This is a genomic window from Citrobacter sp. Igbk 16 (assembly GCF_028069755.1).
Taxonomy (GTDB): Bacteria; Pseudomonadota; Gammaproteobacteria; order Enterobacterales; family Enterobacteriaceae; genus Citrobacter.
This window is the reverse complement of sequence record NZ_JANEWJ010000014.1, coordinates 57,215-114,885: the sequence shown is the minus strand read 5'-3', so window position 1 is coordinate 114,885 and position 57,671 is coordinate 57,215. Positions and strand designations below refer to the sequence as shown.

The window sequence follows — 57,671 nt, the reverse complement described above, 5'->3', positions numbered from 1 at the left end:
GGTAACCCCACAGGCATGGTGCGATTCTGGTAACGTTGATGCAGACAGTAAACCGTCAACACCAGCGAAATAATCGGGAATACAGAGAATGGCACAATGGAGCTAAACAGCGCCGCGAATGTGCCATTGATCGATAAGCCAGCAACCAGCGCCAGCAGCAGCGTACCTTTATCTTGACCTGACTGTTTCATTGCTCGTCCTTCTCGTTACTCGGAGTGGTGCGTCATCTTCTCTTGTTCACGGCGGTACCAGTAAAATGCGCCTTTGGCGATCATGCGCAGTTGCAATACCAGCCGCTCTTCCAGCTGCCGACGCTGTTCAGCGCCAACATCCAGTGCTTCTGCCCCGGCACTGAACACAATCGTTACCATGGCTTCGGCTTGCGCTTCAGTAAACGCGCGAGGCATATGGTTTTCGAGTTCAAGATAGTCCGCAAGTTCCGCAATGAAGTGCTGAATTTCACGCGCAACCGCTGCACGAAACGCTGCGGAGGTGCCCGAACGCTCGCGCAATAATAAACGGAAGGCGTTGGGATTGTTGCCGATGAACTCCATAAATGTTGAGACCGAGGTACGGATCACACTACCGCCTTTGGCGATACGCTGACGAGCCTGACGCATCAACTGGCGCAGCATCAGACCGCTCTCATCCACCATCGTCAGGCCGAGCTCATCCACATCGCGGAAATGGCGATAAAACGAGGTTGGCGCAATGCCCGCTTCACGAGCAACTTCTCGTAAACTTAGGCTGGCAAAACTACGCTCAGCGCTGAGTTGACTAAATGCGGCTTCTACCAGCGAACGCCGGGTTTTCTCTTTTTGTTGCGCTCTAACGCCCATCACGATGTCTGAATCCTTCCACATACCTTGCTGGCACTATACCAGAGATTAGGCGGTTGGCATGGCTTTGTGAATGATTGTTTACGCGCAGTTTGTGCTTCGACTTCGCAAAAAAGCACAACGATAATTGGGTTATCCCAACAACGATGTTACTATTCTGTTGCTTTTATGTATAAGAACAGGTAAGCCTGACCATGTCACATTCCTACGATTACGATGCAATAGTAATAGGTTCCGGTCCCGGCGGCGAAGGCGCTGCGATGGGTCTGGTTAAGCAAGGAGCGCGCGTCGCGGTTATTGAGCGCTATCATAACGTCGGCGGAGGCTGTACCCATTGGGGCACCATCCCGTCGAAAGCGCTCCGCCACGCAGTCAGCCGTATTATCGAATTCAATCAGAACCCACTTTACAGCGACCATTCCCGACTCCTTCGTTCTTCTTTCGCCGATATTCTCAACCATGCTGATAACGTAATTAATCAGCAAACGCGTATGCGGCAAGGTTTTTACGAGCGCAACCACTGTGAAATTCTGCAGGGAAATGCCCGTTTCGTCGACGAACATACCCTTGCTCTGGAATGTCACGACGGTACAGTGGAAACACTCACCGCAGATAAGTTTGTTATTGCCTGCGGCTCACGCCCTTATCACCCAACTGACGTCGATTTTTCGCACCCACGCGTTTACGACAGCGATTCTATCCTCAGCCTGCATCACGAACCTCGCCATGTTCTGATTTATGGCGCAGGTGTGATTGGCTGCGAATATGCGTCTATCTTCCGAGGAATGGACGTAAAAGTTGATTTAATCAACACCCGCGATCGTCTGCTGGCATTCCTCGATCAAGAGATGTCCGATTCACTCTCATACCACTTCTGGAACAGCGGCGTGGTCATTCGCCACAACGAAGAGTATGAGCGGATTGAAGGCTGTGATGACGGCGTCATCATGCACCTGAAATCCGGTAAAAAGCTGAAAGCAGACTGTCTGCTGTACGCCAATGGTCGTACCGGTAATACCGATTCGCTGGCACTCGAAAATATTGGCCTGAAAACGGACAGTCGCGGGCAGCTAAAAGTAAATAGCATGTATCAGACCGCACTGCCGCATGTGTATGCCGTTGGCGATGTGATCGGCTATCCGAGTCTGGCATCGGCGGCCTACGATCAGGGACGTATCGCCGCTCAGGCACTGGTCAAAGGCGAAGCCACCGCACATCTGATCGAAGATATTCCCACCGGGATTTATACCATCCCTGAAATCAGCTCCGTCGGTAAAACCGAACAGCAGCTAACGGCAATGAAAGTCCCATACGAAGTCGGTCGCGCCCAGTTTAAGCATCTGGCACGAGCGCAAATCGTCGGAATGAGTGTCGGAACGCTGAAAATTTTGTTCCATCGCGAGACCAAAGAGATTTTGGGGATCCATTGCTTTGGGGAACGCGCAGCCGAAATTATTCATATCGGTCAGGCGATCATGGAGCAAAAAGGTGGTGGTAACACCATCGAGTACTTCGTTAACACCACCTTTAACTACCCAACCATGGCAGAAGCCTATCGGGTAGCCGCGCTAAACGGCTTAAACCGCCTGTTTTAACGCTTTGTCGAAATGGCCATCCATTGCCCCACGGATGGCCTCTGCCAGCTGTTCATAACGGCTGCGTAACGGCGATCCCGGACGATAGACGAGACCAATAGTACGGCGCGGTTCCGGCTTAATGCACGGCAGATAGACCACACCATCACGCTTACGCTCTGGCGGAACGGCCAGTGCAGGCAGCAAAGTAATGCCACTCCCTGCCGCAACCATATTGCGCAGCGTTTCCAGACTGGTTGCCCGGAAATGGGTGTCTTCATCGGCACCTGCTTCAAAGCAGAAGCCCATCGCCTGATCGCGCAGACAGTGCCCGTCTTCCAGCATTAACAGTTTTTCACCTGCCAAATCTGACATCGGCACACAGTCGCGGTTTGCCCATGGGTGATCTTCATAGATCGCCAGCATCATAGGCTCATCAAACAGTGGCACTTCAATGAACGCCTCACTTTCCTTGACCAACGCCAGGATCACGCAGTCGAGCTTACCGCTATCCAGTTGCGCCAGCAGTTGATGCGTCTGCGCTTCATGCAGATACATTTCCAGTTTCGGGAAGGTCTGGTGCAACATAGGGATAATATGCGGCAACAGGTATGGCCCCACCGTTGGGATCAAACCAATGTGCAGCGGGCCAGACATTGTCTCGCCTTGTTGGCTTGCCATTTCCTTGAGCACTTTGACCTCGCGCAGCACGGTACGCGCCTGATCCACCAGCAGTAAACCTGCCTGAGTGAACAGCACTTTACGACTCGTACGCTCCAGCAGCATAACGCCAAGCTCATCTTCCAGTTTGCGGATTTGCCCGCTAAGCGTTGGCTGGCTGACGTGGCAGGAATCCGCCGCTCGCCGGAAGTGACGATGCTCGGCTAGCGCCACCAGGTATTCAAGATCACGAATATTCATTATTCATCCTCCATCGCCACGATAGTTCATGGCGATAGGTAGCATAGCAACGAACGATTATCCCTATCAAGCTTTCTGTTTAATAATGCACCACAGAAACGGAACGGTACCCTTTAACCCTTGAAGCACCTGTCCGTTCTCATACTCGAAATAACTAAAGCCAACGTGAACTTTTGCGGACCTCTGGTCCGCATTTTTTTTGCATAAAAAAGCCCGGCTTAATGCCAGGCTCTGATAACTTTTTACCTGATGGCGCTACGCTTATCAGGCAGAACGACGCACAGTGCCGGATGGCGGCTTCGCCTTATCCGGCCTACAGACGTGCCTTCGCATAGTCGATTGCCTGCGCAACCTGCTGCGGTGATACGCCACCTTTCGCCGCACGTTTGTCCAGACAGGATTGCAGGGAAAGTATCGGATAGACATCATCGCCAATGACGCTGCTGAACTTTTGCAAGTCGGCCAGCGACAATGCTTCCAGCGGTTTACCCTGACGAATCGCCTCAACCACCGTCTCACCTACGATATGGTGTGCTTCGCGGAACGGAACACCTTTGGCAACCAGATAATCCGCCAATTCAGTGGCGTTGGCATAACCCTGCTGCGCCGCTTCCTGACAACGAGGACGTTTCACCTGAATGCCGTCCAGCACCAGTGCGGCCATGTGTAAACAGTCCAGCCAGGTATCGAGTGCATCGAACAGGCCTTCTTTGTCTTCCTGCATATCTTTGTTATACGCCAGCGGCAGACCTTTCAGTGTCATCATCATACCGGTCAGCGCACCTTGTACACGGCCACATTTGCCACGGATCAGCTCTAATGCATCCGGGTTTTTCTTCTGTGGCATCAGGGATGAACCTGAGGTCACACGATCGGATAACTCCACAAAGCCTGCTTCGCCAGTGTTAAAGAAAATCAGATCTTCAGCAAAGCGCGACAGATGCACCATGCCGATAGAGGCATCAGAGAGCAACTCCAGGACATGGTCACGATCGGAAACGCTGTCCAGGCTGTTGCGGGTTGCCGAGGCAAAGCCCAACCAGCCAGCCAGCTGCTCGCGATCGATTTCGTAGGCAGTACCCGCCAGTGCGCCACAGCCTAACGGGCTAACGTCCAGACGCTTAAGCGCATCCTGCAGACGGCTCTCATCACGCGCCAGCATTTCGACATAAGCCAGACACCAGTGCGCAAACGTCACCGGCTGTGCACGCTGCAAGTGCGTGTAACCCGGCATAACCGCGTCCTGATTATTTTGCGCGGTGTCGACTAACGCGCTTTGCAACTGACGATTCGCAGACAACAGTTCCATGACCGTGTCTTTGCACCACAGTTTAAGGTCAGTTGCGACCTGGTCATTACGGCTACGCCCGGTGTGCAGTTTTTTACCTAACTGCCCGACTTTATCAATCAGCTTGCCTTCCACCCAGCTGTGAATATCTTCCGCATCACTTTGCAGGATCTGCTGCGGGTCCAGGCGTACCTCTTCCAGCAGATTATTCAGCGCGTCTTCCAGCTGTAGTTGTTCATCTGCAGTCAGTACGCCGACGGTTACCAGCGCTTTGGACCAGGCCACAGAGCCGACAATATCCTGCTCTGCCAGGCGGTAGTCGAAACGCAACGAGTCGTTGAACTGTTTGAACCGCTGATCTGCTGCCTGTGTAAAACGCCCACCCCAAAGTGCCATAACGAATTTCCTTAATATGATATTTTTGCCCGATGGCGCTGCGCTTACCGGGCCTACAAAACCCATGTCGGCCGGATAAGGCGAAGCCGCCATCCGGCACATTAATAGTTAAGCCAGAATACGCGTACCAATCGGCGTGCCGTTAAACAGCGCCGGGAGTTGCTCAGCATGACGCCAGGAAGCGATATCTACCGGGCGGCCCAGCGTACGCGCAGCATCCAGCGCCGCATTGACCTTCACGATCATGCCATCGGTAATAATGCCCTGCTCAATCAACTGTTCCGCTTTCGTCGCGGTCATTTCGGCAATACGCTGGCCTTTACCATCCAGAATACCGCTCACATCGGAGAGCAGGATCAGATCAGCCCCCAGCGTTGCCGCCAGCGCCGTCGCCGCCTGATCGGCATTGACATTCATCAACAGCCCATCCTCAGTAACGCCAATGGAACTCACTACCGGCAGAAAGCCCCCTTCCAGCAGCGTGTTAATCAGCTTAGGCGAACCCGGCTGCGCCAGTCCAACGTGACCTAACTCTTTATCGAGTGGCGTCACTTTTACACTGTCGCCATCGCCAAGATACAGACCCACAGAGGCAATTTGGTGTTTTTTCGCCCAGGCCAGTAAGGTTTTATTCGCGGTCCCCGCCAGCGCCCCGGTGATGATGTCGATTTGATCGGCTGGCGTAACACGCAGGCCATTTTTCTTTTTCACCGGCAGATTAAGTTGTTTCATCAGCTCGTCGACGACACAGCCACCACCGTGCACAATGACCAGCGGACGCTGATGCGACTCGCGATAATTTACCAGCGCGGTAAACAGACGCTCCAGCGCCTCTTCGCTATCCAGTAACACGCCGCCCAGCTTGATAATTAATGGATTCATCATTGCACCCTTAAATAAGAGACTGCGTCTCAGCAAAGCCGAAACGGATATTTGCGCACTGCATGGCCTGTGCCGCCGCGCCCTTCAATAAGTTATCTTCAGTCGCTACCACAATCAGATGTTCGCCCTGCACAGCAAATCCGATATCACAGAACGGTAAGCCAACCACATTTTTCAGTGCCGGAACGCCTTTTTCATACAGGCGCACCAACGGTTTATCGCTGTATGCCTGTTGCAGCGTCTGCGCGACCTGAGTCTGAGTGACACCCGCATTCAGACGGCAGGTAATAGTTTCCAGGATCCCACGCGGGAAATTACCCAGATGTGGAGTGAAGATCACCTCCGTACCCAGGTGAGTAGCGATTTCCGGCTGATGGCGATGAGTAAACACGCCATACGGTTGCAGGCTCACTTCACAAAAGCTGTTCGAAATAGCGGCCTTACGGCCCGCACCGCTCACCCCACTGGTGGCGTTAATCACCGGCCACTGAGTAAGGTCCAGTAGCCCGGCATCAATAAGTGGTTTCAGCGACAATTGTGCCGCCGTTGGGTAACAACCCGGAACAGCAATCAAATTCGCGTCTTTCAGTCTGTCTACGCTCCACTCAGCCAGACCGTATACCGCCTGTTCCAGCAGTTCAGGATGCTGATGGGTAAAGCCATAGTATTTCTCATAGAATGCACCGTCGTTTACGCGAAACGCACCCGAGAGGTCAAACACCACACAACCGGCACGCAGAAACTGCGGAGCCAGATCATGACTGACCTCATGAGCCGTCGCGAGGAACACAACGTCCACCCCTGCGCTAAACTCGCTGATATCGGACATTGGCTGTAACGGCAAATCGACAATGCCTTTTAGCTGCGGATGTAAATCGGAGATTAATTTTCCTGCATCATTGCTTTGCGCTGAGACGGTCAAAGCGGTTATGGTCATATCAGGATGGCGATTTACATAGGTCACAAGCTCTGCGCCAGCGTAGCCACTCGCGCCCACAATCAGCGTATTCAACATCGGAGCTGTTCACCTTCTTAGATTCGGTTGCCAGGTATAAGCCTTTATCACCTCACCTTACACTTGGTGGGTTTTATTACGCTCAATGTTATTGTATTTTTATTCATAAATACTGCATGAATATTGATACTATCATGACCCGAGGTGTGTCAACAATGAAAAACAATTTACCGCCATTTATCGAGATTTACCGCGCTCTGATTGCCACACCGTCGATTAGCGCAACCGAAGAAGCGCTCGATCAAAGCAATGCAGGTTTAATCACTCTGCTGGCGGACTGGTTCAAAGATTTAGGTTTCAATGTTGAGGTTCAGCCTGTTCCTGGTACGCGCAATAAATTCAACATGCTGGCGAGTGTCGGGCACGGTGCCGGCGGTCTGTTGTTGGCAGGCCATACCGATACCGTACCTTTTGACGATGGGCGTTGGACGCGCGATCCCTTCACCCTCACCGAGCACGACAATAAGCTCTACGGTCTGGGCACCGCGGATATGAAAGGCTTTTTCGCCTTTATTCTCGATGCACTGCGCGGTGTGGATGTCACGAAACTGAAAAAGCCGCTCTACATTCTGGCCACCGCTGATGAAGAGACCAGCATGGCCGGCGCTCGTTACTTTTCTGAAACGACTTCGCTCCGCCCGGACTGCGCAATCATTGGTGAACCGACATCTCTGCAGCCCGTTCGCGCGCACAAAGGCCATATCTCTAACGCCATTCGAATTTTGGGTCAGTCGGGTCACTCAAGCGATCCGGCACGCGGCGTGAATGCGATTGAACTGATGCATGATGCTATCGGCCATATCATGAAGCTGCGCGATGGCCTGAAAGAACGCTATCACCATGACGCTTTTACCGTGCCGTACCCCACGTTAAATCTGGGCCATATTCATGGCGGCGATGCAGCTAACCGTATCTGCGCCTGCTGCGAACTGCATATGGATATTCGTCCACTACCCGGTATGACGCTTAACGATCTGAATGGGCTACTTAACGATGCGCTGGCCCCGGTCAGTGAGCGTTGGCCGGGTCGCCTGACGGTATCGGAATTGCATCCGCCCATTCCTGGCTATGAGTGTCCGCCGGACCATCAACTGGTCGAGGTGGTTGAGAAACTGCTGGGCGCACAGACTGAAGTGGTGAACTACTGCACCGAAGCGCCATTTATCCAGACGCTGTGTCCGACGCTGGTATTGGGTCCCGGTTCTATTAATCAGGCACATCAGCCGGATGAATATCTGGAAACACGCTTTATTAAGCCAACCCGCGAATTAATCACCCAGGTTGTGCACCATTTCTGCTGGCACTAATGAAACTTGCCCGGTGGCGCTACGCTTACCGGGCCTACCCCGTCTTGTTAGCCGGATAAGCGCAGCGCCATCCGGCATCTCTATGTCACATGTTCATAAGCTTTTCTTATTTGGCACGATGTGAATTAACTTTAATAAATTGCCGCGATTTATTGGTTTGCTGAAGCGATTTCGCAGCAATTGACGTCACGAGTTTTACGTGGCTTTATAAAAGACGGCGAAAAAATTAAGTCCGAGAGATTTCGAGCGCAGCCAACAACGCTGTGGCGCGAAGGATACAGGACACATAAATTAAAGATGGGGTGTCTGGGTTAATATGAACGAACAATATTCCGCGTTGCGTAGTAATGTCAGTATGCTCGGCAAAGTGCTGGGAGAGACCATCAAGGATGCGCTGGGAGAGAACATTCTTGATCGCGTAGAAACAATCCGTAAGCTGTCCAAATCATCTCGCGCTGGCAATGAAGTTAATCGCCAGGAACTGCTCACCACACTGCAAAATCTGTCTAACGACGAGCTGCTGCCCGTTGCCCGCGCATTTAGCCAGTTCCTGAATCTGGCCAATACCGCCGAGCAGTACCACAGTATTTCGCCAAAAGGCGAAGCTGCCAGCAACCCGGAAGTGATTGCTCGTACTTTGCGTAAACTGAAAGACCAGCCCAACCTCGATGAAGCCACCATCAAGAACGCCGTGGAATCGCTGTCTCTGGAGCTGGTACTGACCGCACACCCAACCGAAATCACCCGCCGCACCTTGATTCATAAAATGGGTGAAGTAAACGCATGCCTCAAACAGCTTGATAACAAAGATATCGTTGATTACGAACGCAATCAGCTGATGCGTCGTCTGCGCCAGTTGATTGCTCAGTCCTGGCATACGGATGAAATCCGTAAGCTACGACCAAGCCCGGTTGATGAAGCCAAATGGGGCTTCGCAGTGGTTGAAAACAGCCTGTGGGAAGGCGTACCCAACTACCTGCGCGAGCTAAATGAACAGTTGGAAGAACATCTGGGTTATAAGCTACCTGTTGATTTTGTTCCAGTACGTTTTACCTCCTGGATGGGCGGCGACCGTGATGGTAACCCGAATGTCACCGCAGATATCACCCGCCATGTGCTGCTGCTTAGCCGCTGGAAAGCCACTGATCTGTTCCTGAAGGACATCCAGTTCCTGATTTCCGAGCTGTCGATGGTGGAAGCCACGCCGGAACTGATGGCGCTGGTCGGGGAAGAAGGTGCAGCAGAACCTTACCGCTATCTGATGAAAATGCTGCGTTCGCGTCTGATGGCAACTCAGGCCTGGCTGGAAGCGCGTCTGAAAGGCGAAAAACTGCCAAAACCTGCTGGCCTGCTAACCCAAAACGAACAGCTTTGGGAGCCGCTGTACGCGTGTTACCAGTCTCTGCAGGCCTGTGGTATGGGTATCATCGCCAATGGTGAGTTGCTCGACACCCTTAGGCGCGTGAAATGTTTCGGCGTACCGCTGGTACGCATTGATATTCGTCAGGAAAGCACTCGTCATACCGAGGCTCTGGGTGAATTGACCCGGTATCTGGGCATTGGTGACTACGAAAACTGGTCAGAAGCGGATAAACAAGCCTTCTTGATCCGTGAACTGAACTCCAAGCGCCCGCTTCTGCCACGTAATTGGGAACCCAGCAACGATACCCGTGAAGTGCTCGATACCTGCCGGGTGATTGCCGAAGCGCCTTATGGCTCCATTGCTGCCTATGTAATCTCAATGGCGAAAACACCGTCTGACGTACTGGCCGTGCATTTGCTGCTGAAGGAAGCCGGCATTGGTTTTGCTATGCCGGTCGCACCGCTGTTTGAGACGCTGGACGACCTGAACAACGCCGATGATGTTATGAGCCAGCTACTGAATATCGACTGGTATCGTGGCTTTATTCAGGGCAAACAGATGGTCATGATTGGCTATTCTGACTCTGCAAAAGACGCCGGCGTGATGGCCGCTTCCTGGGCACAATATCAGGCACAGGACGCGCTGATCAAAACCTGCGAAAAAGCCGGTATTGAACTGACGCTGTTCCACGGTCGCGGCGGCTCTATTGGTCGCGGCGGCGCGCCTGCCCATGCGGCACTGCTCTCTCAACCACCAGGTAGCCTTAAAGGCGGCCTGCGCGTGACGGAACAAGGCGAGATGATCCGCTTCAAATACGGCCTGCCGGAAGTCACCATCAGTAGCCTGTCGCTGTACACTGCCGCGATTCTGGAAGCTAACCTGTTACCGCCGCCGGAACCAAAAGATGGCTGGCGTCATATCATGGATGAGCTTTCAGATATCTCCTGCGATCTCTATCGCGGGTATGTTCGTGAAAACAAAGACTTTGTACCTTACTTCCGTTCCGCAACACCAGAGCAGGAACTGGGCAAGTTACCGCTCGGCTCACGTCCGGCAAAACGTCGCCCGACCGGTGGCGTAGAGTCTCTGCGTGCTATTCCGTGGATCTTCGCCTGGACGCAGAACCGCCTGATGCTTCCGGCCTGGCTGGGTGCGGGTACAGCACTGCAAAAAGTGGTTGAAGACGGTAAGCAAAGCGAGCTTGAAGCAATGTGCCGTGACTGGCCATTCTTCTCCACGCGTCTTGGCATGCTGGAGATGGTGTTCTCAAAAGCTGACCTGTGGCTGGCGGAGTACTACGATCAGCGCCTGGTCAAAAAAGAGCTTTGGCCATTGGGTGAAGAACTGCGTCAGCGTCTGGAAGCCGATATCAATGTGGTGTTGGCAATTGCCAATGACTCGCATTTGATGGCCGATCTACCGTGGATTGCCGAGTCTATTCAGTTAAGGAATATTTATACTGATCCACTGAACGTCTTACAGGCCGAATTATTATATCGTTCGCGCCTGGCAGAAGAGCAAGGTCATGCACCAGACCCACGCGTCGAACAGGCGCTAATGGTGACTATTGCTGGCGTTGCTGCCGGTATGCGTAACACCGGCTAATTTTTATGCCTGTCACCCTCGTGCTATTGCGCGAGGGTGATATAAAATACTGCTGTCATAACCACCTCATTTTTAATATATTCCTGTCTGCATTTTATACATCCAATGGATATTTGTTAGCAGAACGCGATTTTCGACTCGCATTGCTTCAGATCCTCTTAAGGTTTAGCCGCTAACGTTGGCGCTACGATTAAAGACAGGCTCACACTATGCAATCCTTACAACTCCAGTCTAAACCCAAATTTAGCTGGAAAGCCCTGGGTTGGGCACTCCTCTATTTTTGGTTCTTCTCTACCTTACTCCAGGCCATTATTTATTTTAGTGGCTATAGCGGAACTAACGGATTACGCGACTCAATACTGTTCAGCTCATTGTGGTTGATTCCGGTATTCTTATTCCCGAACCGTATTCGCATTATCGCTGCCGTTATTGGTGTGGCACTCTGGGCGGCTTCATTGGCCGCGCTGAGTTATTACGTTATTTACGGACAAGAATTCTCACAAAGCGTTCTGTTCGTTATGTTTGAAACCAACGCCAACGAAGCCCGCGAATATCTAAGCCAATATTTCAGTCTCAAGATTGTACTTATCGCACTGGCCTATACAGCAACCGCAATCCTGCTGTGGACGCGTTTACGCCCGGTCCATATTCCGTCGCCATGGCGTTATCTGGTGTCATTTGCGCTGTTGTACGGTTTAATTCTGCACCCAATGACCGTCAATACGTTTATCAAGCATAAGCCGTTTGAGAAAACGCTGGGCGGCCTTGCGTCGCGCATGGAGCCTGCCGCGCCATGGCAGTTCATCTCTGGTTATTATCAATACCGTCAACAATTGACCGCATTAAATAGCCTGCTGAATGAGAACAACGCATTACCACCACTGGCTAACTTTAAAGACAATTCTGGTGATGCGCCGCGTACGCTGGTGCTGGTGATTGGCGAGTCAACTCAACGTGGCCGCATGAGCCTGTACGGCTACCCACGTGAAACCACGCCGGAACTGGATGCGCTGCATAAATCCGATCCAAACTTCACCGTGTTCAATAATGTCGTGACCTCACGTCCTTACACGATTGAAATCCTGCAACAGGCGCTGACCTTCGCAAACGAGAAGAACCCGGATTTATATCTGACGCAGCCGTCGTTGATGAATATGATGAAACAGGCGGGTTATAAAACGTTCTGGATAACCAACCAGCAAACAATGACCGCCCGTAACACCATGCTGACCGTATTTTCCCGGCAGACAGACAAGCAGTTCTATATGAACCAGCAGCGTACCCAAAGTGCGCGTGAATACGACAGCAACGTGCTGGGACCGTTTAAAGAAGTCATGGCCGACCCGGCACCGAAAAAGTTCATCATCGTTCACTTGCTGGGTACGCACATTAAATACAAATTCCGCTACCCGGAAGGCCAGGGTAAGTTTGACGGTAATACCGAGAACGTACCAGCGGGTCTGAGCAGTGATGAACTGGAGTCATATAACGATTATGACAATGCCAACGTCTATAACGACCATATCATTGCCAGCCTGATCAAAGACTACAAAGCAACTGATCCGAACGGCTTCCTGCTCTACTTCTCTGACCATGGTGAAGAAGTGTATGACACGCCGCCACATAAAACGCAGGGCCGTAATGAAGATAGCCCAACGCGCCATATGTATACGGTACCGTTCCTGCTGTGGACGTCTGAAAAATGGCAGGCTGCGCACCCACGCGACTTCTCACAGGACGTTAATCGTAAGTACAGCAGCTCTGAACTTATCCATACCTGGTCAGATTTGGCAGGCTTTACGTACGATGGTTTCGATCCGACCCGTTCTATTACCAGCCCGGAGTTCAAAGAGACGACCCGCTGGATTGGTAATCCGTACAAGAAAAACGCCCTGATCGATTACGACTCCCTGCCTTACGGCGATCAAATCGGGAATCAGTAACGCTCTCTCAGGCCACTCTTTAAGAGTGGCCTTTTTTTATGATGACGGTTACTGTTTCCCTGTCCACGATCTGTCAGGGATTCACATGTATCACAACATCAGCCACCTACTTTCCCGCCTGATTAACGGCCCCTTACCGCTGCACCAGGTTTACTTCGCCAGCAGCAATGCCGCAACGCCAGAACTGGCGTATAAGGTAGATTTTCCACGACTGGAAATCGTGCTGGAGGGGCAACTTTCGGATACGGGTATCGGGAACATACTTCTTCCCGGAGACGTTCTGTACGTCCCGGCAGGAGGCTGGAATCTTCCGCAATGGCAAACGCCCGTCACTATGCTGACGATTCTGTTCGCTAAGCAGCAGTTAATCTTTAGCGTTATGCAATGGGATGGCCGCCAGTTCCAACATCTCGCCAATCAACATGTGGCACGCCGCGGGCCGCGTATCGGCTCCTTCCTGCTACAGGCACTCAATGAAATACAAATGCAGCCCCAGGAGCAGCAAACCGCGAAATTAATTATTGCCAGCCTGTTCAGCCATTGCCGTGACCTGCTCGGTAGCCAAATCCAGACAGCATCGCGTAGCCAGGCACTTTTCGACGCCATTCGCGACTACATTGACGAACGCTACGCCTCTCCGTTGACCCGCGAATCCGTCGCCCAGGCCTTTTACATCTCACCGAATTATCTTTCGCATCTGTTTCAGAAAACCGGAGCCATTGGTTTTAACGAATATCTTAACCACACCCGACTTGAACAAGCGAAAACGCTATTGAAGGGCTACGATCTGAAAATTAAAGAAGTTGCACACGCCTGCGGGTTCGTCGACAGCAACTACTTCTGTCGCCTGTTTCGCAAAAATACCGAACGCTCACCGTCTGAGTATCGTCGGCAATATCACAGCCAGTTAACGGAAAAAGAGACGTCCCCACATTAAGGTGAAGTCGCGACAAAACCCACAGAGGACAAAAAACATATTTACTGGATTTTTGTAATATTAAAAAGAAACTCGTATCCCCAGCCATCAGCATAAACTGACCAACCAAGAACATGTGAAGTATCTCCCACTTTCACCGACACATTACATTTGTCCAGCTTTTGACAGATTTGTCAGATAGCGCAGCATGCCGAAACACTCTTATCCTGAGCACAGCAAAGTATCCCGGTGACGGGCTGCTACCGAGAAATTAAGAGGGTGTTTTATATGGAACTGTACCTGGATACCGCTAACGTCGCGGAAGTTGAACGTCTGGCTCGCATCTTCCCCATCGCCGGGGTCACAACCAACCCCAGTATTGTCGCGGCCAGCAAAGAATCCATCTGGGATGTACTACCACGTCTGCAAAACGCCATCGGCGAAGAGGGCATTTTGTTTGCCCAAACCATGAGCCGGGATGCACAAGGCATGGTGGAAGAAGCCAGACGCCTGAGCAACGCCGTCCCCGGTCTGGTGGTGAAGATTCCCGTCACGGCTGAAGGCCTGGCTGCCATCAAAATGCTAAAAACAGAGGGGATCACCACGCTGGGCACCGCGGTATACAGTGCTTCTCAGGGTCTGCTGGCCGCACTGGCTGGGGCAAAATATATCGCACCATACGTTAACCGCATTGATGCTCAGGGTGGTGACGGTATCCGCACAGTGCAAGAGCTGCAAACACTGCTGGAGATGCATGTGCCAAACAGCATGGTGTTGGCAGCCAGTTTTAAGACACCGCGCCAGGCGCTGGATTGCTTACTGGCAGGATGTGCCGCAATCACCCTGCCATTAGACGTAGCGCAACAAATGCTCAATACCCCTGCGGTAGAGTCAGCAATAGAGAAGTTTGAGCAGGACTGGAACAACGCATTTGGTCACATCAACCTGTGAGGGAAATACAGTATGGATCGCATTATTCAATCACCTGGTAAGTACATCCAGGGCGCTGATGTTATTACCCGTCTTGGCAGCTATCTCAAACCACTGGCAGAGCGCTGGCTGGTCGTTGGGGACAAGTTTGTCTTAGGATTTGCCCAGGGCGCACTGGAAAAAAGCTTCCACGACGCCGGTCTGGCACTCGAGATCGTACCGTTTGGTGGTGAATGTTCACAAAACGAAATCGACCGCCTGCGTGGCGTGGCAGAAAAAGTGCAATGTGGTGCCGTGCTCGGTATCGGCGGAGGTAAAACGCTGGATACCGCCAAAGCGCTGGCGCACTTTATGGGTGTACCGGTTGCCATTGCGCCAACCATCGCCTCTACCGATGCGCCATGTAGTGCGCTGTCCGTCATTTACACCGATGCCGGTGAATTCGATCGCTATTTGCTGCTGCCAAACAACCCGGACAGGGTCATTGTTGATACCAAAATTGTCGCGGGTGCGCCTGCGCGGCTGCTGGCAGCAGGTATCGGCGATGCGCTGGCAACCTGGTTTGAAGCACGCGCCTGCTCACGCAGCGGCGCAACGACCATGGCGGGAGGTCAATGCACTCAGGCCGCGCTGGCACTGGCGGAGCTATGCTTCAATACGCTGATTGAAGAAGGCGAAAAAGCGATGCTGGCCGCCGAGCTACATGTGGTAACGCCTGCGCTGGAGCGCGTCATTGAAGCCAATACCTATCTGAGCGGCGTGGGTTTTGAAAGCGGTGGCCTGGCCGCTGCACACGCGATCCATAACGGTCTGACGGCAATCCCGGATGCACATCACTACTACCACGGTGAGAAGGTGGCTTTCGGTACATTGACGCAACTGGTGCTGGAAAACGCGCCGGTAGACGAAATCGAAACCGTGGCTGCACTGTGCCATTCCGTTGGTCTGCCTATTACGCTGGCACAACTGGACATCAAACAGGATGTTCCCGCGAAGATGCGCATTGTGGCAGAAGCGGCTTGTGCCGAAGGCGAGACTATCCATAACATGCCGGGCGGTGCCACACCAGATCAGGTTTACGCTGCGCTTCTGGTGGCCGATCAGTATGGCCAGCGGTATCTGCAAGAGTGGGAATAAGCACACCATAAAAAATCCCCGCAATGGCGGGGATTTTTCTGTCTGGCAGGCCGGATAAACGCAAAGCTTATCCGGCATTTTCGATCACAGCAGATCGAAACGGTCCAGGTTCATCACTTTCACCCATGCCGCGACAAAGTCCTTCACGAACTTCTCGTGGGCATCGCTGCAGGCATAAACTTCTGCCAGCGCACGCAGTACCGAGTTAGAGCCAAACACCAGGTCGGCGCGGGTTGCGGTGTATTTCACTTCACCGTTCAGACGGTCACGACCTTCAAAGACCTCTTTCGATTCGTCAGTCGCTTTCCATTCGTTACGCATATCCAGCAGGTTGACAAAGAAGTCATTGCTGAGCACGCCTGGACGATCGGTAAAGACGCCATGCTGACTACCATCGAAGTTGGCACCCAGGACGCGCATCCCGCCTACCAGCACGGTCATTTCCGGTGCCGTCAGGGTCAACTGCTGCGCTTTATCGATCAGTAATGACTCGGTGGTCGACACGTCAGGACGGGCACGATAGTTGCGGAAACCATCAGCAATAGGCTCCAGCAGCTCAAACATCTCGATATCGGTTTGGTCCTGACGCGCATCTACGCGGCCCGGAACAAAAGGTACAGTGATGTTAACACCCGCCGCGCTTGCCGCTTTCTCAACACCTACCACACCGGCCAGCACGATAATGTCAGCCAACGAGGCGGTATGAGCAGATTTATAAATACCTTCCAGCACAGGCAGAACACGTGCCGCAGTCGCATTCACATCCCAGCCGCGTTGTGGTGCCAGCGCCAGGCGAGCACCGTTAGCGCCACCACGTTTGTCACCGCCACGGAAAGTCGATGCGGAGGCCCACGCCACCGATACCAACTCACTGACAGAAAGTCCGGAAGCTGCAATGGTCGCCTTCAGGTTAAGAATGTCTTCTTCGCTTGGGTTGAAGAACGCATGCGGCAGTGGGTCCTGCCAAATCAGATCTTCTTGCGGTACTTCCGGTCCGATGTAGCGCGATTTCGGCCCCATATCACGGTGCGTCAGTTTAAACCACGCACGGGCAAAGGCTTCATTGAACGCCTGCGGATCGTTAAGGAAACGACGAGAGATCTTCTCGAACTCAGGATCAAAGCGCAAGGTCAGGTCGGTGACCAGCATTGTAGGCTTGCGTTTTTTCGACGGATCAAACGGATCGGGGATAATCTCCGGTGCGTCAACCGCTTCAAACTGAATAGCGCCTGCCGGGCTGCGCGTTTGCACCCACTCATATTTGAACAGGTTCTCGAAGAAATAGTTGCTCCACTGGGTCGGCGTCTGCGTCCAGACGACTTCCAGACCAGAGGTGATGGCATCTGCACCCGAGCCGCTGCCGTAGCTGCTGGCCCAGCCCAGTCCCTGCGCTTCAATTGGTGCTGATTCTGGATCAGGACCAACATGGGATGCTGGTGCTGCACCGTGGGTTTTGCCCAACGTATGACCACCACCAATCAGCGCGACAGTTTCTTCGTCGTTCATCCCCATATTACCGAAGGTCGCACGAATAGCCGCTGCCGCAGAAAGCGGCTCACCACTGTGATCAGGACCTTCCGGGTTAACATAGATAAGACCCATCTCGGTTGCGCCAAGCGGAGCTTTTGCCAGCTCTTCAGGATGACGGTGGGTCAGCCAGGCTTTCTCATCACCCCAGTTTACGTCCAGATCCGGTTCCCAGACATCTTCACGCCCTGCGCCAAAACCGAAGGTGCGGAAGCCTGAGTTTTCCAGCGCCACGTTACCCGCGAGGATAAACAGGTCGGCCCAGGAAATTTTCTGACCATATTTCTGCTTGATTGGCCACAGCAGACGACGCGCCTTATCAAGGCTAACGTTGTCCGGCCAGGAGTTCAGTGGTGCAAAACGCTGCTGTCCGCGACCCGCGCCACCGCGTCCATCGATGGAGCGATAAGTCCCTGCACCGTGCCATGCCATACGGATGAATAAACCGGCATAGGTACCCCAGTCGGCAGGCCACCACGGTTGAGATTCGGACAGAAGGGCTCTGAGATCCCCTTTCAGGGCAGAATAGTCGAGTTTGCTAAATTCTTTGCGGTAGTTGAAGTCCTCGCCCAGTGGGTTCGAACGGTTGGAATGTTGGTTCAGCAAATCTACACGGAGTTGATTAGGCCACCAGTCGCGGTTGTTCGTTCCTGCTCCCGCGCTCTGATCGTGACCGCCCTGATGAAAAGGACACTTACCGGCAGTTGATGCGTTATGGCTATCGTCGGACATGCTCATCTATATGCTCCCTTTACAGTGTTCTGACTACGATATACACCACCAGAGATAAGATATAGTCGAAATAACCCACAGATTCGATAGCTAATTCCTTTTATATTTTAAGTTACAGAGATGTAGATCAAAATGATCAATAAAAAGCCCTCCGTAGAGGGCTGGGGCATCTGTTTAATTCGGTCTTACACCCAGTGTGTGACAAATAGCGTAGCTCATCTCAGCGCGGTTGAGCGTATAGAAGTGAAAATCTTTCACCCCTTCGCGACTGAGGATCTTCACCATGTCCATGGCGATATTCGCCCCTACCAGCTTGCGGGTTTCGGCATCATCATCCAGACCATCAAACATTGTCGACATCCAGGAAGGGATACGAACATTGGTCATATCGGCGAATTTCTTCGCCTGCTTAAAGTTAGAGACCGGCAGGATACCCGGAATAATTTCCACATCGATGCCTGCTGATACGCAACGGTCGCGAAAACGCAGGTAGCTTTCCACATCAAAGAAGAACTGGGTGATCGCCCGATTTGCGCCGGCATCAACCTTACGTTTCAGGTTAAGCAGGTCTGCCTGGGCACTCTTCGCTTCCGGATGAACTTCCGGATAAGCGGCAACAGAGATATCAAAATCTGCGACGTCTTTCAGCAGGCTCACCAGATCGGCAGCATACATATCTGGTTTCCCTCCACCCGGAGGCAGGTCGCCGCGCAGGGCAACAATATGACGAATACCGTTATTCCAGTAATCCTGAGCAATGGTGCGCAGTTCATCGCGAGTGGCATCAATACAGGTCAGGTGCGGAGCCGCTTCGAGGCCCGTGCGATCCTTAATCCCTTTAATAATGCTGTGCGTACGGTCGCGCTCACCCGAATTTGCCCCGTAAGTCACGGAAACAAACTTCGGCTTCAGGCTGCTCAGGCGATCGATGGAGTTCCACAGGGTTTGCTCCATTTCACTGGTGCGCGGCGGGAAAAACTCAAACGAAACGTTAATCTGACCCTGCACTTCCGCCAGGCTCTGATTCAGGGCTTCCCGCTGGTTGGCGTGAAAAAAGCTCATACCTTACCTCATCAATCTTTTGTCGTTATATGTTGTGTTGTGAACTGCTATACGTTTAGACGTCTAGATGTAAAAATGACGGAAAAGCACGCTGGCGTCAACACAAAAATCATCGATTAAAGGTGAGGAATACTCAGCCAACGTGAAAAAAATTCACATCAGCCTGAAATGATGAGGGATTGCATCATGAGTTCTTGCACCCACTGCAACCGGCTCTCATTCTCAGGCAACATCACTAACCCGGCACGGATACACAGCTCAGCATTGCTCAGTGGATGGAATACCACGCCCTGGCGCTGGATAGCGGCAAATGAAGCCGGGAGCAAACTTAAACCATCGCCCTGGGCAATCCGTGCAAGCAGCACATCATGCTCCAGGGGTTCTTCAAGACAGGAAGGAGAGTAACCAGCACGATGGAAAATCTGCCGGGTATAGTCAAAGAAAGCCGGGTTACGTTCCCGCTGGAACCAGAACAGCGGTCGGTGGTTGAGTGCCGATAAGGAAAGAGAGGCCGTACAAGCCTCTGACCAAAAGGAGGGTAATGCAGCAATTATCGGCTCTTGCCAGGCTAAAGGGGTGACGGTAAGCCCAGGTGCCTCAATAGGCAAAGCCACCAGCGCCGCATCCAGTTTGCCTCGCCTTACCTGACGAACAAGTTCAGGTGAGCCGTGACGCATGACACGCAGCATTTTTACACGAGCATTTAGCGTTGATTCAAGCGCCACAAAAACACCCTGTTCAAACGCCGTGCTTAATCCTAAACGCAGAGGTTGCACCTCCCTCTGCGCTAGCTGGCTCAATGCAAGATAGGTCTTGTCCTGTAGCGCCAGCAGTGGACGCACCATTTCTAATACGTGCTGACCCTCCTCCGTCAACGTCAGCCCACGGGTATGGCGGACAAAAAGCGTCACCCCCAGGCGTTCTTCAAGCTGGCGAATATGACGGCTTAGCGGCGGCTGCGACATAAAAAGACGTTGCGCCGCACGGCTCATGTTGTTCTCTTCGGCCACCACGGTGAAGTAGCGCAGCAGACGGATATCCAGAGAGTGCAGGGGCGATATTGTCATACCAAAAAAGTATCACGGAAACGGTATTATCCCAATCATTCTGCCCGCTCTATCCTCATGGCATACACCGCACTCACGAGGAAGAGATAATGAATTCAGAACGCTTTATTACCGGTCAGTTGATGCTGCAAAAAGTAGATGGTAAAGGGGGCGATGCGGTCGTCGAAAGTCTGCAAGATATTGCGCCAGACTTCGCCCGCTACCTGATTGAATTTCCTTTTGGCGACATCTATTCAAGACCGGGATTGGATTTACGCAGTAGAGAGATTGCTACCGTCGCGGCGTTAACGGCGCTGGGCAATGCCGCCCCGCAATTGAAGGTGCATATTGGCGCGGCATTACACGTGGGCTTAACGCAGGATGAGATCGTGGAAGTGATTATGCAGATGGCCGTATATGCTGGCTTCCCCGCGGCACTCAACGGCTTGTTCGCCGCGAAAGAGGTGTTTGCCTCTCAATAACACTGCCGGATGCGACGCTAACGCATCTTATCCGGCCTACGTTACGCACGAACCGTAGGCCGGAACATCCGCCAACAAAAACTACAGCAGCTGCGCCAGACGATTAATATCCGACTGAATCGCACCGGCGGTCACATCACGACCTGCGCCCGGCCCGCGGATCACCAGCGGGTTATCGCGATACCAGCGGCTTTCAATGGCGAACACATTATCGCACGGCAACAGCGCTGCCAGCGGGTGTTCAGCACGGACCGCTTCAACACCCACACGCGCTTTACCATTGGCGTCAAAACGCGCCACGTAGCGCAACACCAGCCCCATTTCACGTGCAGCTTCCAGACGTTGCACCATCTGTTCGTTCAACTCATCGCCATTTTCAAAGAAATGGTCAATGGAGCCTTCTTCACAGTGCGCAGGCACCAGCGACTCAACGCGAACCTGGTCCGGCTCAATATCGTAACCTGCTTCACGCGCCAGGATCACCAGCTTACGCATCACATCTTTGCCAGAAAGATCGACGCGCGGGTCCGGTTCAGTTAACCCTTGCTGCCAGGCCTGATCCACCAGATCGGTGAACGGGACCGTGCCATCAAATTGCAGAAACAGCCAGGATAACGTGCCGGAGAAGATCCCGCTGATCGACAAAATCGTATCACCGCTATCAATCAGATCGCGCACAGTATGGTTGATCGGCAAACCTGCGCCCACGGTGGCGTTATACAGCCAGTGACGGCCGGTTTTTTCGAACGCATCATGAATTTGGCGATACTTATCACTGGTACTCGCCCCCGCCAGTTTATTGGCGCTAATGACATGGAAACCATGGCTGGCGAAGTCCAGATACTGATCGGCCAATTGTTCACTGGCCGTCACATCCAGCACCACTAAATCATCATACGGGTGGGCGCGCATCCACAGGAATAGCGCCTCTTCATCCTGCTCTACCGCTTCGTCGTCGAAGAAGGCCAGAGCACGGCTGGCATCCAGTCCTTCATAGTTCAGCAGGCTACGGCGGCTATCCACCACGCCTGCCAGCACGAATTCAAACCCGGTACGTGCGGAAAGCGTTGTTTGTTCGCGGGCGAACAGTTCCAGCCAGCGTGAACCAATATTCCCTTTACCGAACAGCACCAGACCGATACGTTTTTCTGCACGGAAAATAGACTGATGCAGGCCCTGAATCAGGCTTTCGGTCGGGCCGGTACGCAGTACCGCAACCAGACTGATCCCCTCTTCCGACTGCCAGGTAAACTCGACTGGCTGGCCTTTTAACTGCTGCCAGAAACGGTGGCAATGCAGTGGATTGCGCGTTACGCCAGCCCCAACCATCGCCACCAGCGCCAGCCCCTGGCGCAGACGCAGCTCGCCCGGCAAACCGGCTTCATCAAGAATATTCAGTGCGCCATCAGCCACTTCGGAGGTATAGCAAAATTGCAGCAGCTGACGGTCCGGATGCACGCCAACCGCCAGCGGACGCACCTGCGTGCGTTTTAAAATCTGGTCGATATCTTTGTAAGCCAGCTTAAAGTCCTGGCCGGTGGGAACCTGAAACTCAATCAGACAGACGTCGTCATGGCTGGTCACAATGCGCGCCCCGGTACCAGAAGCCAGTACACGCTCAATCCGCGTTGACCCCTGATCCGGCGTGTAACTGCAGCGCAGCTGGAGGTCGATATCGCTACCCGAAACCGGCTGTAAGGTGCGGGCATGCAAAACCGGAGCCGCAAGACGCGCCAGCTCGCTGGCTTCATCAAGACGCAGCAGCGGCAGCAGGCAGGCATCTTTGACTTTACGCGGGTCCGCACTATAAACCCCAGCGACATCGCTCCAGATAGTCACGCGGGAAACGCCTGCCAACGCACCCACCTGCGTAGCTGAATAGTCAGAGCCGTTACGCCCCAGCAGCACCGTTTCACCCGCATTGCTACGGCTGATAAACCCAGTAACCACCAGGCGCTTGCCAGGATGTTGAGCCAGCAGTTGTTGCAGCAACGGATAAGACAGACCTTCATCCACCTGCGGCTGGGCACCGCGTTCAGCACGTAAAAACTCACGCGCATCCAGCCAGGTCGATTCCAGTCCCTGCTGGTTAAGGACAGCAGACATCAAACGCGCCGACCACACTTCACCATGCCCCACCACTTCGGCATAGACGGCTTCATTCACACCACTGTCGAGCAATGCCGCCAGACGCTCCAGGTCGTGAATAAACGCACCGATTAGCCCATCAGCCACGTCTGGTGGTAACAGGCCACTAATCAGCTCACTTTGATAACGGCGTAACGCCTGCTGAACCTGATGCGCAGAAAGACGATCGGTCTGGCTTAACTTAAGCCAGCTAATCAACTGGTTAGTGGTACTGCCCGCGGCGGAAACAACCATCATGTCGTCAGGCTGCGAGTACTCCGCCATAATACCTGCGACACGCAAATAACATTTCACGTCTGCCAGACTACTACCACCAAATTTGTGCAGTTGACGACCCTTCGCCCCTGCCTGCGCAATCACACTCATGTTTACCCCTTGTTTGCAGCCCGGAAGCCATTTTCCAGGTCGGCAATTAAATCTTCGCCATCTTCAATACCGGTGGAGATACGCAGTAGCGTTTCAGAAATTCCGGCAGCAGCACGCGCTTCTGGCGCCATACCCGCGTGTGTCATGGTCGCGGCGTGGGAGATCAGACTTTCAACGCCCCCTAATGATTCCGCCAACGTAAACAATGACAACCCGCTCAGGAAGCGACGCAATGTTTGCTCGTCGCCATCCAGTTCAAAACTCAACATCGCGCCAAACCCTTTTTGTTGACGCGCGGCAATCTCATGCCCCTGATTATCCGGCAGTGACGGATGATACAGTTTCTTCACCAACGGCTGGGTTTGCAGGTAGTCCACAATAGCCTGAGCGTTACGTTGTGCCACTTCCATACGCGGCGACAGAGTACGCAGGCCACGCAACAGCAGATAGCTATCAAATGCGCCGCCGGTTACACCAATATTATTCGCCCACCATGCCAGCTCAGTGACTGTCTCCGGATCTTTCGCTATCACCACGCCAGCCACCACATCCGAGTGACCGTTTAAATATTTCGTGCATGAATGCAACACCAGATCGGCGCCCAATGCCAGTGGATTTTGCAGTGCAGGGCTTAAAAAAGTGTTGTCGACAACGCTCACCGCACCCGCCTCACGCGCCAGTTGGCAGATTTTTGCAATATCCACCACACGCAGCAACGGATTGCTTGGACTTTCGATCAGTACCAGCTTTGGTTTTTCCGCCAACGCCGCTTTCAGCGCCTGCTCATCACCCTGATCGACAAACAGCACGCGATAGCAGCCACGTTTTGCCAGACTGTCAAACAGGCGATAGCTACCACCGTAACAGTCGTGCGGTGCGACCAGCAGATCGCCAGGCTTCAGGAACACCGTCGTCACCAGATGAATCGCCGACATGCCGGTATTGGTCAGCACTGCACCAGCGCCACCTTCCAGCTCCGCCAGCGCACGCTGAACCACATCACGCGTCGGGTTGCCACGGCGTGAATAGTCATGAGCGCGCGGCTCATTAAAACCGGTGAAATTATAGGTACTGGAGAGGTGAATCGGTGGGACAACGCAACCGTACTGCTCGTCGTCATTTAATCCGCTACGCACTGCAATGGTGGCCTGTTTACGCGTCATATTGAGGAGATCCTGGCTGAGTCGGTGAAAAGTCAGACACCAGAGTAATCATTGTTACAATAGCCGTCAATACATCTGGACATCTAAACTTCTTTGCGTATAGATTGAGCAAACAGGAAATAGCCGTTAAAATTATATGCATTAGCGTACATTTGCGTCGGCTAACTTCGTGTCAGGGCCGCGCCACTACGATAAACTACGCGCAATTATGGTCCGGGCTCAGGTTCTGGCCTCAATATTAATGACGAAGAGGATTAAGTATCTCATGGCTGAATGGAGCGGCGAATATATCAGCCCATACGCTGAGCACGGTAAGAAGAGTGAGCAAGTCAAAAAAATTACGGTTTCCATTCCTCTGAAGGTGTTAAAAATCCTTACCGATGAACGCACGCGTCGTCAGGTGAATAACCTGCGCCACGCCACCAACAGCGAGTTGCTGTGTGAAGCGTTTCTGCACGCCTTTACCGGGCAACCGTTGCCAAACGACGAGGATCTGCGTAAAGAGCGCAGTGATGAAATCCCGGAAGAAGCGAAGATCATCATGCGTGAACTGGGGATCGACCCGGAAACGTGGGAGTACTGATCGGCTGACGGTTAGAAAAATGAGAAAAGGCGGGATAACCCCGCCGTTTCTCACAACATTATTTTCTAATACCATTGATTTTATTCAATGTTTCTTCCATTTTGAGCGTTTCTTTGCGGTTCAATGGATAGAGATAAATCAGTATGACTGCCGCCAAAAACAGACATAAGGCCGGCAAGAGATTTGCCATCGTATAAATATTTTCCTGCACGATGCTGGTTTGCACAGCGCCGCCCGTTGACGAAGATTGATAACCAATGATGGCCAGCATAAAGCCACCAATCGCCCCTGCGCACGCCTGACCCACCTTGCGGGCAAAGAAGTTCACGCCGTAAACCGTACCATCCTCACGATCGCCGGTGACATACTGATGATAATCACAAACATCGGTCATAAACGCCCAAATCATCAGGTTGAATAACCCTGCCCCCAGCGTCGCCAGGAACAGGAAAACCAAATAGACTTTCGCGTCCGTAATATGGATGAAGTACATAATCAGATACATCGCCACCGCAAAGAGCAATGCGCCGACGCTGGCCTCTTTTTTACCAAACCGCTTCGTCAGCCAGGATGCCGAGGGAGCCAGCAAAACCAGAGAGCCGAAGGTAAACAGCAACGCCACGGACATGGCCTCTTTGTTGTGGAAGTAGTCATTAAACAGGTAAGTCATGTTGGTACCTGACAACCCCTGGTTAATCACAATCAGCAGATCCACCACAACTAAAACGATCAGTGCTTTATTGCGTAACAATCCCTTCAGCAGCACCGATACGGGCATGCTCTCTTTTCTCTCCACGCGCACACGTTCTGTTGTTAACTGACAGGTCAACGTTAAAAAGATAAAGCCCAGTACGGCACAACCAATAGCAATCCAGAAGAAGTGTTGCCCGGAAATCACCTGGCTTCCGTCCACCAGGGTGGTGTACATCAGAATCGGGATAAAAAAGCCGGTTGCGCCGCCGCCGATGGCGGAACCCACGCTTCGCCAGGTTGACAGTGACACTCGGTCTTCCGGATTCGAGCTAATCGCCGCAGACATGGCGCCATACGGAATGCTGACTGTCGATAACAGTGAACCGTAAACAAAATAGGAGCAGCAGATATAGATAATTTTCGCCGTATAAGAAAAATCATTCACAAACGGCAGAAACAGGACCACCGCAACGATACAGAATGGATACTTCATGCGACGCACCCAGGGGTTGAAACGTCCATGTGCCGTCAGTTTAGACGTATCGCATAAGCGACCTACGCCAACATCGACAAACGCATCAAAGAGTTTGGTCACAAAATAGAGCGAGCCGACAATGACACCAGAAATGCCGAGGACGTTCGTGTAATAAATCATTAAAAAACTATTTACCAGACCAAGAATAAAACAGGTTCCCAGGTCACCACACAAATAACCAATCTTATCTCTGAATCCGAAAGGTCTGACGACAATACTTTGATTGCTTCCACTCACCGTTCCATCATTAGACATGATGTCAACTCCTTAGACATATTATTCACGCAAACTATGCGTATATCCTGGTGCTCAACGTAATAAACCAATACGCAGAGTATTAACAATCAAAAGTTATAACCGAGACCGACACGATAGCGTGTCTGACGATCGTCAGTCGTGGTGGTGTCATAACCCGAGGAGACATTACCAATCTCAATAAATGGAACCCAGGAATCTATTTTATAAGCAACACGGAAGTTATATTCATAATCGTCTTTTCTGTTGTTGTATAAATCTTCGCTGTCAGCAATTTTATAAATGCCGTTTAGCTCAAACATCCAGTTATTGACGTTATAGCCAAGCCACGCTTCCGGACGGTAAACCATACGGTCATCTTTACCATCGGCGTTTCTGCGCATATACTCCTGACGATAGCGGAATGCCGTCCACCAGCTGTCATTGATATTATATTGCACACGAATATAAGGCTTATAGATCGTGATGTTATCGCCCGTTTCAACCGCAATACCCGGCTGCCAGATAAGGTCCTGCCAGGTAAACTGGTAACTTGCCGTATACTCGTTACCGTTACTTTCCATATTATTCCAAGCATCATTCGATTGCGTATCTTCAGAACGTGAAATGGCCTCTACCGCCACACCAAAACCTGTAGCAAAACGATGCGACATATAAACACGATCGTAATTTCGCCCGTCATCATAATATTCATGACGATAATCGACATAACCCGCCTGCGCGGCCGCAGATAGTAATGGAATAAGTAACAAGGTAGATTTAAATTTCATGACAATCCCTTTTCACACTAAATAAATAAAATTCACCATCACATTCCTGAATGTGAACAGGAAAGTAATAGAGACGTAAGGATAATTTTATATTTCTGCGAAAGTGTATTTTAGAAAGAGGGGATAAACCTTTGAAATTTTGCCAGGAATTGTCATGAGTGGCAAAGAACGGAAGATAAAAATGACGAAGATCACCAGTAGGAATATTTTATCATAAAAAATAAAAACACTGTTTCATTTATTAAATATGAAATATTATTCAATACATCAATATAAATTTTATTATCAAGTACAGATACAAAAAAAGCGCCATAAGGCGCTTTTTTCTGACAGCAGGAACTTATTTGCTGCCCGGGATGTTGAAACGCTTGTTGAAGCGATCAACACGGCCACCGGTAGCAACATCACGCTGCTTGCCAGTATAGAACGGGTGGCACTGACCGCACACGTCCAGGTTCAGATCGTGACCGACGGTAGAGCGGATTTTCATGACGTTACCGCAAGAGCAGTTTGCAGTAATTTCTTCGTATTTCGGGTGAATATCTTTTTTCATGGGAAAACCTCGGTTTAAGGCCGCGTCGCTCTTCCAGCCCTAACGCCAGACACCACGCGATGTTAATTATTCCCCGTCACCTTTCACACTGCATCAACAGCCTGAAATTCTCGGGTAATGGTCATTATTTGACGCAATCAATTTGCATCAAAGGCGGCGAATCATACAGAAATTAACCTGCTCATGCAAACTGATCCGCATTCTACCCTTCACTAATGTGTATACTAACCCGCCAGATTTCAAGTCAGGATGATTCAATGCCCGTTGCGCATGTTGCCTTACCCGTTCCGCTACCTCGTACCTTTGACTATCTCCTGCCGGAAGGTATGAGCGCCAAAGCCGGGTGTCGCGTACGCGTGCCCTTTGGCAAGCAACAGGAGCGCGTCGGTATAGTCCTGTCAGTCAGCGAGCAAAGTGAGTTACCGCTCAACGAATTGAAAGCCGTTCGCGAGGTACTGGACAGCGAACCGGTCTATTCGACCTCCGTCTGGCGTTTACTGCTGTGGGCTGCTGATTACTACCATCATCCCATTGGCGATGTGCTGTTCCATGCCCTGCCGATCCTGTTGCGCCAGGGCAGACCCGCCGCCAACACGCCCATGTGGTACTGGTTCGCCACCGAAGAAGGCCAGGTCATTGACCTCAACAGTCTGAAGCGCTCTCCAAAGCAGCAACAGGCGCTGGCTGCGCTTCGGCAGGGAAAAATCTGGCGCGACCAGGTGGCCGAACTTGAATTTAACGATGCTGCATTGCAGGCGCTACGTAAAAAAGGCCTGTGCTCCCTGGCGAGCGAAACGCCTGGTTTCAGCGACTGGCGTACCCACTACGCCGTCTCTGGTGAACGACTGCGCCTGAACACGGAACAGGCTACCGCCGTTGGGGCCATTCATAGCGCGTCGGACAGTTTTAGCGCCTGGTTGCTCGCAGGTGTGACGGGTTCCGGTAAAACAGAAGTCTATTTAAGCGTGTTGGAAAATGTTCTCGCCCAGGGCAAACAGGCACTGGTAATGGTGCCGGAGATTGGCCTGACGCCACAAACCATTGCCCGCTTTCGCGAACGCTTCAATGCCCCGGTCGAAGTCCTGCACTCGGGTTTAAATGACAGCGAACGTCTTTCGGCATGGCTGAAAGCAAAAAATGGCGAAGCGGCAATAGTCATCGGCACGCGCTCATCGCTGTTTACGCCGTTTAAAAATCTTGGCGTCATTGTCATCGACGAAGAGCATGACAGCTCTTACAAGCAACAGGAAGGCTGGCGGTACCATGCCCGCGATCTGGCGGTTTACCGCGCCCACAGCGAGCAGATCCCGATTATTCTCGGTTCAGCCACCCCCGCGCTGGAAACGTTGTGCAACGTGCGGCAGAACAAATACCGCATGCTGCGCCTGACGCGCCGAGCCGGAAACGCACGCCCTGCCACTCAGCACGTGCTGGATTTAAAGGGTCAGCAGGTGCAGGCCGGACTGGCTCCGGCGCTGATCACCCGCATGCGCCAGCATCTGCAAGCAGATAATCAGGTAATTTTGTTTCTTAATCGTCGGGGTTTTGCGCCTGCGCTACTGTGTCACGACTGTGGCTGGATTGCCGAATGCCCACGCTGCGATCACTACTACACGCTGCATCAGGCGCAGCATCACCTGCGCTGCCACCACTGCGATAGCCAGCGCCCGATACCGCGCCAGTGCCCCTCCTGCGGCTCTACGCACATGGTGCCGGTAGGACTCGGCACCGAGCAACTGGAACAAGCTCTGGCACCCTTTTTCCCCGGCGTGCCAATTTCGCGTATCGATCGCGACACCACCAGCCGTAAGGGATCGCTGGAGCAGCACCTGGCAGAAGTCCATCGCGGCGGCGCTCGCATTCTGATCGGTACACAAATGCTGGCGAAAGGACACCATTTTCCGGATGTCACGCTGGTTGCACTGCTGGATGTTGACGGGGCGCTGTTCTCTGCCGATTTCCGTTCGGCTGAACGTTTCGCCCAACTTTATACCCAGGTTTCTGGACGAGCTGGGCGCGCCGGGAAACAAGGCGAAGTGGTGCTGCAAACGCACCATCCTGAACATCCGCTACTGCAAACCTTGCTGTATAAAGGTTATGACGCATTTGCCGAACAGGCGCTGGCCGAACGGCAAACGTTACAGTTACCGCCGTGGACCAGCCACGTGATCGTGCGGGCAGAAGATCATAACAATCAGCATGCGCCGATGTTCTTACAACAGCTGCGAAACCTGATTCAGGCCAGCCCATTAGCTGATGACAAACTCTGGGTACTCGGCCCGGTTCCGGCGCTGGCCCCCAAACGTGGCGGTCGCTATCGCTGGCAAATTTTGTTGCAACATCCGTCACGCATTCGCCTACAGCATATCGTCAGCGGAACGCTGGCGTTGATAAATACGCTACCCGATGCACGTAAGGTGAAATGGGTGTTGGATGTCGATCCCATCGAGGGATAACCCCTCATGATGCGAGGCGGATCGTAAAATTAAAGATCCATCACACTTTTTATGAAAATTCTGTAACCGCTTCCATTAACTATCTGATAAAAATGTTTCAGATGAAGGTTATCCAGGGACAGGTCTGTGCCAGCTGCACCCTGGCGAGGAGAAAGAGTGAAACCGAATAAGCAGGTTGCCGCCGCTACGATGAAAGATGTTGCTCTGAAGGCGAAAGTCTCAACGGCAACCGTATCCCGCGCATTAATGAACCCAGACAAAGTCTCTCAGTCCACCCGTAATCGGGTCGAACAGGCCGCCCTGGAAGTGGGATATTTACCCCAGTCGATGGGACGGAACGTTAAACGAAATGAATCACGTACCATTCTGGTGATTGTGCCGGATATCTGCGATCCCTTTTTTAGCGAAGTGATTCGTGGCATAGAAGTCACTGCCGCAGAACAAGGTTACCTGGTACTTATCGGCGATTGCGCGCACCAGAATCAGCAGGAAAAGACCTTTCTTAACCTCATTATTACCAAGCAGATAGATGGCATGGTCCTGCTCAGCTCACGACTGCCATTTGACGCCAGCGTGGAAGAACAGCGCAATTTACCGCCAATGGTCATGTCCAACGAATTTGCGCCAGAGCTGGAACTGCCTACCGTTCACATTGATAACCTCACTGCTGCTTTTAACGCGATGAATTACCTGCTGGAGCTGGGGCATAAGCGCATTGGTTGTATTGCCGGGCCAGAGGATATGCCGCTGTGCCACTACCGTCTGCAAGGCTATGTTCAGGCACTACGCCGCAGTGGAATTACCGTCGATCCACACTTCATCGCGCGCGGTGATTTCACCTATGAAGCGGGCGCTAACGCGTTAAAACAGCTGCTTGAGCTACCGCAACCTCCAACCGCGGTCTTTTGTCACAGCGATGTGATGGCGCTTGGCGCGCTCTCTTACGCCAAACGTCAGGGCTTAAAAGTACCGGATGATTTATCTATCATTGGCTTCGATAATATTTCACTGACGGAATTTTGTGATCCACCCCTGACAACCGTCGCACAGCCGCGTTTCGATATCGGACGCGAAGCTATGCTGTTACTGCTCGATCAGCTTCAAGGACAGAACGTCAGCAGTGGTTCACGTTTACTGGACTGTGAGCTCATAATTCGGGGCACTACCCGGGCACTGACGTAAAGTAAAGTGCTTTCGGACTCCCCTGTCTGGTCAAAGGCCCGTCGCTTAAGTAACATGGCGGGCTGACGAACGAATAAATACAGCGAAACGATAGTGGCACAACGAGATTATGTACGTCGCGGCCAACCGGCACCTTCGCGGCGCAAAAAGAGCACATCACGGAAAAAGCAACGCAGTACGCCAGCGGTATCCCCCGCGATGGTCGCTATTGCTGCAGCCGTACTCGTGACCTTTATCGGTGGTCTGTACTTCATTACGCATCACAAGAAAGAAGAGTCCGAGACGCTGCAAAGCCAGAAAGTCACCGGTAATGGCATCCCGCCTAAACCGGAAGAACGCTGGCGCTATATCAAAGAGCTGGAAAGCCGTCAGCCTGGCGTACGTGCGCCTACCGAACCGTCTGCAGGCGGCGAAGTGCTTAACGCCGATCAGCTGACCAATGAGCAGCGCCAGTTGCTGGCGCAAATGCAGGCAGATATGCGTCAACAGCCGACACAGCTCAACGAAGTACCGTGGAACGAACAAACGCCTGAACAGCGCCAGCAAACGCTGCAGCGTCAGCGTCAGGTGCAACAGCAACAGTGGAACAACGCGCAGCAGCAGGCGCAGCAACCGCGCCCACGGGCGACGGAACAGCCGTACCAGCAGCCACAAACGCGTACGGCACAAGCCGCACCGGTACAACAGCCGAAAGCGCAGCCAAAACCGGCGGCCCAGCAGCCGTACCAGGATCTGTTGCAGACGCCAGCACACACCACTGCCGCACAGCCTAAAACGCAACCGGCCGCGCCAATAACGAATGAGACTCAGCCGCCAAAACAGACGGCAGAGAAAAAAGATGAACGCCGCTGGATGGTTCAGTGCGGATCATTCAAAGGGGCTGAGCAGGCAGAAACCGTGCGTGCTCAACTGGCCTTTGAGGGCTTCAACTCCCGCATTACCACCAACAACGGCTGGAATCGCGTGGTGATTGGCCCGGTGAAAGGCAAGGAAAATGCCGACAACACCATCAGCCGCCTGAAAGTTGCCGGCCATACAAACTGCATTCGACTCGCCACTGGGGGTTGAAACCCCCAAAATCTCCCCCATCTATACTTGCATTACGCCCCGTACACCTGTGCGGGGCCTGTATTCTGCATTTGTAACCAAGGGGTCTGCTCGTGACAACAATAGTAAGCGTACGCCGTAACGGCCATGTGGTAATCGCCGGTGATGGTCAGGCCACACTGGGTAACACCGTAATGAAAGGCAACGTGAAAAAAGTCCGCCGTCTGTACAACGACAAAGTCATTGCGGGCTTTGCGGGTGGTACTGCGGATGCATTCACACTGTTTGAACTGTTTGAACGCAAACTGGAAATGCACCAGGGTCACCTGGTTAAGGCCGCCGTTGAGCTGGCTAAAGACTGGCGTACCGACCGTATGCTGCGCAAACTCGAAGCGTTGCTGGCCGTTGCAGATGAAACGGCATCGCTCATCATCACCGGTAACGGTGACGTCATTCAGCCAGAAAACGATCTGATTGCCATCGGCTCCGGCGGTCCCTACGCCCAGGCTGCAGCACGCGCTCTGCTGGAAAACACCGAGCTTGGCGCACGCGAAATTGCTGAGAAAGCGTTGGATATTGCAGGGGATATCTGCATTTATACCAACCACTTCCATACCATCGAAGAATTGAACTCCAAAGCGTAAGGATCCCCCATGTCTGAAATGACCCCACGCGAAATTGTCAGCGAACTGAACAAGCACATCATCGGCCAGGATAACGCGAAGCGTTCCGTGGCGATTGCACTGCGTAACCGCTGGCGCCGCATGCAGCTCAACGAAGAACTGCGCCATGAAGTCACACCGAAAAACATTCTGATGATTGGCCCAACCGGTGTCGGTAAAACCGAGATCGCCCGCCGTCTGGCAAAACTGGCCAATGCGCCATTCATCAAAGTGGAAGCAACGAAATTCACTGAAGTCGGCTATGTGGGTAAAGAAGTTGACTCCATCATCCGCGATCTGACCGATGCCGCCATCAAAATGGTTCGCGTTCAGGCGATTGAGAAAAACCGCTTCCGCGCAGAAGAAATGGCAGAAGAACGTATTCTCGATGTACTGATCCCGCCAGCCAAAAATAACTGGGGACAGTCAGAGCAGCCTCAGGAACCTTCTGCTGCGCGTCAGGCATTTCGTAAAAAACTGCGTGAAGGCCAGTTGGACGATAAAGAGATTGAAATCGATCTCGCTGCCGCACCGATGGGCGTAGAGATTATGGCGCCTCCGGGAATGGAAGAGATGACCAGCCAGCTACAGTCCATGTTCCAGAACCTGGGCGGCCAGAAACAAAAACCGCGTAAGCTGAAAATCAAAGACGCGATGAAGCTGCTGATTGAAGAAGAAGCAGCCAAACTGGTCAATCCGGAAGAGCTGAAACAGGAAGCTATCGACGCCGTTGAGCAGCACGGGATCGTGTTTATCGACGAAATCGACAAAATTTGTAAGCGTGGCGAATCCTCCGGCCCGGATGTTTCCCGTGAAGGCGTGCAGCGCGACCTGCTGCCGCTGGTTGAAGGCTGCACCGTCTCGACCAAGCACGGTATGGTGAAAACCGATCACATCCTGTTTATCGCCTCCGGCGCATTCCAGGTGGCTAAACCGTCTGACCTGATCCCGGAACTGCAGGGTCGTCTGCCGATCCGTGTGGAGCTGCAAGCACTGACCACCAGCGATTTCGAACGCATTCTGACCGAACCGAATGCCTCTATCACTGTGCAGTACAAAGCGCTGATGGCAACCGAAGGTGTGGACATCAACTTCACCGAATCGGGTATTAAACGCATTGCCGAAGCGGCCTGGCAGGTTAACGAAACCACCGAAAACATCGGTGCGCGTCGTCTGCATACCGTTCTCGAGCGTCTGATGGAAGATATTTCCTATGATGCGAGCGATTTAAACGGTCAAAGCATCACAATTGATGCCGAATATGTGAGCAAACATCTGGATGCGCTGGTCGCAGATGAAGATCTGAGCCGTTTTATCCTATAATCGCGTTCAATGCATTTTCATCACTGTTGATGGGGCTGATAAAGCCCCATTTTTATTGGCGCTAAATATGACTGAACAACAACAAATTAGCCGCTCACAAGCCTGGCTGGAAAGTTTACGACCTAAGACCTTACCGCTCGCCTTCGCGGCGATCATCGTCGGTACGGCATTAGCATGGTGGCAAGGATATTTCGATCCGCTGGTGGCTCTGCTGGCATTAATTACCGCAGGGCTACTGCAAATCCTGTCCAATCTCGCTAACGACTATGGCGATGCTGTTAAAGGCAGCGACAAGCCCGACCGCATCGGACCGCTGCGTGGCATGCAAAAAGGCGTTATTACCCAGCAGGAGATGAAGCGTGCGCTGATCGTCACTGTGGTCTTAATCTGCCTGTCCGGTCTGGCACTGGTAGCGGTGGCATGCCACACACTGGCGGATTTTGTCGGCTTCCTGATTCTGGGCGGCCTGTCGATTATCGCCGCTATCACCTATACCGTCGGTAATCGTCCATACGGGTATATCGGTCTGGGTGATATTTCCGTGCTGGTCTTCTTCGGCTGGCTCAGCGTGATGGGGAGCTGGTACCTGCAGGCGCATACGCTGATTCCGGCGTTAATTCTGCCGGCAACCGCCTGCGGCCTGCTGGCAACTGCCGTACTCAACGTTAACAACCTGCGCGATATCAACAGCGACAGAGAGAATGGCAAAAACACGCTGGTGGTGCGCTTAGGTGCGGTTAATGCCCGCCGCTACCATGCCTGCCTGCTGATGGGCACGCTGGTCTGTCTGGCGCTGTTTAACCTGTTCTCGCTGCAAAGTTTATGGGGATGGCTCTTTATCCTCGCCGCACCGCTGCTGATTAAACAGGCGCGCTACGTGATGCGTGAAATGGACCCGACGGCAATGCGCCCAATGCTGGAACGCACCGTAAAAGCAGCACTGTTGACTAACTTGCTGTTTGTTGTTGGAATTTTCTTAAGTCAGTGGTCTGCATAACTGACAAATATCAATTAACAATTGATGATTTTGCCAACAGTACACATAGCGCGATATACTAAAAATTCTCGCAGCAACTGAACGTTAAGCCTATGAAATACGATACATCCGAGCTTTGTGACATCTATCAGGAAGATGTCAACGTCGTGGAACCGCTGTTCTCTAACTTTGGAGGACGGTCGTCGTTTGGCGGACAAATCATCACGGTAAAATGTTTCGAGGACAACGGGTTGCTGTACGATCTGCTCGAACAAAACGGCCGTGGTCGTATTCTGCTGGTCGATGGTGGCGGTTCTGTCCGTCGTGCGCTGGTCGATGCCGAACTGGCTCGTCTGGCAGTACAGAATGAATGGGAAGGTCTGGTCATCTACGGCTCAGTACGCCAGGTAGACGATCTGGAAGAGCTGGACATCGGCATTCAGGCGATTGCCGCTATTCCGGTTGGTGCTGCAGGTGAAGGCATTGGGGAAAGCGATGTGCGCGTCAATTTTGGCGGCGTGACGTTCTTTTCCGGCGACCACTTGTACGCCGACAATACCGGGATAATTCTTTCCGAAGACCCGCTCGATATCGAGTAAGCAAAAAAGGCCATCAGCAAGTTGATGGCCTTTTATTTTCTTCATTCATCCGATTCGTAGTGAATAACTTTAACATTATAATTTCCAGCGCTTGCTTCAACAACGACACTCATCATCTCACGACTTGCAGGATAAGATTCAACGTATGCGTTTAATCTTTCTTCTGCCCTGAGAACATCATTCTTAGGTACCCCCGTAAAAACGATTTCACTGCGTTGAAGCTGGCTCCCCTCATCTGTATCACTTACAAAAAACCAGTCGCTGGATACCCTTGGCGCCTGTTTAAGAAATTTCGGCGTTAACAGCTGATAAACTAATAAATCATGCTGCGTATAGCATTTTTTTGTAAAGACACTCACCATGAAATAACAATAAAGCAGCGCAGAAAAAAACATAAACGCAATAATAGCACCTAACCTTCGAAACTTCATATATGGAGTTCCCGAACATAATTTGGATTCGCAACAGGTTCTATTACATCCATAAATAAAGGTAGTTCCCCTGAATAAGGTTCATGTTTCTTATCTTTATCTATTGGGTCAGGAAATAATAACGGAATAACGCTTTTATTTTTAAACTCACCAACAGGCCCATAAAAGTCCCAGATACGATAAGCCTTTTCTTTCGGACATATCTGAAGATAAGAAGTGTAATCTGCATAATTTACAGCTTGGTAAAAACCAAACAAATTCGATACCAAATCTTCAGCACTATAGCCACTATCAGTTAAATAAACGTAAGGCCAAAAATCCTGTAAGGACTCAAAACGATGTGACGTACTTAAGAATATCGATAAAGCAACACCTTTCAGTGTTCGATCCTGCAATCCTCGTCGCACCATAAATCTACGATAAACACCAGTATTTATATTTAGGCCATGAATGCTTTTGGACATACTTTGATGATAATTTACTTCATAAAATTCACTATCACCGCCACGAGGCTTTATCATTTCAAACCATAATCTTTCAGCGCCTTCCGGATTAGCGTGGCCCAGATCAAGCCAACCTAGATTCTCTGTATAGATAAGGCCATATCTAATATCTCTGGTGATCAATCGATCAGAATTATCAATAATATCGCTTCTTTTTGTCATATCGTATTCTTTGAAATTTGAGAGTTACGATATCCTAAAGTCTACATAGTAAAAAGGCATCCATAATGGATGCCTTTTTAAAGAAATCAGAATTAGACTTCTTCCATACGACCCAGCAGGGCATGCAGACGATCCTGCCAGCCACTCTGCTGTTCTTTCAGGCTGTTGTTCTCACGCTCCAGTTCTTCACGCTGCTGCTGTGCAGACTGAACTTCCTGCGACAGTGAGTTATTCTTTTCTTTCAGCTCTTCGATTTCCATCTGCAACAGCGTGATGGTATCAATCGCCTGCTGTACTTTTGCTTCCAGTTTCTCAAACACTTCTAATGACATCGTCATACCTCTCCTGAATTGCAAGGCGTTGATGGATAAAAATCCTCGTCCCGATAACCGGCGACGCCTTAATAAAAACGAGCGCACACTACTTAACACCGATTGTATGAAGCCGCGTCATCCCTGTCCAGCGGCATCCCGCGCAGATTGCGGTTTGCAACACTTTTAATCTTTGTCCTGGTGACATAACTGTCATAACTCTTAAGTGTTAACAGGATGATCGGTGAAATGATTCAGCTCACACTATTTTTGTATAACAAATACCGCTCAATGGCGCGAAAACGCTCATTTTGTTGATGGAGTACACACATTTTAATTTCGATATTTCTCGTTTTTGAGCGTTAACGATAAATTAACAGTGTGCCTACCGGCTCCGGGGATGTCAGTGACCTTCTCGCATACAATAAACATTAAACTCTTCAGGATCCGATTATGAGTCAAACATCAACCTTGAAAGGCCAGTGCATTGCTGAATTCCTCGGTACCGGGTTGTTGATTTTCTTCGGTGTGGGTTGTGTCGCTGCACTCAAAGTGGCTGGTGCTACTTTTGGTCAGTGGGAAATCAGTATCATCTGGGGTCTGGGGGTAGCCATGGCTATCTATCTGACAGCAGGCGTTTCTGGCGCACACCTGAATCCAGCAGTCACAATCGCACTATGGCTGTTTGCGTGTTTTGACAAACGCAAAGTCGTTCCTTTTATTATTTCTCAAATTGCTGGCGCCTTTTGCGCAGCGGCATTGGTTTACGGGCTTTATTACAATCTTTTCATCGATTTCGAACAAACGAACCATATCGTGCGCGGTAGTGTAGAAAGCCTCAATCTGGCAGGTACTTTCTCCACCTATCCAAACCCGCATATCAATTTTGTGCAGGCCTTCGCGGTTGAAATGGTCATTACCGCTATTCTAATGGGGCTGATTCTGGCACTGACCGATGATGGTAATGGTGTACCGCGTGGTCCACTGGCACCGCTGCTGATCGGCTTACTGATTGCCGTTATTGGTGCATCCATGGGTCCACTGACCGGTTTTGCGATGAACCCGGCACGTGACTTCGGACCGAAACTCTTCGCCTGGATGGCAGGATGGGGCGAGATTGCCTTCACGGGTGGTCGTGATATCCCTTACTTCCTGGTCCCCGTGTTTGGCCCGATTACCGGCGCAATTCTGGGCGCATGGGCATATCGCAAACTGATTGGTCGCCATTTACCGTGTGATGTCTGCGCGATTGAAGAAAAAGACGTTGCGACCAACACTCAACAAAAAGCTTCGCAGTAATGTGACTACGGGACAAAAATGATGACTGAAAAAAAATATATCGTTGCGCTCGACCAGGGCACCACCAGCTCCCGCGCGGTCGTAATGGACCACGATGCGAATATCGTTAGCGTTTCACAGCGCGAATTCGAGCAAATCTATCCGAAAGCAGGCTGGGTAGAACACGACCCAATGGAAATTTGGGCGACCCAAAGCTCCACGCTGGTAGAAGTGCTGGCGAAAGCCGATATCAGTTCCGATGAAATTGCAGCGATCGGTATTACCAACCAGCGTGAAACCACCATTGTCTGGGAACGTGAAACCGGTAAGCCGATCTATAACGCCATTGTGTGGCAGTGTCGTCGTACCGCAGATATCTGCGAGAAGCTCAAGCGCGACGGTATGGAAGAGTACATCCGTAACAACACCGGTCTGGTCATTGACCCGTATTTCTCCGGTACCAAAGTGAAGTGGATCCTCGACCACGTAGAAGGCTCGCGTGAGCGCGCCCGTCGCGGCGAGCTGCTGTTCGGTACCGTAGACACCTGGCTTATCTGGAAAATGACTCAGGGACGCGTACACGTCACGGATTACACCAACGCCTCACGTACCATGCTGTTCAACATCCATTCCCTGGACTGGGACGACAAGATGCTGGACGCGCTGGACATTCCGCGTGCAATGCTGCCGGAAGTTCGCCGTTCTTCTGAAGTCTATGGCCAGACCAACATTGGCGGTAAAGGCGGCACACGTATTCCTATCTCCGGTATCGCGGGTGACCAGCAGGCTGCACTTTTCGGCCAGCTGTGCGTGAAGGAAGGGATGGCGAAGAACACCTACGGTACTGGCTGCTTCATGCTGATGAATACCGGCGAGAAAGCCGTTAAGTCAGAAAATGGGCTGCTGACCACTATCGCTTGTGGCCCGACCGGGGAAGTGAACTACGCGCTGGAAGGTGCCGTGTTCATGGCGGGTGCGTCCATCCAGTGGCTGCGTGATGAGATGAAACTCATCAGCGATGCATTCGACTCAGAGTATTTCGCCACCAAAGTGAAAGACACCAACGGCGTATATGTTGTTCCGGCGTTCACTGGCTTGGGCGCACCATACTGGGACCCGTATGCACGTGGCGCCATCTTCGGCCTGACCCGTGGCGTAAACTCCAACCACATCATCCGTGCTACGCTTGAGTCTATCGCTTATCAGACGCGTGACGTGCTGGAAGCGATGCAGGCGGACTCCGGTATTCGTCTGCACGCGCTGCGCGTGGATGGCGGTGCGGTAGCCAACAACTTCCTGATGCAGTTCCAGTCTGACATTCTCGGCACACGCGTTGAGCGCCCGGAAGTTCGCGAAGTGACTGCGCTGGGTGCGGCATATCTGGCCGGTCTGGCTGTCGGCTTCTGGCAGAATCTGGATGAGCTGCAGGAAAAAGCGGTCATTGAGCGTGAGTTCCGCCCTGGCATCGAAACCACCGAACGTAACTTCCGTTACAGCGGCTGGAAAAAAGCAGTCAAACGCGCTCTGGCGTGGGAAGATCACGAAGAGTAATACATCATTGCCGGGTGGTACGGCCTACTGATACGAAACTGACGTAGGCCGGATAAGACGCGTTAGCGTCGCCATCCGGCTATATCTCCGTGCGGGGCAACCCCGCACACACATCAATAATCTCGCCCCCTCCCCTGTGCTACACTTCGCGCCATTCCTTTCTGCTACGAGTTTGCAATGAGACGAGAACTTGCCATTGAATTTTCACGCGTGACCGAAGCGGCTGCACTGGCTGGCTATAAATGGTTGGGTCGCGGCGATAAAAACACCGCTGACGGCGCGGCCGTGAACGCCATGCGTATTATGCTCAACCAGGTCAACATTGACGGCACCATCGTGATTGGCGAGGGCGAGATCGATGAAGCACCGATGCTGTTTATCGGTGAAAAAGTCGGAACCGGTCTCGGCGATGCTGTTGATATTGCAGTCGATCCCATCGAAGGTACACGTATGACAGCAATGGGCCAGGCGAATGCACTGGCGGTACTGGCTGTCGGCGACAAGGGTTGCTTCCTGAACGCGCCGGACATGTACATGGAAAAGCTGATTGTCGGCCCTGGTGCCAAAGGTTCAATCGACCTGAATCTGTCGCTGGAAGCGAACCTGCGTAATGTCGCCAGCGCGCTCAACAAACCGCTGAGCGAACTGACCGTCACCATTCTGGCGAAACCACGCCACGATGAAACCATCGCCGAAATGCAGGCGCTGGGCGTTCGCGTATTCGCGATTCCCGATGGCGACGTGGCCGCGTCGATTCTGACCTGTATGCCAGACAGTGAAGTTGACGTGCTGTATGGCATTGGTGGCGCACCAGAAGGTGTCGTCTCTGCCGCCGTTATCCGCGCACTGGATGGCGACATGCAAGGCCGTCTGCTGGCTCGCCATGACGTCAAAGGTGACAGCGAAGAGAACCGTCGTATCGGCGAACAGGAGCTGGCTCGCTGCGCCGCGATGGGTATTGAGGCAGGTAAAGCGCTGCGTCTGGATGAAATGGCCCGCAGCGACAACGTTATTTTCTCAGCAACCGGGATCACCAAAGGCGATCTGCTGGAAGGGATTAGCCGCAAAGGTAATATTGCCACCACCGAAACACTGCTGATCCGTGGGAAATCACGTACGATCCGTCGTATTCAGTCCATCCACTACCTCGATCGCAAAGATCCGGATGTACAGACGCATATCCTGTAATTGATTTGATCAATAGAGCCTTCCAGCCCATCTGGGCTGGAAATCTTTCGTGCAACGAACGAAGATAAGGCAATCACAGCAGACAGGAGAAAACCATGGCAGATTGGGTAACAGGCAAAGTCACTAAGGTACAGAACTGGACCGATGCCTTATTTAGTTTGACCGTGCGAGCTCCGGTTCTTCCCTTCACGGCAGGCCAATTTACCAAGCTCGGCCTCGAAATCGACGGCGAGCGCGTCCAGCGTGCCTATTCCTACGTGAATGCGCCTGATAACCCCGATTTAGAGTTCTATCTGGTGACGGTTCCTGACGGAAAACTCAGCCCCCGTCTGGCCGCACTGAAACCTGGCGACGAAGTACAGGTCGTGAGCGAAGCAGCCGGTTTCTTCGTGCTGGATGAAGTCCCCGATTGCGACACGCTGTGGATGCTGGCAACCGGCACCGCTATCGGCCCATATTTATCGATTCTGCAGTTGGGCAAAGATCTGGACCGTTTTAAAAATCTGGTGCTGGTCCATGCCGCCCGCTATGCCGCCGATTTAAGCTATCTGCCGTTAATGCAGGACCTGGAAAAACGCTACGAAGGTAAATTACGTATCCAGACGGTTGTCAGCCGTGAAACCGCCGCAGGTTCATTAACCGGGCGAGTTCCGGCGTTGATTGAAAGCGGCGCGCTGGAAACTGCGGTGGGGCTACCCATGGATACAGCAACCAGTCATGTGATGCTCTGTGGTAACCCGCAAATGGTACGCGACACGCAGCAACTGCTGAAAGAAACCCGGCAGATGACCAAACATCTGCGCCGTCGACCGGGCCATATGACCGCTGAACATTACTGGTAAGGGCTTGCCGGATGGCGCTCACGCTTATCCGGCCTACGAGTCAGCTCTGTATTTTACGTCCTGCGTGTCCTTACCGTATTTATTTGCGTCCTGGGTGCCAACGAACGCGCCCAGATCGATAAGCATACCCACCAGAATCAGCGTCGGTACAAAGCGGCCTACCGCCCATTGCCAGACACCGGGCAATACTGCCCAGTTTCCGGCCAGCAGCATCCATGCAAGAATCATCAGGAACGCCCACGCGCCGGAGCGCCCCCGATCATGCAGACGTTTTACTGTGACTGCAGCCGTCGGCCACAGCAAACAGACCAGACAAAATGCCGCCGTCTGGATATCGAGCAATTGTTTACTCGCCAGCGAAAACAAAACCAGCATCCCGACAATCCACAGACCGATCCAAATCCAGAAATCACGGCGTCCAAGACGCCCTTTAAATGAGAATAACCACTGCTGTATGGTCATGTAGATTCCTTTATTATTACCTTCCAGAACAGTTTACCCTTTTGACAAGCCCGGCGGTTACCGTTTTAATCGTGAGCAGTAAGAATAAAAGGTACGATTGATGAAGCAAGGATTGACTCTGTTTTTATTATTGTTTTCAGTCATGTCCGTGAATACAGCGGCGCTGGCGGAAGAACCATCGACGGCAACCACGGCCCCCTATTTACTGGCGGGCGCGCCGACCTTTGACCTGTCGATTAGCCAGTTTCGCGAAAACTTTAATACGCAGAATCCGAAGCTTATTCTGAATGAATTCCGTGCCATCGACAGCAGCCGCGATCGGGCAAATCTCACCCGTGCCGCCAGTAAAATCAATGAAAACCTGTATGCGTCCTCCGCCCTTGAGCGCGGCACCTTAAAAATCAAAAGTATGCAGATAACCTGGCTGCCGATTCAGGGGCCAGAACAAAAGGCGGCCAAAGCGAAAGCGCTGGAATACATGACCGCCGTCATACGCACCGTCGCGCCGTTGTTGACGAAAGAACAGAGTCAGAAAAAGCTGCAAAAACTGCTCGCTGCCGGCAAAGGTAAGCACTATTACGCCGAAACGGAAGGCGCAATTCGCTATGTTGTTGCAGATAACGGCGAAAAGGGGCTGACCTTCGCTGTTGAACCGATTAAGCTGGCACTATCTGAAAACCTCGAAGGGTCGAATAAATGACAAAAAGCAAAGCCTTCGGGATGATCAATCTCTATACTGTTTCACAGACCATGCTGCCCTGACGGGCGGCCATATTCCTTAATTCGCTGACAAGCGTGGAGAAATGAAATGCGACATCCTTTAGTGATGGGTAACTGGAAACTGAACGGCAGCCGCCACATGGTAAACGAACTGGTTGCTAACCTGCGTAAAGAACTGGCTGGCGTTGCTGGCTGTGCAGTAGCAATCGCTCCGCCGGAAATGTATATCGACCTGGCGAAACACGCCGCTGCCGGTAGCCACATCATTCTGGGCGCGCAGAACGTTGACCTGAACCTGTCTGGCGCATTCACCGGTGAAACAAGCGCTGAAATGCTGAAAGATATCGGCGCGCAGTACATCATTATCGGTCATTCTGAGCGTCGTACTTACCACAAAGAGTCTGACGAGCTGATCGCGAAGAAATTCGCTGTGCTGAAAGAGCAGGGTCTGACGCCGGTTCTGTGCATCGGTGAAACCGAAGCAGAAAACGAAGCAGGTAAAACTGAAGAAGTTTGCGCACGCCAGATTGACGCAGTGCTGAAAACTCAGGGCGCAGCAGCATTCGAAGGCGTGGTTATCGCTTACGAACCTGTATGGGCTATCGGTACCGGTAAATCTGCAACGCCTGCTCAGGCTCAGGCAGTCCACAAATTCATCCGTGACCACATTGCTAAAGCTGATGCGAAAATCGCTGAACAAGTGATCATTCAGTACGGCGGTTCCGTAAACGCAGCTAACGCCGCAGAACTGTTCGCTCAGCCGGACATCGACGGCGCGCTGGTTGGCGGTGCATCGCTGAAAGCAGACGCTTTCGCCGTCATCGTTAAAGCAGCAGAAGCAGCTAAACAGGCCTAAGTTGTTAAAAGGGGAGCATCGCTCCCCTTCTTATATCTGCTTTACCAGTATCCCAGCCAGTGCCACCAGAAGGCCCCCGTAACACCCCAGATGGTCAGGTTGACCACACTCATCACCAGTCCCGTTTTCCACCACTCAGCCAGTGTAACGTAACCCGAACCAAAGATGATTGGCGCAGTCCCTGTACCATAGTGCGTGAGCGACATCATCAACGAGGAGGAGAAGCCCAGCATCAGACCGAGCAGCGCCGGTGGAGCACCGAGGCCTAATCCGGCAGCGAAGAAAGCCGCGAACATGGCCGTGATATGTGCAGTGGTACTGGCGAAAAAGTAGTGTGAATAGACATAAAGCAGGATCAGCAGCAGCGTGGCGATACTCCAGTGCACGCCGAGATGGTCAATTGCACTACCAACGCTCGTCGCCAGCCACCCCACCAGACCCAGTTTGCTCAGGAAATCCGCCATCATAACCAGTGCGGCAAACCAGACTATCGTATCCCAAGCACCACGGCATTTAAGGATATCGTCCCAACTCAATACCCCTGTCACTAACAGAACAGACAAGCCAATCAGCGCCGCGCTGGTGGGGTTAACGGCCCAGGTACTGCCCATCAGCATCGCTGGAACACCTGCCCACAGGCAGAGCAGCAAAGCGAAAACCGCGAGGGTGATTTTTTCAGCCAGCGACAACGGACCGAGTGCCCCCAGTTTTTCCCGGGCAAACTCTGGCGCATTCGGTGTGCGTGTAATAGCGGGCGGATAGAGCCACCAGATGACAATAGGCATCACGACCAGTGAGACAACGGCCGGAAGAAGCGCCGCAATCGCCCACATTCCCCAGGTCATATTCAGCACCCCATCCGTCCCTTTGGTCAAAAAACTCACAATAAGCGGGTTTGGCGCGGTAGCGGTAATAAACATCGCCGAACTGATCGGGTTAATGTTGTAGTTCACCAGTGCCAGGTAACGACCTGTAGCACCGTTCTCTTTGTCACCGGGTTGAGAGCCCAGACTTTCCGCAATCGCCCGCATCACCGGGTGAATAATACCGCCGCCGCGCGCGGTATTGCTCGGTGTAACGGGTGCGATCAGCGTTTCTGCCAGCGTTAGCGCCCAGGCGATACCCAACGTTCTTTTGCCAAACAACGCAATAAACCCATAGCCGATACGCGCGCCCAGCCCCGTTTTCAACAGGCTTTGCGACAACATAATCGAGATGCCGATCAGCCAGATAAGCTGGTTGGAGAAACCACTTAACGCATCGCTCAGCGCCGCGGTGGGTTTACCGGGGTGCGTCACGCCGGTCATGGCTACCAGCATAATTGCCACAATCGCAATCGCGCCGATAGGCATGGCTTTACCAATAATTGCCGCGATAGTACCGATAAATAACGCCAGCAGATGCCACGCCTCGGGGGTAACATCTGCTGGACATGGGATAACAAACCAGATGGTCAGCGTAATAACAATCGAGATGATGGCAGGCCAACAGCGGATGGGGGTCAATCTGTCCATGAATCAATCCTTGAGTTTCCAGCACGCAATTATGCGCTCAGGTATTAACCAATATCGGTGCGCATAATACAATTCACCCACTCACAAAACAAAAAATTAACATTCAGATACAACTATAATTTCCCCAACACGCTAAACCACAGATAATCCAGCGGCAGCAGTATCAGATACGTTGCCGCCGCCAGCGTGATACACAGCAGCATTCCAGCTCTTGCCGGTACTTTTCCTAACGCCATTGCCACCACAATCGGTGATGCCTGATACGGCAATAGCGGTGTGGAATAGCCCAATACCTGAATCATAATCACCGAGAGTAGCGGGAAGCCGGTCGCATCTGAAAAACTTTGTGCCAGTGTGGTATACAGTGCCGGAACGCCGTTCGCCGTCATGATAAAATTGAGTGCGGTGGTAATGCCGGTCAATGCAAGGAAGCTGGTAAACGGTTTGTCCGCATCCAGCGGCATCACCTGTAACAGCGCCTCGCCTACCGCGCTACCGATACCGGTCTGCGTCACGGTGATGGCCAGTCCCAGGATACCCGCCACGTAAATGCAGGTACGGATATTCACCCCACTGGAAAATTCTTCGCCATTAATAAATCCTACGCGCGGCAACAGCGTAATCACCGCCGCCACCAGCCCGGTCCATGCCGGCCCCACGCCATGCCAGCTTTCGCTGACCCACAGAAACAGCACCACCGCTAACATCCAGGCCAGACGTTTTTCATCACGACTCATTGGTTCAGGCGGCGTCAGATCGCGCGGCGCATGAGGTTGGCCGGGAAACAGCCAGCAGATAAGACCAATGAGCACCGCACCTTTTAGCCAACCCAACACGGGTGTATGCAGCAGCAAATAGGGAAGATAATTCAAGTGGATACCCCAGGAACCTTCCGCTGCGCCACTCATCACCAGGTTTGGTACGTTAGCAGGTAAGATCGTGGCGGAAAGCTGGAAGGTACCAAAACCGACGGCAAGCGCCAGACCATACCAGGCGCGCGTGCCGTCGTTAATTCCAGCCCGTTTCGCCATCGCCGCCACAATCGGCATCAGCAGCGCAATACGTCCCATGTTAGACGGCATGACGAACGCCAGCGCGTAACTCAATAGCACCACGCTCGCGACCATTAATGGCCAGGAGTCTGTCAGTCTTGACGACAATGCCCTCGCTGCCCGGTCCGCCAGCCCCGTTTTACGAATCGCGATGCCCAGCACAAAACCACTGAAGACCAGCCAGAACGCCGATGAGGCAAAGCCACCAAAGATGACATCCGGTGGCGCGATTTTGGCCACCATCGCCACGGCAAAGAACAGCAGCGCCGTGATAAATTCCGGCAGCAGCGACGTCGCCCAAAGCAAAATGGTGACGCCGACCACCAGAGAGGGAACAAACAGAGGGTGTGAAAGCCAGAGCGACATGCCTGTCTCCTGTTGTTTTTTTCAACAAGAATACGGGGACAGGCAAAGAGAGTAAACGCCAGATTAAGGGGGGCTAACGCAGAATATCACATTGATGATCCTGGATTTCCTCAGCAGAGGCGAGATTCAGCGACAGCAGGTCACGCTGAGTCGCCAGCAGGACAAAGGATTCGTCGCTTTGACGCACCATCGCCAGCGCATAGCTTCCCATCCGCTCACGCGCATCCGGCACCTCTTCAGCCAGCATCATAAACGGGCTGCGCTGCGCCAGTTCGTTTTCCGTCACACGACGCGCCAGATATTCATGCCCGCGCAATCCGCCGGGCAATGGCAACCAGCGAGTGCTAATTTTCGCCATATTGTCATCCAGTTGCGTTCTGACGTCGGGTCGCAGGCAGGAGATATGAATGTGAAAGTGATTTTGCGTACGCCCGGTACGTGAGTTAATTGTCAGCGATACCGCCTTATCAGGGATCTCCTGACCGTATTTTTGACTCATAAAACTACGTGCCTGCCAGGCTAGCCAGAAAAAATTCGGTGTTCCAGATTCCAACAGCATCGGGCTCTCCGTGCCATTGATACGGTAGGTTGGCATCAACAGATATTGCAGCGGACCGTTTCGGTCTTTGAACACCACATATCCGGCATCGGGTTTAACTTCAGTACACGGCGCGGGATTGTGCTGCTGCAACTGATGTGGCAGGCATTGCTCAAGGACTATCTGGCGTAACGCGTCCGGGTTACCGCTGAATTTCCAGTACCCTATGCCCGCAGCGGCGGCGACCACAATAACCGCCAGTAAAAGATAACCTGCTTTTTTCATTACGCGTTCCCTGTATCCCATTGAGGCGCAAGAGTAACGCAAAACGATGACAAATAAAAAACCCGGTCGCGCTATGCCACCGGGTTCTGCCGTGACCTCAACCTTTAGCGTTTGCTGATCTGGTCAAAGGTACCGCCGTTAGAAAAATGCGTTTTCTGCGCTTTCGTCCAGCCGCCAAACTCTTCATCAATGGTGAACAGTTTCAGTTTCGGAAATGCGCTTTCGTATTTCTTCGCGACGTCAGCATCACGCGGGCGATAGTAGTTTTTCGCCGCAATCTCCTGACCTTCCGGGGAATAGAGATACTTCAGGTAAGCTTCTGCCACCGCTTTGGTATCTTTCTTTTCCACGACTTTATCGACAACGGAAACGGTCGGCTCAGCGAGGATAGACTCACTTGGGGTGACTATCTCGAATTTATCTTTACCCAGCTCGTTCGTTGCCAGCAGCGCTTCGTTTTCCCAGGCGATCAGCACATCACCAATCCCTCGTTCAACAAATGTATTGGTTGAGCCCCGCGCACCGGAATCCAGTACTTCAACGTTTTTAAACAGTGCCTTGACGAAGTCCTGCGCTTTGGCCTGATCGTTGTTGTTGTGATGCAGAGCGTAGCCCCATGCCGCCAGATAGTTCCAGCGTGCGCCGCCTGAGCTTTTCGGGTTTGGAGTAATCACTGACACACCCGGTTTGACCAGATCGTTCCAGTCATGAATTTGCTTTGGGTTGCCTTTGCGTACCAGGAAGACAATGGTGGAGGTGTAAGGCGCAGAATTGTCCGGCAAGCGTGTAATCCAGTTTTTATCGATACGGCCACGTTCAGCAATGGCATCCACATCGTAAGCCAGCGCCAGCGTCACGACATCGGCTTCGATACCGTTGATGACAGAGGTCGCCTGCTTACCAGAGCCGCCGTGCGACTGCCGGATAACGACGTTATCGCCTGTTTCCTGCTTCCAGTGTGCGCTGAATGCTTTGTTGTACTGTTCGTACAGTTCACGTGTTGGATCGTACGATACGTTAAGTAACTGAATATCCTTTGCCAGAACGCTGGTCGATGCCAGCAATAATGTTAACCCTACGCCCCATTTGTTCATCGCCCAGCTCTCTTATGTGGTGTTGTGATGAGCAAAGCGTGCCAGAAAGCGATCCAAACATTAAAGAATAAAAAAAGATTTGCTATAACTTCGAGGAATAAATCTGAGGGATTGCCGGATGGCGGCTAACGCCTTATCGGCCTACAAGTTTCTGCAACCTGTAGGCCTGATTAGCGTAGCGCCATCTGGCGCGCAAAAAATACAATCAGTACAGTTTTTTCGCGCAGTCCAGCCAGTCACCTTTGAACGGACGCTTCATGTTTTCGATAGCGTCGATAATGTCGTGGTGAACCAGTTGCTCGTTCTGAATACCGACGCAGCGACCACCATGACCTGCCAGCAGCAGTTCAATAGCATATGCGCCCATTCGGGATGCCAGAATACGGTCGTAAGGAACCGGAGAACCACCACGCTGGATGTGACCCAGTACGGTAGAGCGCGTTTCACGGCCCGTTTCTTTTTCAATGTAATGTGCCAGTTCATCAACGTCACACATGTGCTCAGTGATCGCTACGATGGCGTGTTTTTTACCTTTTGCGATACCGGCTTTGATTTCAGCAACCAGATCGTCACGGCTAAATTCAACTTCCGGAACCACGACAAATTCACAGCCACCGGCAATTGCTGCAGCCAGGGTCAGGTCGCCGCAGTAACGGCCCATCACTTCAACGATGGAGATACGCTGGTGAGAAGAAGAAGTATCACGCAGACGGTCAATCGCTTCGACGACGGTACCCAATGCGGTGAAATAACCGATGGTGTAGTCGGTGCCTTTAATATCGTTGTCGATAGTGCCCGGCAAGCCGATGCACGGGAAGCCCATTTCAGTCAGGCGTTTTGCACCCATGTAAGAACCGTCACCACCGATAACAACCAATGCGTCGATGCCACGTTTCTTCAGATTTTCGATAGCCACTGCACGCACATTTTCGTCGCGGAATTCCGGGAAGCGAGCAGAACCGAGGAAAGTACCACCACGGTTGATCATGTCGGACACGCTGTAGCGGTCAAGCTGGACCATACGGTCTTCATACAAACCCAGGTAGCCATCATGGATCCCCATGACTTCCAGTCCTTCCGTTAACGCTGCACGTACAACACCACGGATTGCTGCGTTCATGCCCGGCGCATCACCGCCGCTTGTCAACACACCGATTTTCTTAATCATGACTACCTCTGAACTTTGGAATGCAAAATGAAATCTGCTGCCGGAAGTCGATTCCGCATATCGAAACGATCCAACGAATATGCAGATAGTATAACAATCACTTCCTGCTGAATTGATTCAGGTCAGGCCAAATGGTGGTAATTTATACACAAAATGCTGGCCCGGCTCACTTTTTACAACGAATTATGAAAGCTCAAACATCTTGCCTTCCTTGGGTACGACTGAACAGGGATCCTGGTGAATAATCACATCCGATCCCGGGAAACGCCGTAAAATTGCCTGCTCCACCTGCTCAGCCACTAAATGCGCCTGAACGAGCGGCAGATTATCTTCCATTTCCAAATGAATCTGAATAAAGCGGGTCGGCCCTGACTGCCGCGTGCGAAGATCGTGAGCGCCGCTGACACCTGGCCATGACGTCACTATATCAATAATTTCCTGACGTTCCTCATCGGGTAAGGCGCGATCCAGCAAGGATTGAACTGCCTCATACCCCATGCGTAATGCACTATATAAAATATAGATGCCAATCCCGAGCGCAAACAAGGCATCCGCACGATGCCAACCATACCAGGCCAGTCCAAGCGCAACGAGAATCGCACCGTTCATCATAACATCAGACTGATAATGAAGCATATCTGCCCGTACAGCCTGACTTTGCGTACGTTTCACCACCCAGCGCTGAAACGTGACCAGAATGATAGTACAAATTAACGCAATAACGGTGACAACTACCCCGACACCCGGATCTTTCATCGGCGTCGGTTGGATGAGATGCTGAATCCCGGTCAGGAATAAAAACAACGCCGAACCGGAAATAAACATACTTTGCGCTAGCGCCGCCAGAGATTCAGCTTTCCCGTGCCCAAACGTGTGCTCATCATCTGCTGGCTGCAACGAATAACGCACCACCAACAGATTGGTTAGCGACGCAGCGATATCGACCAGGGAATCCACCAATGCCGCCAGAATACTGACCGATCCGGTGTACCACCACGCAAAAATTTTGATCAAAAGTAACAGAGAAGCCATCACGGTCGCAGCGATTGCCGCCCGACTGACCAGTCGCCCATAGGTTTGATTCATAAACACTCCTGCCAGGATATGCCGCTAGTATAACGGATGAAGTAAAACAGTCAGGCAATAACCGAGTGACAAATTTTGGGCAAAAAAAACCCCCACATCATGTGGGGGAAGACAGGGATGGTGTCTATGGCAAGGAAAACAGGGTTACTACTGGGAACGTGAGTTGCTACTACTCAATAAATTCAACGATGAGCTTTTTTGCCATTGCGTTACATCGCGCAGTTGCTCCATTCGTTGTTCATGTTTCTCATTTAAAACCGCTTGCTGCTCGGGCGTTAACAGGCGATACATCTGGTTGCGGACCCTGGCTATTTCAACCTGGCGGGCAACCTGTTCTTGTGCCATTTTTTCTGCCTGAGCGCGCACAGCGCTTTCATCAAATTTCTCTGCGGTGACAAGACGATGCATTGTCTCCATTTCGCTAACATTTACAGGAGGCTGTTCGTGTCTTGCCTGCTGCATTAAATCTCGCATCTGTTGACGTTGATGTTCGGTTAAACTGATACCGTCAAACATGTGGCTCTGTACGCTGCGCTGCGATGAGCCTTCACCCAGGTGCCAGTGATCGCCTGTGACGACTTCAGCTGCATGGCTTAAAGTACTGAGTGCCAGCGTTGAGGCCATGACGGCAGCGGTAACTTTGCCCATCACTTGCTCCCAAAATCTTTTCTGTCGCGATTCAACGAGAGACAGTTTACGATTCGGGCTGCAAACATGCGTCAGGGGGTGTAAAACAACGTAAAGTCATAGATTAGCGACGCCTGATGACGTAATTTCTGCCTCGGAGGTACGTAAACAATGAATAAAATCCTGTTAGTTGATGATGACCGAGAGCTGACTTCCCTGTTAAAGGAGTTGCTCGAAATGGAAGGTTTCGATGTGCTGGTTGCCCATGATGGGGAGCAGGCACTTGAGCTTCTGGATGACAGCATCGATTTACTTTTGCTCGACGTCATGATGCCGAAGAAAAACGGCATCGATACACTGAAAGCGCTTCGCCAGACACACCAGACGCCCGTAATCATGCTGACCGCTCGCGGCAGCGAATTGGATCGCGTACTCGGCCTTGAGCTGGGTGCAGACGACTATTTACCCAAACCCTTTAACGACCGCGAACTGGTTGCGCGTATCCGCGCTATTCTGCGCCGCTCTCACTGGAGCGAACAACAGCAGACCAGCGATAATGGCTCGCCGACGCTGGAAGTGGATGCGTTAAGCCTGAATCCGGGTCGCCAGGAAGCCAGCTTTGATGGGCAAACCCTGGAGTTAACCGGCACCGAATTCACCCTGCTTTATTTACTGGCACAGCATCTCGGCCAGGTCGTTTCTCGTGAACACCTGAGTCAGGAAGTCCTGGGCAAACGCCTGACGCCGTTTGACCGCGCTATCGACATGCACATCTCGAACCTACGTCGTAAGCTGCCAGAGCGAAAAGACGGGCACCCGTGGTTTAAAACCTTGCGTGGTCGCGGCTACCTGATGGTCTCCGCTTCATGATAGGAAGCTTAACCGCACGCATCTTTGCCATTTTCTGGTTAACGCTGGCGCTGGTGTTGATGTTGGTACTGATGCTGCCCAAGCTCGACTCACGTCAGATGACCGAGCTACTGGACAGCGAGCAGCGCCAGGGGTTGATGATCGAGCAACACGTGGAAGCTGAGCTGGCGAACGACCCACCCAACGATCTGATGTGGTGGCGTCGCTTGTTCCGTGCCATCGACAAGTGGGCGCCGCCAGGACAGCGGTTATTGCTTGTCACTACCGAAGGACGTGTGATCGGCGCAGAACGCAACGAAATGCAGATCATTCGTAACTTTATTGGTCAGGCTGATAACGCTGATCATCCGCAGAAGAAAAAATATGGTCGCGTTGAGATGGTCGGGCCCTTCTCCGTCAGAGACGGTGAAGATAACTACCAGCTGTATCTCATTCGACCAGCCAGCAGTTCACAGTCTGATTTCATCAACCTGTTGTTTGACAGGCCACTGTTGCTGCTGATCGTCACCATGCTCGTCAGCTCGCCGCTGCTGCTTTGGCTGGCATGGAGCCTGGCAAAACCAGCGCGTAAGCTGAAAAATGCTGCGGATGAGGTGGCACAGGGTAACCTGCGTCAGCATCCGGAACTGGAAGCCGGCCCGCAGGAATTTCTGGCGGCAGGTGCCAGTTTTAACCAGATGGTGACCGCGCTGGAACGCATGATGACCACACAGCAACGCCTGCTGTCGGACATCTCTCACGAGTTGAGAACGCCACTAACACGTTTGCAACTGGGGACTGCGCTGCTGCGCCGTCGTAGCGGTGAGAGCAAAGAGCTGGAGCGCATTGAAACAGAAGCGCATCGGCTGGACAGCATGATCAACGACCTGCTGGTGATGTCGCGTAATCAGCAGAAGAACGCGCTGGTCAGTGAAACCGTGAAGGCTAATCAGCTATGGGGCGACGTGTTGGATAACGCCGCCTTTGAAGCCGAGCAGATGGGCAAATCGCTTACCGTGAATTTCCCGCCGGGACCGTGGCCGCTGTATGGCAACCCGAACGCACTGGAAAGCGCATTGGAAAACATTGTGCGTAATGCCCTGCGCTATTCACATACGAAGATTGAAGTTGGCTTCGCGGTGGATATTGACGGGATTACCATCACCGTAGACGACGATGGTCCAGGCGTGAGTCCTGAAGACAGAGAGCAGATTTTCCGTCCATTCTATCGCACCGATGAAGCGCGCGATCGTGAGTCCGGTGGGACAGGTCTGGGTCTGGCGATTGTTGAAACCGCTATTCAGCAGCATCGAGGCTGGGTGAAGGCAGAGGACAGTCCGCTGGGAGGTCTACGTCTGGTGCTTTGGCTACCGCTGTACAAACGTACCTAATCAATTTCGGCCTACATCGTGTAGGCCGATTTTTTATACACCATCACAGGTTTACGCCAGGCGGGAAATTTCTGGCGCGAGGATCCACTCTGCGCTGTCATTCCACACATCCATATGGGTAATTTTTCCCTCGCGGACTTCAAAGCGATCGATATAACGGTTGCCCGCAAACGCACGACCATCAGGCCATTCGCCATACAGCGTACCGTTCGAATAAACCACTACGCAGTCTTCGTGCGCTGCCGCATCAAACTCACCCAGCGCTTTTTTTACCCACTTATAGCGTTCGCCATTAAAGCGGGCAATATCCGCTGCACCGGCCATTTCTCGCCGTCCGGTAAAGGTAATCTTCACCTCAGGATGCGTAAACGTCGCTGCACGCTCAGCATCGGGGATCATCGAGGCAATCAGAAACGCTTTAACAATTGCCACCGCATTTTCAGATTCAGTCATTACACTTCCGTCCTTTCCTGAGGGGGATGACTGCCCCATAACCGTCGGGCATTGTCTTCAATTTTGCCACTCAGGCGACGTTTCTGCATTGTCCTGGTCCAGCTTTTCGATAATCCTGCCGCTGACAGCAGACGGTGATACTGGTCATCGTCAAACGGCATATGCCACGCAATAGCAATGGCCTCCCGCAGACTGACATCGCTCACACGCGACACCAGTTCCAGCGGCGCATCCGCGGACACTTGCCCCGGCGCGATAACACTGTACAACCAGCCTATCTTCCCCGAAGCCTGCATCTGACTGGCCATATCGCTAATGCCAAAATGAAAATTCAGCTTAAAACACGGTGAACGCGGCTGTGTGACCTGAATCAGCGCCTCGCCCCAATGGAAAATATCGCCGATATAGACATTCTCTTCGGTCAGCCCAAGCGTCGAGAGGTTCTCCCCAAAGGCGGGGGCGACAAATAACTCCGCCTGTTCGGGGAATTCTTGTATCCAGTGCTGATAGTGTTCACGCGGATAGTGGCACAGCGCGCGATCCGGCCCGCCATGAATTTTAGTCTCCGCCTGTTCATCGCCCGTGAGCCCCAGATCAGTCAGCATCAACTCGCCATCGACCTGAACTTTAGCAATCGCGCTGGGACGGCTTCCCGTGTAGTCCCGAATCTTGCCTGTAAAAACATCGACCGGATATCGCATCTGTTCCCTCTCCCGATAAATTTCTCCCATTACACCATATTTATTTTACCCCAGTCGCTCAAAATGAGAGCACGGTTCACATGAAACTTAGGGACACATGCTATCAATGTAATCTTGTTTTGAAACATCATTTCAATTAAGGAGTCGACAACGTGACTGGTCAATCGCAATTTGCTGGCGTCTGGTGTCCTTCCATTACGCCAATGGACAATGATGGCAAGATCGATCTCAATGGTCTGAGCCAGCATCTCAAACGCCTTACTGAGGCAAAAATCGACGTTATTTTGTTGATGGGCAGCATTGGGGAATTTGCTTCCTTTACGCTCGAAGAAAGGCTGTTGCTGATCCGTGAAGCCCGTGCCATGAGCTCGCTGAAGATGGTCGCGAACGTCTCATCCACCTGCCAGAATGATGTTTTGCTGATGGCCCAGGAGGCGCATCGCGCCGGATACGATGCCGTCATGATCCTGCCGCCATACTACTACGGTCAAACGTCGAAGCAGCTACTAAGCTACTTTCGCCAGTTGGGACAGAAGCTCAGCGGCAAATGGTTTGCCTATAACTTCCCGGCGCGAACCGGTTGCGATTTAACGCCTGAACTGGTTGCCACGCTGGCAGCGGAATTCCCGAACTTTGCTGGCATTAAAGACACCGTGGACTGCCAGTCCCACACCCGCAGCATGATCCAGACAACCCGTGCCGTGCGGGAAGATTTTGCGGTGCTGTCGGGTTATGACGAATACTACATTCCTAACCTGCTGGCTGGCGGCGCGGGGATCATCTCGGGCCTCAACAACGTTATGCCTGAGCTGTTTGTCAGCGCACGCGAGGCGTTTAAGCAGGGCGATCTGGCGGCGCTGCGTGAGATTCAGGATAAGATTGGCACCTACATGTCCATCTACGCCATCGGCGAGGATTTTGTCACTACCATCAAGACCGTTGTGTCACGGAAGTTTGGCTATTGCACCGGAGTATCACGAAACGCGGGTGGAGAGTTGAACGAGAGTGAGTGTCGGACTATTGATGAGGTGTTCGTCGTCAAAGGTTAACGCATTAAGCCGGATGGTGCAGACCATCCGGCAAAAGAGGCTTACTTCACGGTACCGCGAAGATCAATTTCCGCCGCTCTGGCTTTGGCTCTTTTCGACCAGATGGATGTGATAATCGGTACGAGGATCGAGGTTACAATCACTGAGGTCGCCACCAGGGAGGTGGCCGCTGGTGCCATCGGTTTGAACGCCGGAACCATTTCAGCAATCAGCACCGGTGTGGCAACGGCCGCGCCAGCAGAACTGGACGCCGCAATCCCCGCAGTACCATCCCCACCACCAATCAGTTTATCGGCAATAATCAACGGAATGCCGGTAATGATAATGACCGCTACGCCCAACAGAATACCCAGAACGCCAGTCTGCGCAATGACGCTCAAATCAATAGTGTTACCCAATGCGAAGGCAAAGAAAGGGATCAGCGTCTGCACGGCTTTACTGAAGAATTCCCGCAGCTCAGGATCCAGATTACCCAGCGCAAAACCAATCAGGAACGGCAATACCGCCCCCACAAATACATGCGGTTCAAACGACGCAATCCCGGCGGTTCCCAGAATGACCATGGTCATCAACGGACCTGACTCCAGCGACATCAGGACAAACGCCCCAGCCTCTTCTTTGGTGCCGTATTGCTGCATGATCGAGGCATACAGCCCGCCGTTAGTCATATCCATTGCAGCCACCAGCGCCAGCGTGGACAACCCGGCGAAGAACCCCACTTCCACGCCATGTTCAGGAAGAATGCGCGATGCAATCGCCGCGACCACCCATGCGACCAGGATCTTGGTTATCACTAACGTGCCGGATTTACGCAGTACGGTTCCGGTAGCGCTCAGCTTAATCGACGCCCCCATGCAAAAGAACCAGACGGCCAGAATCGGCACCGTACCGGTGATCATACCGTTGGTAAATGAGCCG

At 52.4% G+C, this 57,671-nt stretch carries 53 protein-coding genes (2 of these 53 running past the window's edge); 25 read left to right on the top strand and 28 right to left on the bottom strand.

Annotated elements, in window-relative coordinates:
• Nucleotides 1-191, bottom strand: partial view of a YijD family membrane protein gene (locus NNO03_RS11695; RefSeq protein ID WP_003825114.1) — the 5' portion only. Its footprint begins 169 nt before the window's first position; only the first 191 of its 360 coding nucleotides appear in the window; its start codon is at nucleotides 189-191; its stop codon lies beyond the left edge, outside the window.
• A gap of 15 nt (nucleotides 192-206) precedes the next feature.
• Nucleotides 207-842, bottom strand: coding sequence for an HTH-type transcriptional repressor FabR (fabR, locus tag NNO03_RS11690; protein WP_003028862.1), 636 nt, complete (start codon nucleotides 840-842; stop codon nucleotides 207-209).
• A 191-nt stretch (nucleotides 843-1,033) separates the two neighbouring features.
• Here fabR and sthA point away from each other — a divergent pair, with 191 nt between their 5' ends.
• The gene (sthA, locus tag NNO03_RS11685) at nucleotides 1,034-2,434 is read left to right on the top strand and encodes a Si-specific NAD(P)(+) transhydrogenase (RefSeq protein ID WP_202037223.1); all 1,401 of its coding nucleotides are present in this window, start codon (nucleotides 1,034-1,036) and stop codon (nucleotides 2,432-2,434) included.
• Here the strand turns inward: sthA and oxyR are convergent.
• From oxyR to argC, 4 genes are all read right to left on the bottom strand, one after another.
• The gene (gene oxyR / locus NNO03_RS11680; protein ID WP_137381485.1) at nucleotides 2,417-3,334 is read right to left on the bottom strand and encodes a DNA-binding transcriptional regulator OxyR; all 918 of its coding nucleotides are present in this window, start codon (nucleotides 3,332-3,334) and stop codon (nucleotides 2,417-2,419) included. The two genes, sthA and oxyR, sit on opposite strands and share 18 nt — an antisense overlap.
• Before the next feature lie 313 nt (nucleotides 3,335-3,647).
• Nucleotides 3,648-5,018 carry an argininosuccinate lyase gene (gene argH / locus NNO03_RS11675; protein ID WP_271449587.1) on the bottom strand — a complete coding sequence of 457 codons (1,371 nt, stop codon included), beginning with the start codon at nucleotides 5,016-5,018 and terminating at the stop codon, nucleotides 3,648-3,650.
• A gap of 108 nt (nucleotides 5,019-5,126) precedes the next feature.
• The gene (gene argB, locus NNO03_RS11670; RefSeq protein ID WP_137378532.1) at nucleotides 5,127-5,903 is read right to left on the bottom strand and encodes an acetylglutamate kinase; all 777 of its coding nucleotides are present in this window, start codon (nucleotides 5,901-5,903) and stop codon (nucleotides 5,127-5,129) included.
• A gap of 7 nt (nucleotides 5,904-5,910) precedes the next feature.
• Nucleotides 5,911-6,915, bottom strand: coding sequence for an N-acetyl-gamma-glutamyl-phosphate reductase (gene argC / locus NNO03_RS11665; protein ID WP_271449586.1), 1,005 nt, complete (start codon nucleotides 6,913-6,915; stop codon nucleotides 5,911-5,913).
• A gap of 155 nt (nucleotides 6,916-7,070) precedes the next feature.
• Between argC and argE the strand changes: the two genes are divergently transcribed.
• The 6 genes from argE to NNO03_RS11635 all read left to right on the top strand — a co-directional run bounded on the left by argE (nucleotide 7,071) and on the right by NNO03_RS11635 (nucleotide 16,116).
• Nucleotides 7,071-8,222, top strand: a complete 1,152-nt coding sequence (gene argE / locus NNO03_RS11660; RefSeq protein WP_271449585.1) for an acetylornithine deacetylase — start codon at nucleotides 7,071-7,073, stop codon at nucleotides 8,220-8,222.
• Between the two features lie 316 nt (nucleotides 8,223-8,538).
• Nucleotides 8,539-11,190: a phosphoenolpyruvate carboxylase gene (ppc, locus tag NNO03_RS11655; protein WP_202037227.1), complete on the top strand. Its 2,652-nt coding sequence runs from the start codon at nucleotides 8,539-8,541 to the stop codon at nucleotides 11,188-11,190.
• A gap of 209 nt (nucleotides 11,191-11,399) precedes the next feature.
• Entirely contained in the window at nucleotides 11,400-13,133 is a 1,734-nt protein-coding gene (locus NNO03_RS11650) for a phosphoethanolamine transferase CptA (RefSeq protein WP_271442189.1), read from the top strand.
• Between the two features lie 85 nt (nucleotides 13,134-13,218).
• A complete protein-coding gene (locus tag NNO03_RS11645; protein WP_271449584.1) occupies nucleotides 13,219-14,070 on the top strand; it encodes an AraC family transcriptional regulator in 852 nt (283 codons plus the stop codon).
• Between the two features lie 267 nt (nucleotides 14,071-14,337).
• Nucleotides 14,338-15,000 (top strand): fructose-6-phosphate aldolase, encoded by a 663-nt coding sequence (gene fsa, locus NNO03_RS11640; RefSeq protein WP_271449583.1) that lies wholly within the window; start codon nucleotides 14,338-14,340, stop codon nucleotides 14,998-15,000.
• A gap of 12 nt (nucleotides 15,001-15,012) precedes the next feature.
• A complete protein-coding gene (locus NNO03_RS11635) occupies nucleotides 15,013-16,116 on the top strand; it encodes a glycerol dehydrogenase (protein WP_271449582.1) in 1,104 nt (367 codons plus the stop codon).
• An 84-nt stretch (nucleotides 16,117-16,200) separates the two neighbouring features.
• Here NNO03_RS11635 and katG read toward each other — a convergent pair whose 3' ends face one another.
• From katG to NNO03_RS11620, 3 genes are all read right to left on the bottom strand, one after another.
• Complete coding sequence (gene katG / locus NNO03_RS11630; protein ID WP_271442186.1) at nucleotides 16,201-18,381, bottom strand: catalase/peroxidase HPI; 2,181 nt, start codon at nucleotides 18,379-18,381, stop codon at nucleotides 16,201-16,203.
• Nucleotides 18,382-18,549: 168 nt separating this feature from the next.
• The gene (metF, locus tag NNO03_RS11625; RefSeq protein WP_271442185.1) at nucleotides 18,550-19,437 is read right to left on the bottom strand and encodes a methylenetetrahydrofolate reductase; all 888 of its coding nucleotides are present in this window, start codon (nucleotides 19,435-19,437) and stop codon (nucleotides 18,550-18,552) included.
• A gap of 158 nt (nucleotides 19,438-19,595) precedes the next feature.
• Nucleotides 19,596-20,504, bottom strand: coding sequence for a LysR family transcriptional regulator (locus NNO03_RS11620; protein WP_271449581.1), 909 nt, complete (start codon nucleotides 20,502-20,504; stop codon nucleotides 19,596-19,598).
• Nucleotides 20,505-20,593: 89 nt separating this feature from the next.
• On the opposite strand from NNO03_RS11620, the gene NNO03_RS11615 reads away from it, so the two are divergent.
• Nucleotides 20,594-20,965 carry a carboxymuconolactone decarboxylase family protein gene (locus NNO03_RS11615; protein ID WP_271449580.1) on the top strand — a complete coding sequence of 124 codons (372 nt, stop codon included), beginning with the start codon at nucleotides 20,594-20,596 and terminating at the stop codon, nucleotides 20,963-20,965.
• 81 nt (nucleotides 20,966-21,046) lie between these two features.
• Here NNO03_RS11615 and metL read toward each other — a convergent pair whose 3' ends face one another.
• Entirely contained in the window at nucleotides 21,047-23,479 is a 2,433-nt protein-coding gene (gene metL, locus NNO03_RS11610) for a bifunctional aspartate kinase/homoserine dehydrogenase II (protein ID WP_271449579.1), read from the bottom strand.
• A gap of 2 nt (nucleotides 23,480-23,481) precedes the next feature.
• A complete protein-coding gene (gene metB, locus NNO03_RS11605) occupies nucleotides 23,482-24,642 on the bottom strand; it encodes a cystathionine gamma-synthase (protein ID WP_137381470.1) in 1,161 nt (386 codons plus the stop codon).
• A gap of 265 nt (nucleotides 24,643-24,907) precedes the next feature.
• Between metB and metJ the strand changes: the two genes are divergently transcribed.
• Nucleotides 24,908-25,225, top strand: a complete 318-nt coding sequence (gene metJ, locus NNO03_RS11600; protein WP_048213988.1) for a met regulon transcriptional regulator MetJ — start codon at nucleotides 24,908-24,910, stop codon at nucleotides 25,223-25,225.
• A 58-nt stretch (nucleotides 25,226-25,283) separates the two neighbouring features.
• Here metJ and NNO03_RS11595 read toward each other — a convergent pair whose 3' ends face one another.
• From NNO03_RS11595 to rpmE, 3 genes are all read right to left on the bottom strand, one after another.
• Nucleotides 25,284-26,708: an MFS transporter gene (locus NNO03_RS11595; RefSeq protein WP_271442179.1), complete on the bottom strand. Its 1,425-nt coding sequence runs from the start codon at nucleotides 26,706-26,708 to the stop codon at nucleotides 25,284-25,286.
• Nucleotides 26,709-26,797: 89 nt separating this feature from the next.
• Entirely contained in the window at nucleotides 26,798-27,478 is a 681-nt protein-coding gene (locus tag NNO03_RS11590) for an oligogalacturonate-specific porin KdgM family protein (RefSeq protein ID WP_271442178.1), read from the bottom strand.
• 340 nt (nucleotides 27,479-27,818) lie between these two features.
• Nucleotides 27,819-28,031 carry a 50S ribosomal protein L31 gene (gene rpmE / locus NNO03_RS11585; protein ID WP_094761941.1) on the bottom strand — a complete coding sequence of 71 codons (213 nt, stop codon included), beginning with the start codon at nucleotides 28,029-28,031 and terminating at the stop codon, nucleotides 27,819-27,821.
• A gap of 257 nt (nucleotides 28,032-28,288) precedes the next feature.
• Here rpmE and priA point away from each other — a divergent pair, with 257 nt between their 5' ends.
• From priA to rraA, 7 genes are all read left to right on the top strand, one after another.
• Nucleotides 28,289-30,487, top strand: a complete 2,199-nt coding sequence (priA, locus tag NNO03_RS11580; protein WP_271442753.1) for a primosomal protein N' — start codon at nucleotides 28,289-28,291, stop codon at nucleotides 30,485-30,487.
• A gap of 156 nt (nucleotides 30,488-30,643) precedes the next feature.
• Nucleotides 30,644-31,669 carry a DNA-binding transcriptional regulator CytR gene (gene cytR / locus NNO03_RS11575; protein WP_137381466.1) on the top strand — a complete coding sequence of 342 codons (1,026 nt, stop codon included), beginning with the start codon at nucleotides 30,644-30,646 and terminating at the stop codon, nucleotides 31,667-31,669.
• Between the two features lie 93 nt (nucleotides 31,670-31,762).
• Nucleotides 31,763-32,737 (top strand): cell division protein FtsN, encoded by a 975-nt coding sequence (gene ftsN, locus NNO03_RS11570; protein WP_271449578.1) that lies wholly within the window; start codon nucleotides 31,763-31,765, stop codon nucleotides 32,735-32,737.
• Between the two features lie 92 nt (nucleotides 32,738-32,829).
• Nucleotides 32,830-33,360 (top strand): ATP-dependent protease subunit HslV, encoded by a 531-nt coding sequence (gene hslV, locus NNO03_RS11565; protein ID WP_003028805.1) that lies wholly within the window; start codon nucleotides 32,830-32,832, stop codon nucleotides 33,358-33,360.
• A 9-nt stretch (nucleotides 33,361-33,369) separates the two neighbouring features.
• The gene (gene hslU / locus NNO03_RS11560; RefSeq protein ID WP_003028803.1) at nucleotides 33,370-34,701 is read left to right on the top strand and encodes an HslU--HslV peptidase ATPase subunit; all 1,332 of its coding nucleotides are present in this window, start codon (nucleotides 33,370-33,372) and stop codon (nucleotides 34,699-34,701) included.
• 67 nt (nucleotides 34,702-34,768) lie between these two features.
• Entirely contained in the window at nucleotides 34,769-35,698 is a 930-nt protein-coding gene (gene menA, locus NNO03_RS11555) for a 1,4-dihydroxy-2-naphthoate polyprenyltransferase (protein ID WP_271442755.1), read from the top strand.
• Nucleotides 35,699-35,790: 92 nt separating this feature from the next.
• Nucleotides 35,791-36,276: a ribonuclease E activity regulator RraA gene (rraA, locus tag NNO03_RS11550; RefSeq protein ID WP_003028798.1), complete on the top strand. Its 486-nt coding sequence runs from the start codon at nucleotides 35,791-35,793 to the stop codon at nucleotides 36,274-36,276.
• A 41-nt stretch (nucleotides 36,277-36,317) separates the two neighbouring features.
• Here the strand turns inward: rraA and NNO03_RS11545 are convergent, their stop codons facing one another.
• The 3 genes from NNO03_RS11545 to zapB form a co-directional block, all read right to left on the bottom strand.
• The gene (locus tag NNO03_RS11545) at nucleotides 36,318-36,707 is read right to left on the bottom strand and encodes a hypothetical protein (RefSeq protein ID WP_271449577.1); all 390 of its coding nucleotides are present in this window, start codon (nucleotides 36,705-36,707) and stop codon (nucleotides 36,318-36,320) included.
• A complete protein-coding gene (locus NNO03_RS11540; protein ID WP_271449576.1) occupies nucleotides 36,704-37,372 on the bottom strand; it encodes a hypothetical protein in 669 nt (222 codons plus the stop codon). Before NNO03_RS11540 ends, NNO03_RS11545 begins: the two co-directional genes overlap by 4 nt.
• Before the next feature lie 92 nt (nucleotides 37,373-37,464).
• Nucleotides 37,465-37,710: a septal ring assembly protein ZapB gene (gene zapB, locus NNO03_RS11535; RefSeq protein WP_115259761.1), complete on the bottom strand. Its 246-nt coding sequence runs from the start codon at nucleotides 37,708-37,710 to the stop codon at nucleotides 37,465-37,467.
• Between the two features lie 426 nt (nucleotides 37,711-38,136).
• Between zapB and NNO03_RS11530 the strand changes: the two genes are divergently transcribed.
• The 4 genes from NNO03_RS11530 (at nucleotide 38,137) to fpr (ending at nucleotide 42,542) form a co-directional block, all read left to right on the top strand.
• Entirely contained in the window at nucleotides 38,137-38,982 is an 846-nt protein-coding gene (locus tag NNO03_RS11530) for an MIP/aquaporin family protein (protein ID WP_137381460.1), read from the top strand.
• A 21-nt stretch (nucleotides 38,983-39,003) separates the two neighbouring features.
• On the top strand, nucleotides 39,004-40,512 hold the full coding sequence (glpK, locus tag NNO03_RS11525; protein ID WP_271441490.1) for a glycerol kinase GlpK: 1,509 nt from the start codon (nucleotides 39,004-39,006) through the stop codon (nucleotides 40,510-40,512).
• A 177-nt stretch (nucleotides 40,513-40,689) separates the two neighbouring features.
• A complete protein-coding gene (gene glpX / locus NNO03_RS11520; RefSeq protein WP_137381459.1) occupies nucleotides 40,690-41,700 on the top strand; it encodes a class II fructose-bisphosphatase in 1,011 nt (336 codons plus the stop codon).
• 95 nt (nucleotides 41,701-41,795) lie between these two features.
• Nucleotides 41,796-42,542, top strand: a complete 747-nt coding sequence (fpr, locus tag NNO03_RS11515) for a ferredoxin--NADP(+) reductase (protein ID WP_271449575.1) — start codon at nucleotides 41,796-41,798, stop codon at nucleotides 42,540-42,542.
• A 33-nt stretch (nucleotides 42,543-42,575) separates the two neighbouring features.
• Here the strand turns inward: fpr and NNO03_RS11510 are convergent, their stop codons facing one another.
• The gene (locus tag NNO03_RS11510) at nucleotides 42,576-43,004 is read right to left on the bottom strand and encodes a DUF805 domain-containing protein (RefSeq protein WP_005121733.1); all 429 of its coding nucleotides are present in this window, start codon (nucleotides 43,002-43,004) and stop codon (nucleotides 42,576-42,578) included.
• Nucleotides 43,005-43,104: 100 nt separating this feature from the next.
• Here NNO03_RS11510 and NNO03_RS11505 point away from each other — a divergent pair, with 100 nt between their 5' ends.
• The gene (locus tag NNO03_RS11505) at nucleotides 43,105-43,704 is read left to right on the top strand and encodes a YiiQ family protein (RefSeq protein WP_271449574.1); all 600 of its coding nucleotides are present in this window, start codon (nucleotides 43,105-43,107) and stop codon (nucleotides 43,702-43,704) included.
• A gap of 108 nt (nucleotides 43,705-43,812) precedes the next feature.
• On the top strand, nucleotides 43,813-44,580 hold the full coding sequence (gene tpiA / locus NNO03_RS11500; RefSeq protein WP_003028783.1) for a triose-phosphate isomerase: 768 nt from the start codon (nucleotides 43,813-43,815) through the stop codon (nucleotides 44,578-44,580).
• A 41-nt stretch (nucleotides 44,581-44,621) separates the two neighbouring features.
• Here the strand turns inward: tpiA and NNO03_RS11495 are convergent, their stop codons facing one another.
• The 7 genes from NNO03_RS11495 to cpxP form a co-directional block, all read right to left on the bottom strand.
• Nucleotides 44,622-46,094, bottom strand: coding sequence for a DASS family sodium-coupled anion symporter (locus NNO03_RS11495; RefSeq protein ID WP_061066967.1), 1,473 nt, complete (start codon nucleotides 46,092-46,094; stop codon nucleotides 44,622-44,624).
• 113 nt (nucleotides 46,095-46,207) lie between these two features.
• On the bottom strand, nucleotides 46,208-47,512 hold the full coding sequence (locus NNO03_RS11490) for an SLC13 family permease (protein WP_271449573.1): 1,305 nt from the start codon (nucleotides 47,510-47,512) through the stop codon (nucleotides 46,208-46,210).
• A gap of 73 nt (nucleotides 47,513-47,585) precedes the next feature.
• A complete protein-coding gene (locus tag NNO03_RS11485) occupies nucleotides 47,586-48,335 on the bottom strand; it encodes a CDP-diacylglycerol diphosphatase (RefSeq protein ID WP_271449572.1) in 750 nt (249 codons plus the stop codon).
• Between the two features lie 104 nt (nucleotides 48,336-48,439).
• Nucleotides 48,440-49,429 carry a sulfate/thiosulfate ABC transporter substrate-binding protein Sbp gene (gene sbp, locus NNO03_RS11480; RefSeq protein ID WP_271449571.1) on the bottom strand — a complete coding sequence of 330 codons (990 nt, stop codon included), beginning with the start codon at nucleotides 49,427-49,429 and terminating at the stop codon, nucleotides 48,440-48,442.
• A 205-nt stretch (nucleotides 49,430-49,634) separates the two neighbouring features.
• Nucleotides 49,635-50,597, bottom strand: coding sequence for a 6-phosphofructokinase (pfkA, locus tag NNO03_RS11475; RefSeq protein WP_003028778.1), 963 nt, complete (start codon nucleotides 50,595-50,597; stop codon nucleotides 49,635-49,637).
• A 183-nt stretch (nucleotides 50,598-50,780) separates the two neighbouring features.
• The gene (fieF, locus tag NNO03_RS11470) at nucleotides 50,781-51,683 is read right to left on the bottom strand and encodes a CDF family cation-efflux transporter FieF (protein ID WP_137381453.1); all 903 of its coding nucleotides are present in this window, start codon (nucleotides 51,681-51,683) and stop codon (nucleotides 50,781-50,783) included.
• Between the two features lie 147 nt (nucleotides 51,684-51,830).
• Nucleotides 51,831-52,331: a cell-envelope stress modulator CpxP gene (cpxP, locus tag NNO03_RS11465; protein WP_137381452.1), complete on the bottom strand. Its 501-nt coding sequence runs from the start codon at nucleotides 52,329-52,331 to the stop codon at nucleotides 51,831-51,833.
• A gap of 150 nt (nucleotides 52,332-52,481) precedes the next feature.
• On the opposite strand from cpxP, the gene cpxR reads away from it, so the two are divergent.
• Together cpxR and cpxA are read left to right on the top strand one after the other, a co-directional pair.
• Nucleotides 52,482-53,180 (top strand): envelope stress response regulator transcription factor CpxR, encoded by a 699-nt coding sequence (gene cpxR, locus NNO03_RS11460; RefSeq protein ID WP_048214010.1) that lies wholly within the window; start codon nucleotides 52,482-52,484, stop codon nucleotides 53,178-53,180.
• Nucleotides 53,177-54,550 carry an envelope stress sensor histidine kinase CpxA gene (gene cpxA, locus NNO03_RS11455; RefSeq protein WP_137381451.1) on the top strand — a complete coding sequence of 458 codons (1,374 nt, stop codon included), beginning with the start codon at nucleotides 53,177-53,179 and terminating at the stop codon, nucleotides 54,548-54,550. The genes cpxR and cpxA overlap by 4 nt, the downstream gene beginning before the upstream one ends.
• Nucleotides 54,551-54,601: 51 nt before the next feature.
• On the opposite strand, the gene NNO03_RS11450 is transcribed toward cpxA, so the two are convergent.
• Together NNO03_RS11450 and yiiM are read right to left on the bottom strand one after the other, a co-directional pair.
• Nucleotides 54,602-55,003, bottom strand: coding sequence for a nuclear transport factor 2 family protein (locus NNO03_RS11450; protein WP_271449570.1), 402 nt, complete (start codon nucleotides 55,001-55,003; stop codon nucleotides 54,602-54,604).
• Nucleotides 55,003-55,704 carry a 6-hydroxyaminopurine reductase gene (gene yiiM / locus NNO03_RS11445; protein ID WP_271449569.1) on the bottom strand — a complete coding sequence of 234 codons (702 nt, stop codon included), beginning with the start codon at nucleotides 55,702-55,704 and terminating at the stop codon, nucleotides 55,003-55,005. Before yiiM ends, NNO03_RS11450 begins: the two co-directional genes overlap by 1 nt.
• A gap of 152 nt (nucleotides 55,705-55,856) precedes the next feature.
• Here yiiM and NNO03_RS11440 point away from each other — a divergent pair, with 152 nt between their 5' ends.
• On the top strand, nucleotides 55,857-56,753 hold the full coding sequence (locus NNO03_RS11440; RefSeq protein ID WP_137381448.1) for a dihydrodipicolinate synthase family protein: 897 nt from the start codon (nucleotides 55,857-55,859) through the stop codon (nucleotides 56,751-56,753).
• Nucleotides 56,754-56,794: 41 nt separating this feature from the next.
• On the opposite strand, the gene kdgT is transcribed toward NNO03_RS11440, so the two are convergent.
• Nucleotides 56,795-57,671: the 3' portion of a 2-keto-3-deoxygluconate transporter gene (gene kdgT / locus NNO03_RS11435; RefSeq protein ID WP_003028743.1), read on the bottom strand. The gene runs 107 nt beyond the window's last position; the window shows 877 of its 984 coding nt (coding positions 108-984); its start codon lies beyond the right edge, outside the window; its stop codon occupies nucleotides 56,795-56,797.

Coding starts and splice junctions, on each gene's coding strand:
- sthA (WP_202037223.1), top strand. CDS start 1,034: ATGTCACATTCCTACGATTACGATGCAATAGTAATAGGTTCCGGTCCC.
- oxyR (WP_137381485.1), bottom strand. CDS start 3,334: ATGAATATTCGTGATCTTGAATACCTGGTGGCGCTAGCCGAGCATCGT.
- argH (WP_271449587.1), bottom strand. CDS start 5,018: ATGGCACTTTGGGGTGGGCGTTTTACACAGGCAGCAGATCAGCGGTTC.
- argB (WP_137378532.1), bottom strand. CDS start 5,903: ATGATGAATCCATTAATTATCAAGCTGGGCGGCGTGTTACTGGATAGC.
- argC (WP_271449586.1), bottom strand. CDS start 6,915: ATGTTGAATACGCTGATTGTGGGCGCGAGTGGCTACGCTGGCGCAGAG.
- argE (WP_271449585.1), top strand. CDS start 7,071: ATGAAAAACAATTTACCGCCATTTATCGAGATTTACCGCGCTCTGATT.
- ppc (WP_202037227.1), top strand. CDS start 8,539: ATGAACGAACAATATTCCGCGTTGCGTAGTAATGTCAGTATGCTCGGC.
- NNO03_RS11650 (WP_271442189.1), top strand. CDS start 11,400: ATGCAATCCTTACAACTCCAGTCTAAACCCAAATTTAGCTGGAAAGCC.
- NNO03_RS11645 (WP_271449584.1), top strand. CDS start 13,219: ATGTATCACAACATCAGCCACCTACTTTCCCGCCTGATTAACGGCCCC.
- fsa (WP_271449583.1), top strand. CDS start 14,338: ATGGAACTGTACCTGGATACCGCTAACGTCGCGGAAGTTGAACGTCTG.
- NNO03_RS11635 (WP_271449582.1), top strand. CDS start 15,013: ATGGATCGCATTATTCAATCACCTGGTAAGTACATCCAGGGCGCTGAT.
- katG (WP_271442186.1), bottom strand. CDS start 18,381: ATGAGCATGTCCGACGATAGCCATAACGCATCAACTGCCGGTAAGTGT.
- metF (WP_271442185.1), bottom strand. CDS start 19,437: ATGAGCTTTTTTCACGCCAACCAGCGGGAAGCCCTGAATCAGAGCCTG.
- NNO03_RS11620 (WP_271449581.1), bottom strand. CDS start 20,504: ATGACAATATCGCCCCTGCACTCTCTGGATATCCGTCTGCTGCGCTAC.
- NNO03_RS11615 (WP_271449580.1), top strand. CDS start 20,594: ATGAATTCAGAACGCTTTATTACCGGTCAGTTGATGCTGCAAAAAGTA.
- metL (WP_271449579.1), bottom strand. CDS start 23,479: ATGAGTGTGATTGCGCAGGCAGGGGCGAAGGGTCGTCAACTGCACAAA.
- metB (WP_137381470.1), bottom strand. CDS start 24,642: ATGACGCGTAAACAGGCCACCATTGCAGTGCGTAGCGGATTAAATGAC.
- metJ (WP_048213988.1), top strand. CDS start 24,908: ATGGCTGAATGGAGCGGCGAATATATCAGCCCATACGCTGAGCACGGT.
- NNO03_RS11595 (WP_271442179.1), bottom strand. CDS start 26,708: ATGTCTAATGATGGAACGGTGAGTGGAAGCAATCAAAGTATTGTCGTC.
- NNO03_RS11590 (WP_271442178.1), bottom strand. CDS start 27,478: ATGAAATTTAAATCTACCTTGTTACTTATTCCATTACTATCTGCGGCC.
- rpmE (WP_094761941.1), bottom strand. CDS start 28,031: ATGAAAAAAGATATTCACCCGAAATACGAAGAAATTACTGCAAACTGC.
- priA (WP_271442753.1), top strand. CDS start 28,289: ATGCCCGTTGCGCATGTTGCCTTACCCGTTCCGCTACCTCGTACCTTT.
- hslU (WP_003028803.1), top strand. CDS start 33,370: ATGTCTGAAATGACCCCACGCGAAATTGTCAGCGAACTGAACAAGCAC.
- menA (WP_271442755.1), top strand. CDS start 34,769: ATGACTGAACAACAACAAATTAGCCGCTCACAAGCCTGGCTGGAAAGT.
- rraA (WP_003028798.1), top strand. CDS start 35,791: ATGAAATACGATACATCCGAGCTTTGTGACATCTATCAGGAAGATGTC.
- NNO03_RS11545 (WP_271449577.1), bottom strand. CDS start 36,707: ATGAAGTTTCGAAGGTTAGGTGCTATTATTGCGTTTATGTTTTTTTCT.
- NNO03_RS11540 (WP_271449576.1), bottom strand. CDS start 37,372: ATGACAAAAAGAAGCGATATTATTGATAATTCTGATCGATTGATCACC.
- zapB (WP_115259761.1), bottom strand. CDS start 37,710: ATGACGATGTCATTAGAAGTGTTTGAGAAACTGGAAGCAAAAGTACAG.
- NNO03_RS11530 (WP_137381460.1), top strand. CDS start 38,137: ATGAGTCAAACATCAACCTTGAAAGGCCAGTGCATTGCTGAATTCCTC.
- glpK (WP_271441490.1), top strand. CDS start 39,004: ATGACTGAAAAAAAATATATCGTTGCGCTCGACCAGGGCACCACCAGC.
- glpX (WP_137381459.1), top strand. CDS start 40,690: ATGAGACGAGAACTTGCCATTGAATTTTCACGCGTGACCGAAGCGGCT.
- fpr (WP_271449575.1), top strand. CDS start 41,796: ATGGCAGATTGGGTAACAGGCAAAGTCACTAAGGTACAGAACTGGACC.
- NNO03_RS11510 (WP_005121733.1), bottom strand. CDS start 43,004: ATGACCATACAGCAGTGGTTATTCTCATTTAAAGGGCGTCTTGGACGC.
- NNO03_RS11505 (WP_271449574.1), top strand. CDS start 43,105: ATGAAGCAAGGATTGACTCTGTTTTTATTATTGTTTTCAGTCATGTCC.
- tpiA (WP_003028783.1), top strand. CDS start 43,813: ATGCGACATCCTTTAGTGATGGGTAACTGGAAACTGAACGGCAGCCGC.
- NNO03_RS11495 (WP_061066967.1), bottom strand. CDS start 46,094: ATGGACAGATTGACCCCCATCCGCTGTTGGCCTGCCATCATCTCGATT.
- NNO03_RS11490 (WP_271449573.1), bottom strand. CDS start 47,512: ATGTCGCTCTGGCTTTCACACCCTCTGTTTGTTCCCTCTCTGGTGGTC.
- NNO03_RS11485 (WP_271449572.1), bottom strand. CDS start 48,335: ATGAAAAAAGCAGGTTATCTTTTACTGGCGGTTATTGTGGTCGCCGCC.
- sbp (WP_271449571.1), bottom strand. CDS start 49,429: ATGAACAAATGGGGCGTAGGGTTAACATTATTGCTGGCATCGACCAGC.
- pfkA (WP_003028778.1), bottom strand. CDS start 50,597: ATGATTAAGAAAATCGGTGTGTTGACAAGCGGCGGTGATGCGCCGGGC.
- fieF (WP_137381453.1), bottom strand. CDS start 51,683: ATGAATCAAACCTATGGGCGACTGGTCAGTCGGGCGGCAATCGCTGCG.
- cpxP (WP_137381452.1), bottom strand. CDS start 52,331: ATGGGCAAAGTTACCGCTGCCGTCATGGCCTCAACGCTGGCACTCAGT.
- cpxR (WP_048214010.1), top strand. CDS start 52,482: ATGAATAAAATCCTGTTAGTTGATGATGACCGAGAGCTGACTTCCCTG.
- cpxA (WP_137381451.1), top strand. CDS start 53,177: ATGATAGGAAGCTTAACCGCACGCATCTTTGCCATTTTCTGGTTAACG.
- NNO03_RS11450 (WP_271449570.1), bottom strand. CDS start 55,003: ATGACTGAATCTGAAAATGCGGTGGCAATTGTTAAAGCGTTTCTGATT.
- yiiM (WP_271449569.1), bottom strand. CDS start 55,704: ATGCGATATCCGGTCGATGTTTTTACAGGCAAGATTCGGGACTACACG.